At 44.8% G+C, this 57,671-nt stretch carries 42 protein-coding genes, 1 pseudogene and 1 riboswitch (2 of these 44 cut by a window edge); of the genes and pseudogenes, 19 read left to right on the top strand and 24 right to left on the bottom strand.

Annotation, left to right across the window (positions count from 1 at the left end):
• The 3 genes in view from ACM0P2_RS16020 to ACM0P2_RS16010 are tightly spaced (at most 8 nt apart) and all read left to right on the top strand, a layout consistent with a single transcriptional unit that may run on beyond the window.
• On the top strand, positions 1 to 71 hold the 3' end of the coding sequence (locus tag ACM0P2_RS16020) for a CsgE family curli-type amyloid fiber assembly protein (protein WP_159120032.1). 322 nt of this gene lie to the left of the window's left edge; 71 of the gene's 393 nt are visible here — the last part of the coding sequence; the start codon falls outside the window, past its left edge; its stop codon occupies positions 69 to 71.
• On the top strand, positions 65 to 520 hold the full coding sequence (locus tag ACM0P2_RS16015; RefSeq protein WP_173359191.1) for a curli assembly protein CsgF: 456 nt from the start codon (positions 65 to 67) through the stop codon (positions 518 to 520). The genes ACM0P2_RS16020 and ACM0P2_RS16015 overlap by 7 nt, the downstream gene beginning before the upstream one ends.
• An 8-nt stretch (positions 521 to 528) precedes the next feature.
• Positions 529 to 1,290, top strand: a complete 762-nt coding sequence (locus ACM0P2_RS16010) for a CsgG/HfaB family protein (protein WP_159120033.1) — start codon at positions 529 to 531, stop codon at positions 1,288 to 1,290.
• Positions 1,291 to 1,313: 23 nt separating this feature from the next.
• Here the strand turns inward: ACM0P2_RS16010 and ACM0P2_RS16005 are convergent, their stop codons facing one another.
• On the bottom strand, positions 1,314 to 1,991 hold the full coding sequence (locus tag ACM0P2_RS16005) for a helix-turn-helix transcriptional regulator (protein ID WP_159120034.1): 678 nt from the start codon (positions 1,989 to 1,991) through the stop codon (positions 1,314 to 1,316).
• Between the two features lie 441 nt (positions 1,992 to 2,432).
• On the opposite strand from ACM0P2_RS16005, the gene dld reads away from it, so the two are divergent.
• Complete coding sequence (gene dld, locus ACM0P2_RS16000) at positions 2,433 to 4,163, top strand: D-lactate dehydrogenase (RefSeq protein WP_159120035.1); 1,731 nt, start codon at positions 2,433 to 2,435, stop codon at positions 4,161 to 4,163.
• 93 nt (positions 4,164 to 4,256) lie between these two features.
• Here the strand turns inward: dld and lldD are convergent, their stop codons facing one another.
• Positions 4,257 to 5,396 carry an FMN-dependent L-lactate dehydrogenase LldD gene (gene lldD / locus ACM0P2_RS15995; protein ID WP_159120036.1) on the bottom strand — a complete coding sequence of 380 codons (1,140 nt, stop codon included), beginning with the start codon at positions 5,394 to 5,396 and terminating at the stop codon, positions 4,257 to 4,259.
• A gap of 103 nt (positions 5,397 to 5,499) precedes the next feature.
• Here lldD and ACM0P2_RS15990 point away from each other — a divergent pair, with 103 nt between their 5' ends.
• On the top strand, positions 5,500 to 6,399 hold the full coding sequence (locus tag ACM0P2_RS15990) for a LysR family transcriptional regulator (protein ID WP_159120037.1): 900 nt from the start codon (positions 5,500 to 5,502) through the stop codon (positions 6,397 to 6,399).
• Between the two features lie 61 nt (positions 6,400 to 6,460).
• Here ACM0P2_RS15990 and ACM0P2_RS15985 read toward each other — a convergent pair whose 3' ends face one another.
• The 4 genes from ACM0P2_RS15985 to ACM0P2_RS15970 all read right to left on the bottom strand — a co-directional run bounded on the left by ACM0P2_RS15985 (position 6,461) and on the right by ACM0P2_RS15970 (position 12,349).
• Positions 6,461 to 7,921 (bottom strand): FN3 domain-containing metallophosphoesterase family protein, encoded by a 1,461-nt coding sequence (locus ACM0P2_RS15985; protein ID WP_159120038.1) that lies wholly within the window; start codon positions 7,919 to 7,921, stop codon positions 6,461 to 6,463.
• Positions 7,922 to 7,973: 52 nt separating this feature from the next.
• Positions 7,974 to 10,484 (bottom strand): TonB-dependent receptor domain-containing protein, encoded by a 2,511-nt coding sequence (locus ACM0P2_RS15980; RefSeq protein ID WP_159120039.1) that lies wholly within the window; start codon positions 10,482 to 10,484, stop codon positions 7,974 to 7,976.
• Positions 10,485 to 10,675: 191 nt separating this feature from the next.
• Positions 10,676 to 11,704, bottom strand: a complete 1,029-nt coding sequence (locus tag ACM0P2_RS15975) for a FecR family protein (protein ID WP_159120040.1) — start codon at positions 11,702 to 11,704, stop codon at positions 10,676 to 10,678.
• Positions 11,705 to 11,740: 36 nt separating this feature from the next.
• Positions 11,741 to 12,349 carry an RNA polymerase sigma factor gene (locus ACM0P2_RS15970; protein WP_159120041.1) on the bottom strand — a complete coding sequence of 203 codons (609 nt, stop codon included), beginning with the start codon at positions 12,347 to 12,349 and terminating at the stop codon, positions 11,741 to 11,743.
• Between the two features lie 339 nt (positions 12,350 to 12,688).
• Between ACM0P2_RS15970 and ACM0P2_RS15965 the strand changes: the two genes are divergently transcribed.
• The gene (locus ACM0P2_RS15965; protein WP_159120042.1) at positions 12,689 to 14,719 is read left to right on the top strand and encodes a BCCT family transporter; all 2,031 of its coding nucleotides are present in this window, start codon (positions 12,689 to 12,691) and stop codon (positions 14,717 to 14,719) included.
• An 82-nt stretch (positions 14,720 to 14,801) separates the two neighbouring features.
• Here the strand turns inward: ACM0P2_RS15965 and ACM0P2_RS15960 are convergent, their stop codons facing one another.
• From ACM0P2_RS15960 to ACM0P2_RS15945, 4 genes are all read right to left on the bottom strand, one after another.
• On the bottom strand, positions 14,802 to 15,566 hold the full coding sequence (locus ACM0P2_RS15960) for a zinc-dependent metalloprotease family protein (protein ID WP_014950692.1): 765 nt from the start codon (positions 15,564 to 15,566) through the stop codon (positions 14,802 to 14,804).
• A 70-nt stretch (positions 15,567 to 15,636) separates the two neighbouring features.
• Positions 15,637 to 16,359, bottom strand: a complete 723-nt coding sequence (locus ACM0P2_RS15955) for a hypothetical protein (RefSeq protein WP_159120043.1) — start codon at positions 16,357 to 16,359, stop codon at positions 15,637 to 15,639.
• Positions 16,360 to 16,892: 533 nt separating this feature from the next.
• A complete protein-coding gene (mmsB, locus tag ACM0P2_RS15950) occupies positions 16,893 to 17,768 on the bottom strand; it encodes a 3-hydroxyisobutyrate dehydrogenase (RefSeq protein ID WP_419226801.1) in 876 nt (291 codons plus the stop codon).
• A 14-nt stretch (positions 17,769 to 17,782) separates the two neighbouring features.
• The gene (locus ACM0P2_RS15945) at positions 17,783 to 19,282 is read right to left on the bottom strand and encodes a CoA-acylating methylmalonate-semialdehyde dehydrogenase (RefSeq protein WP_419226800.1); all 1,500 of its coding nucleotides are present in this window, start codon (positions 19,280 to 19,282) and stop codon (positions 17,783 to 17,785) included.
• 98 nt (positions 19,283 to 19,380) lie between these two features.
• Here ACM0P2_RS15945 and ACM0P2_RS15940 point away from each other — a divergent pair, with 98 nt between their 5' ends.
• The 3 genes and pseudogenes from ACM0P2_RS15940 (at position 19,381) to ACM0P2_RS15930 (ending at position 22,222) form a co-directional block, all read left to right on the top strand.
• Positions 19,381 to 20,265, top strand: a complete 885-nt coding sequence (locus ACM0P2_RS15940; protein WP_173359187.1) for a LysR family transcriptional regulator — start codon at positions 19,381 to 19,383, stop codon at positions 20,263 to 20,265.
• A gap of 339 nt (positions 20,266 to 20,604) precedes the next feature.
• Positions 20,605 to 21,900: pseudogene (locus ACM0P2_RS15935) on the top strand (aldehyde dehydrogenase family protein); the annotation flags it as partial.
• A 40-nt stretch (positions 21,901 to 21,940) separates the two neighbouring features.
• Complete coding sequence (locus ACM0P2_RS15930) at positions 21,941 to 22,222, top strand: hypothetical protein (RefSeq protein ID WP_236547199.1); 282 nt, start codon at positions 21,941 to 21,943, stop codon at positions 22,220 to 22,222.
• 263 nt (positions 22,223 to 22,485) lie between these two features.
• Here the strand turns inward: ACM0P2_RS15930 and ACM0P2_RS15925 are convergent, their stop codons facing one another.
• Positions 22,486 to 23,418, bottom strand: coding sequence for an AEC family transporter (locus ACM0P2_RS15925; protein WP_159120046.1), 933 nt, complete (start codon positions 23,416 to 23,418; stop codon positions 22,486 to 22,488).
• 286 nt (positions 23,419 to 23,704) lie between these two features.
• Here ACM0P2_RS15925 and ACM0P2_RS15920 point away from each other — a divergent pair, with 286 nt between their 5' ends.
• The 3 genes from ACM0P2_RS15920 (at position 23,705) to ACM0P2_RS15910 (ending at position 27,984) form a co-directional block, all read left to right on the top strand.
• Positions 23,705 to 25,459, top strand: a complete 1,755-nt coding sequence (locus tag ACM0P2_RS15920) for a sensor domain-containing diguanylate cyclase (RefSeq protein ID WP_159120047.1) — start codon at positions 23,705 to 23,707, stop codon at positions 25,457 to 25,459.
• A 60-nt stretch (positions 25,460 to 25,519) separates the two neighbouring features.
• Entirely contained in the window at positions 25,520 to 26,638 is a 1,119-nt protein-coding gene (locus tag ACM0P2_RS15915) for an adenosylhomocysteinase (protein ID WP_159120048.1), read from the top strand.
• Between the two features lie 140 nt (positions 26,639 to 26,778).
• Positions 26,779 to 27,984, top strand: a complete 1,206-nt coding sequence (locus ACM0P2_RS15910) for a M24 family metallopeptidase (protein ID WP_159120049.1) — start codon at positions 26,779 to 26,781, stop codon at positions 27,982 to 27,984.
• Between the two features lie 26 nt (positions 27,985 to 28,010).
• On the opposite strand, the gene ACM0P2_RS15905 is transcribed toward ACM0P2_RS15910, so the two are convergent.
• Entirely contained in the window at positions 28,011 to 29,714 is a 1,704-nt protein-coding gene (locus ACM0P2_RS15905; protein ID WP_419226799.1) for a protein adenylyltransferase SelO, read from the bottom strand.
• 277 nt (positions 29,715 to 29,991) lie between these two features.
• Here ACM0P2_RS15905 and ACM0P2_RS15900 point away from each other — a divergent pair, with 277 nt between their 5' ends.
• Positions 29,992 to 31,665: a Na/Pi cotransporter family protein gene (locus ACM0P2_RS15900; RefSeq protein WP_159120051.1), complete on the top strand. Its 1,674-nt coding sequence runs from the start codon at positions 29,992 to 29,994 to the stop codon at positions 31,663 to 31,665.
• A 1-nt stretch (position 31,666) separates the two neighbouring features.
• Positions 31,667 to 33,082, top strand: coding sequence for an MBL fold metallo-hydrolase RNA specificity domain-containing protein (locus tag ACM0P2_RS15895; RefSeq protein WP_159120052.1), 1,416 nt, complete (start codon positions 31,667 to 31,669; stop codon positions 33,080 to 33,082).
• Positions 33,083 to 33,108: 26 nt separating this feature from the next.
• On the opposite strand, the gene ACM0P2_RS15890 is transcribed toward ACM0P2_RS15895, so the two are convergent.
• Complete coding sequence (locus tag ACM0P2_RS15890; protein ID WP_159120053.1) at positions 33,109 to 33,666, bottom strand: DUF1439 domain-containing protein; 558 nt, start codon at positions 33,664 to 33,666, stop codon at positions 33,109 to 33,111.
• A 348-nt stretch (positions 33,667 to 34,014) separates the two neighbouring features.
• A riboswitch (yybP-ykoY riboswitch) is annotated at positions 34,015 to 34,148 on the top strand.
• Positions 34,149 to 34,194: 46 nt separating this feature from the next.
• Here ACM0P2_RS15890 and ACM0P2_RS15885 point away from each other — a divergent pair.
• Positions 34,195 to 34,752 (top strand): manganese efflux pump MntP family protein, encoded by a 558-nt coding sequence (locus ACM0P2_RS15885; protein WP_159120054.1) that lies wholly within the window; start codon positions 34,195 to 34,197, stop codon positions 34,750 to 34,752.
• A gap of 398 nt (positions 34,753 to 35,150) precedes the next feature.
• Positions 35,151 to 38,306 carry a WD40/YVTN/BNR-like repeat-containing protein gene (locus tag ACM0P2_RS15880; protein WP_159120055.1) on the top strand — a complete coding sequence of 1,052 codons (3,156 nt, stop codon included), beginning with the start codon at positions 35,151 to 35,153 and terminating at the stop codon, positions 38,304 to 38,306.
• Positions 38,307 to 38,536: 230 nt separating this feature from the next.
• Here ACM0P2_RS15880 and ACM0P2_RS15875 read toward each other — a convergent pair whose 3' ends face one another.
• The 6 genes from ACM0P2_RS15875 to ACM0P2_RS15850 form a co-directional block, all read right to left on the bottom strand.
• Positions 38,537 to 39,265 carry a HugZ family protein gene (locus tag ACM0P2_RS15875; RefSeq protein ID WP_159120056.1) on the bottom strand — a complete coding sequence of 243 codons (729 nt, stop codon included), beginning with the start codon at positions 39,263 to 39,265 and terminating at the stop codon, positions 38,537 to 38,539.
• Positions 39,243 to 40,061 carry a heme ABC transporter ATP-binding protein gene (locus ACM0P2_RS15870; protein ID WP_159120057.1) on the bottom strand — a complete coding sequence of 273 codons (819 nt, stop codon included), beginning with the start codon at positions 40,059 to 40,061 and terminating at the stop codon, positions 39,243 to 39,245. The genes ACM0P2_RS15875 and ACM0P2_RS15870 overlap by 23 nt, the downstream gene beginning before the upstream one ends.
• Before the next feature lie 14 nt (positions 40,062 to 40,075).
• On the bottom strand, positions 40,076 to 41,179 hold the full coding sequence (locus ACM0P2_RS15865) for a FecCD family ABC transporter permease (protein WP_173359180.1): 1,104 nt from the start codon (positions 41,177 to 41,179) through the stop codon (positions 40,076 to 40,078).
• The gene (locus tag ACM0P2_RS15860; protein ID WP_173359179.1) at positions 41,176 to 42,075 is read right to left on the bottom strand and encodes a heme/hemin ABC transporter substrate-binding protein; all 900 of its coding nucleotides are present in this window, start codon (positions 42,073 to 42,075) and stop codon (positions 41,176 to 41,178) included. Before ACM0P2_RS15860 ends, ACM0P2_RS15865 begins: the two co-directional genes overlap by 4 nt.
• A gap of 86 nt (positions 42,076 to 42,161) precedes the next feature.
• On the bottom strand, positions 42,162 to 44,399 hold the full coding sequence (locus tag ACM0P2_RS15855) for a TonB-dependent hemoglobin/transferrin/lactoferrin family receptor (protein WP_159120060.1): 2,238 nt from the start codon (positions 44,397 to 44,399) through the stop codon (positions 42,162 to 42,164).
• Positions 44,400 to 44,928: 529 nt separating this feature from the next.
• Positions 44,929 to 47,052, bottom strand: coding sequence for a TonB-dependent siderophore receptor (locus tag ACM0P2_RS15850; protein WP_159120061.1), 2,124 nt, complete (start codon positions 47,050 to 47,052; stop codon positions 44,929 to 44,931).
• A 312-nt stretch (positions 47,053 to 47,364) separates the two neighbouring features.
• Between ACM0P2_RS15850 and ACM0P2_RS15845 the strand changes: the two genes are divergently transcribed.
• Positions 47,365 to 49,239 (top strand): TonB-dependent receptor plug domain-containing protein, encoded by a 1,875-nt coding sequence (locus ACM0P2_RS15845; RefSeq protein WP_173359178.1) that lies wholly within the window; start codon positions 47,365 to 47,367, stop codon positions 49,237 to 49,239.
• A 76-nt stretch (positions 49,240 to 49,315) separates the two neighbouring features.
• The gene (locus ACM0P2_RS15840; protein WP_419226798.1) at positions 49,316 to 49,798 is read left to right on the top strand and encodes a DUF6314 family protein; all 483 of its coding nucleotides are present in this window, start codon (positions 49,316 to 49,318) and stop codon (positions 49,796 to 49,798) included.
• Positions 49,799 to 49,816: 18 nt separating this feature from the next.
• Here the strand turns inward: ACM0P2_RS15840 and ACM0P2_RS15835 are convergent, their stop codons facing one another.
• From ACM0P2_RS15835 to ACM0P2_RS15825, 3 genes are all read right to left on the bottom strand, one after another.
• Complete coding sequence (locus tag ACM0P2_RS15835; RefSeq protein WP_159120063.1) at positions 49,817 to 50,677, bottom strand: DMT family transporter; 861 nt, start codon at positions 50,675 to 50,677, stop codon at positions 49,817 to 49,819.
• A gap of 93 nt (positions 50,678 to 50,770) precedes the next feature.
• The gene (locus ACM0P2_RS15830; protein WP_236547201.1) at positions 50,771 to 50,986 is read right to left on the bottom strand and encodes a hypothetical protein; all 216 of its coding nucleotides are present in this window, start codon (positions 50,984 to 50,986) and stop codon (positions 50,771 to 50,773) included.
• A gap of 62 nt (positions 50,987 to 51,048) precedes the next feature.
• A complete protein-coding gene (locus ACM0P2_RS15825) occupies positions 51,049 to 51,918 on the bottom strand; it encodes a LysR family transcriptional regulator (protein WP_173359177.1) in 870 nt (289 codons plus the stop codon).
• Positions 51,919 to 52,026: 108 nt separating this feature from the next.
• Here ACM0P2_RS15825 and ACM0P2_RS15820 point away from each other — a divergent pair, with 108 nt between their 5' ends.
• Positions 52,027 to 52,785, top strand: a complete 759-nt coding sequence (locus tag ACM0P2_RS15820) for a hypothetical protein (protein ID WP_419226797.1) — start codon at positions 52,027 to 52,029, stop codon at positions 52,783 to 52,785.
• Here the strand turns inward: ACM0P2_RS15820 and ACM0P2_RS15815 are convergent.
• Together ACM0P2_RS15815 and ACM0P2_RS15810 are read right to left on the bottom strand one after the other, a co-directional pair.
• Entirely contained in the window at positions 52,774 to 57,333 is a 4,560-nt protein-coding gene (locus ACM0P2_RS15815) for an EAL domain-containing protein (RefSeq protein WP_419226796.1), read from the bottom strand. The two genes, ACM0P2_RS15820 and ACM0P2_RS15815, sit on opposite strands and share 12 nt — an antisense overlap.
• A gap of 153 nt (positions 57,334 to 57,486) precedes the next feature.
• A protein-coding gene (locus ACM0P2_RS15810) for an AI-2E family transporter (RefSeq protein ID WP_159120067.1) crosses the window boundary here: on the bottom strand, positions 57,487 to 57,671 show its 3' portion. The gene runs 985 nt beyond the window's last position; only the last 185 of its 1,170 coding nucleotides appear in the window; the start codon falls outside the window, past its right edge; its stop codon occupies positions 57,487 to 57,489.

Below are 57,671 nucleotides of genomic sequence, written 5' to 3'. Positions count from 1 at the left end.
TGGTTTTAGATGCGGTGGCAAATGCGAGTATAGACAGTAGAAGCCCAGATTTAGCAGGGGACGAATGGTAATGTCAAAAAGGACAACAATTACTTTGTTAGCAGCGACCGCGCTGTTAACGTCGGTCACAACACTAGCCACTGAATTAGTTTATGAACCAATAAACCCGTCTTTTGGTGGCAACCCGCTCAATGGCTCGTTTTTATTAAGTAAGGCAAACTCACAGAATGCGCATAGTGCACCACTTAGTGAGCGTTCTTACGATGAGCGACTGCAAGAGTCATTAGAAAGGGCCTATATCAACCGAATTGTTCGTGAAATTACAGATATTGCTTTTGGTGAACAGGAGTATGACGAAGACGGGAATCCAATAGACAGTATTTTTAACCAAGACAGTATATTTGTAAGTGGAGACTTTCAGGTAGAGCTTATCACGAGCAACCCTGACAGCATCATCGTTAACATTACAAACCTTTTGACAGGGGAAGTCACTGTCGTAGAAATTCCACGGTTTGGGTAGGGAAACACATGAGAAGTACCGTTTTTATTTTCCTCGCATTAGCCCTTACGGGTTGTCAGTCCATTACTAATACTCTGCCGCCTGACACTACAGCTGCCGATGTTATTAGAGACAGCGCCACGCTGTCAGAAGTGAAAAGTTTACCGGCGCCTATGGGGCAAATTCCGGTATCGGTGTACGCGTTCAGAGATCAAACTGGACAATACAAGCCGAGTTCAGGTGCCAGTTCGTTTTCTACTGCGGTCACCCAAGGTGCCACATCTATTCTTGTTCAAACCCTAAGCGAAACATCGTGGTTTTTGCCTGTAGAACGTGAAGGTCTTCAGAACATTCTTACCGAACGCAAAATAATTCGAGCTGACGAAAGTAGCGGTGGGGATTTGCCACCATTGACCACCGCTAGAATTATTATTGAAGGCGGCATTATTAGCTACGATACAAACATTCGTACCGGGGGAGCTGGTGTAGAGTATTTTGGTATCGGTGCTAGTGAACTGTTTAGAGAAGATCAAATTTCTATTTATATGCGTGCTGTTGATGTTAGAACAGGGCAAGTACTAGTGTCGGTTTCAACCTCTAAAAAGGTGTTAAGCCAAGAAGTTAGAGCTGGGCTATTTAGATATGTGTCACTAAAGCGTCTGCTTGAAGCAGAAACAGGGTACACGACAAATGAACCTATGTTTGAGTGTGTAAAGCAAAGTATAGAAAAAGCGGTCACTGAATTAGTGCTACAAGGAATGGAAAAAGGAGTATGGCGCGCTAAAGCATAGGCGCCATAATCTTGCCGATCACTCTAGTGATTTACTTGCTGGGGCTGGCTACACTGATAATCAAACCACTTGATTAACTCGACACGATTTCGACATTCTGTTTTTCTAAATATACTATATACGTGTGTTTTCACGGTATTAACGCTTATATGAAAGCAGTCTGCAATTTCTTGATTCTGTGCGCCGTCAGCAATTTTGCGTGTGATTGCCAGTTCTCTTTTTGTTAATACAGTCGTCGATGACTGTAGCGCGGCAATGGTTTTTGTCTTAGATACGAGATTAGCATCGATGTAACGACTCATAACCTCACGGCTAAACCACTTATTACCTGCCTGTACTTGCTGTACTCCGCGAACCAACAATTCAAGATTATCTTCAATGTGGAAAATACCGTTTATACCATGCTGAATAGCGGCATAGTGAAAATCGAGGTCAGATTCAGATACGTTGAAAATTACCTTATTTAGATCTGGATAATTATTGATAACGGGGAGGCTTAGCATAGCCTTTTGGTCGCAATATCTTGCGTCAACAAAAAACGTGCAAGTGTCATTTAATATACTTTTGGGCGGTGCGACTACTCCGCTGGTTACCTGAAATCCGCATGAGGGTAAAATACTGAGAAATCGTTCGTAAGCCTCATCCTTTATTTTACTTTCACCAAAATTATTTCTTGTAAGTACGAATGCTTGATGTGACATGAAAACTCCTTTTCGCGTTATTCAACCTTACGAACTATGTGGAGGCTTTACAATACTGCTCTGGTCTTATGTGAAGTAACAAAGCGTAACAAAATGTAACGACAAGGTGTTTTTGGTGAAATTAATCTGAAAACAATGGTTTAGTTTGTTTTTTTGAAAGGGACCTACCTTGTTTTCATGAGCAAAAGCGACGTTATCTAAGTTGGTAAAAACAGTCGCTAAATGAAAACGTTAACCTAAATAAGAGCTAAAGTAGTGCTTTGGAGACAAGGCTAAAGAGACAAATAAAAAACGATATAAAGGCAATTCAAAACAATAATTACCGAATTAAATATAAGTAAATTTTATCTAGAAAAAACGTTTGCCCCCTTTGTTAAAAATGGCGTTAGTGTATAGTTCATCACCAAGTCAATTCTTCCACCCTTTAACACAGAGAGAGCCATGACCGTAAACGTTGACACACAGTCTTTGATTACATCTATGCGAGATGTAGTGGGGCAAGCCTATTTGTTAACTGATAAAGCTAAAAAGCAGCCTTATACCAAAGGGTTTCGATTTGGCGCTGGTGAAGCACTTGCAGTAGTGCGTCCCGGAACATTGGTTGAAATTTGGCGAGTGCTCAAATTATGTGTTGAGGCTGATGTTGCGGTAATTATGCAAGCTGCAAACACTGGTCTTACAGGTGGTTCTACACCAGATGGTAAAGATTACGATAGACCATTAGTTATTATCAGCACTATGCGGATTGATGATATCCAACTCGTAGACAGTGGTAAGCAGATAGTTGGTCTAGCGGGTAGCACCCTTTTCGGGTTGGAAGAAACCTTGGCGCCGTACGGAAGGGAGCCTCATTCAGTAATTGGTTCATCGTGTATTGGCGCCTCGATTGTTGGCGGAATTTGTAATAACTCAGGTGGCGCTTTGGTTAAGCGAGGCCCTGCTTATACCGAGCTGGCGCTCTTTGCGCAAATCGATGCGAACGGCAATTTGTCGCTGGTAAATAACTTAGGCATAAATTTAGGCAGCGAACCTGAAGAAATCCTAAGTAACCTTGAAAATAAACATTATAAAGATACCGATGTAATGCACCCTGATGCCCGGGCGTCTGATAATGAGTATGACGAGCGAGTACGGGACGTAGATTCTGATACTCCGTCCCGTTTTAACAATGACGGAAGAAGACTACACGATGCCTCTGGGTGTGCCGGTAAACTTGCTGTGTTTGCAGTAAGGCTAGACACGTTCCCTATTCCTGAAAAGAAACAAGTATTCTATGTTGGCTCTAACGATGCCGCCGTATTCACAAAAGTACGTCGCGACATTCTTTCAACATTTAAGAACTTGCCAGACTCTGGTGAATATCTTCACCGCGATTGCTACGACGTATCAAAGAAGTACGGTAAAGATATGTTTATCGTCATTAGCAAACTTGGCGCAAAGTTCATTCCTAGGCTTTTTGCGTTTAAGCGCAAGTTCGATGCATTTACCGATAAGTTAGGCTTTTTACCCAACAAAATGTCGGACCGCGTTATGCAGTACATGAGCTATGTATTCCCTAACCACTTGCCAAAGCGCATGGAAGAGTACAGAGATAAGTACCAGCACCACTGGATTTTGGAAATGAGTAACGATGGGGTGGACGAAGCCAAAGCCTACCTCGATGAGTTCTTCAAAACTAACGAAGGTGGATATTTTGAGTGTACAGAGGAAGAGGCAGACAAAGCCATATTACACCGATTTGTTGCTGGTGGTGCAATAGGTCGCTACCACGTAATGCACAGTAAAGAAGTGGGAGCCATGATGACGATTGACGTTGCGCTGCGCCGCAACGATCCAGATTGGTTTGAGGTGCTTCCCAAAGAAATTGACGATCAAATCGATACTAAACTGTACTACGGTCACCTTTTTTGCCACGTCATGCACCAGAACTACGTGCTGAAAAAATGCGCTGATGCCAAGCAACTGAAAGGTAAAATATTAGAAACCTTTGATGCAAGAAGCGCTGAGTATCCTGCAGAACATAATGTTGGACATGAATATTTTGCCAAAGACGCACTTAAAAATTTCTATCGTGAATTAGACCCAACTAACAGTTTCAATCCAGGCATAGGTAAAACTACTAAGCTCAAAAATTGGGCAGAGCATGGCGGAGGTTGCTGCAACGGTCACTAGGTAAGCTTTTCAAAAACTACCTCATTTACGTGTCGAAATTGAAGGCCATAAAATTAGAGCAAGGTTTTATGGCTCTTTGCTTGTTATCAGTTTTCAAGGCTGAAAGTCAAGCGAGGCGAGACCAAGATCACGGATTGACTTTGCTCCACACAAGGTCATTGCAACATGCATCTCCTGTTTATAAAGGTCTAGCAAATTTTCCACCCCACGCTGACCGTCTGCTGCAAGAGCATAAATAAACGAACGCCCCAGCAGCGTACAATCTGCGCCAAGTGCAATCATTCTCACCACGTCTAAGCCATTACGTATCCCTGAATCAACAAAAATGCTTAATTTATCTTTTACCGCGTTGGCTATAGCGGGAAGTGCTCTCGCCGTTGATAATACTCCGTCTAGCTGCCTACCGCCGTGGTTTGATACCACAATGCCTTCAGCGCCGAAGCTTAATGCGTCTTTAGCATCTTGTTCATTTAATATACCCTTGATAATCATTGGGCCGTCCCAAAACTCTCTAATCCATTCTAAGTCTTTCCAGCTGATAGATGGGTCGAAGTTTGCTCCTAACCAGCCAATGTAGTCCTCTAACATAGTCGGTTCGCCGCGATAGGCTGAAATATTACCAAGGTCATGTGGCTTACCAAAAACGCCCACATCAAATGCCCAGCGAGGATGAGTCATGGCTTGCAATACCCGTCGACTCGCCGCAAAGGGGCCGCTCATACCAGAGTGTTTATCGCGGTAGCGTGCACCTGGTACAGGCATATCAACGGTAAACACCAAGGTTTTTACACCCGATGCTTTGGCACGCTCCAGAACATTTTTCATAAAGCCTCGATCGCGAAGTACATATAGCTGAAACCACATGGGGCGCTTAATTTCTGGCGCAACCTCTTCAATTGGGCATACCGACACCGTCGACATTGTAAACGGGATGCCCTTATTTTCTGCTGCTTTAGCGGCTTGCACTTCCCCTCGTCGTGCGTACATACCCGTTAAACCTACGGGAGCAAGGGCGATAGGTAACGCTAGCTTTTCACCAAAAACAGTTGTTGAAAGGTCAAGAGACGACATGTTTCTGAGCACGTATTGCTTTAATGCTATATCGGCTAAGTCTGCTTCGTTACGTTTGAGCGTTTGCTCGCGATAAGCGCCGCCATCTATATAGTGGAATAAGAACGGGGGAAGCCGTTTCTGCGCAGCGCGTCGATAGTCAGTTGGTGATGAAATAATCATGCTAATAAATTAAAGAAACAAAGTGGGTAAAAATATAGCGTTTCTCGCCTTAGGGATATACGGCAACAATGAAATTTATCTTTTCCAAAAGTGAAGTGATAACGTGAGAGCAGGCGATTTAATTCTCTTTGCACAAATTGCGGAGATGGGCAGTTTTAGCAAAGTGGCAGAGGCGAACAACATTACCAACTCGGTAGTCAGTAAGCGAATAGCAAAGCTTGAAAAAGAGCTGGGAACGCAGCTTTTGTATCGCACTACTCGCAAACTCACGCTTACCGAAGCGGGTCAAGCTTTGAAGCAAGGCGCCATGAATGTAAAGGCGTCCACGCAGGAAGCTATCGACACAATTTCTGGATACAGTGAACAAATATCCGGACACATTAAGATGTCGGTTCCAACTATTTCGGGCGATTTACTGTTAGCCGATGCGGTAGCTGAGTTTTGTACCCTTCATCCAGGGCTAAGCGTTGATATGTCTCTGGATAATCGATATGTAAATTTAGTCGAGGAAGGGTTTGATCTTGTTATTCGAACGGGATATTTGGAAGACTCAAGTCTGATCGCGCGGCACTTTTTAGATTCCCATTGGGTGGTTTGCACATCGCCGGATTACATTAGACGAAAAGGCAGGCCCAAAGCACCTGAGGATTTGAGCTTTCACAACTGTTTGTTGTATTCCTACCACACATCCGGCGCAAGGGAGTGGGAGTTTACGTCGTCTCAAGGCAGTTTCACCATCACCGTAGATGGCGCATTTTCAAGTGACAATGCAGGGGCGCTTCGCAAAGCAGCTCTTGCTGGTAGAGGTATTGCCTACGTACCTAAATGTTTGGTATTCGAAGATTTATGTAATGGAACACTGGTCGATTTGTTTCCAGAGCGGGTAGGTAAGGTGTTAGGCGTTTATGCCGTTTATCCTTACAGCCGCCAGCCATCTCGAAAAATTAAGCTGTTAATTGAACATATCAGGCAGCGCTATTTATCTATGTCTGATTATTTTTGATAAGCCAACGCTATTGAGTGTTGGCGTTAAAGTAAAATTAGTCTTTAAATTAAATAACCAACTAGTAGAGTGAATTGTGGTGTTTATAGGGCTCGGTATTACTGAAAAGCCTTTCTTTCATAAGGTTATAGGGATATGTCATCACATTACCAGGTTGTGTTTTTGTAATGTCGAAAGCGTCGTAGAGTTCTCCAGTCAAGGTATATGAACGATACGAAAGAGTGTTCTCGTGTACTTTTATAGCTTGGTAAGTCGGCGTATTTTCTCCGACTCTTTCTAACGTAACATTGAATTCTTCGTATTCATCCCATCGCGTTTTCTTTAGTGGATAAGCTTTAGGACTGCTACTTGCCGTAACAAAAACACTATTTACATGTGTGCCCTGCTCGCTTTTTACACTCCCTCTAGAGTAAGCATGATCGTGTCCTTGTAAAACCAGATCAACATTGAATTCTGTTATCAATGGCAATAAAGCACTGCGAACTGCGGGCTCGTCTTGCCCCGGACTATTTAGTGGCATTCCACAGTTTGAAAATATTGGGTGATGAAAGGCGATAATTTTCCATTTTGCTTTACTTTCACTAAGTGTCTGTCTTAGCCATTTTGTTTGCATTGCGAATGCCGTCTCATTGTGCCTGATTTCCGTATTGACAATGAATACGTCGGTATTAGGGTAATGCAAAGTATAAGCTGTCTCTTGTAATTGATTTGATAACTCCGGAGAGGTTGGAAGCTTAAACTGATCTTGCCAAAAGCGGCTTAAAACCCACTGTTTTCCGCCATCGGTTAAATGCTGATGGGCATATTCATGGTTTCCAACCACGGGGACTACTGGAATTTCTGCGTGTATGAACTGCCCTGCAGAAAACCACTGCGCCCATTCTAAGTCCCTAGCTCCATGGTCTACAAGGTCGCCAGTATAAAGAGCAAAGTCTGCATCGGGCATCACCTTAAAGCCCTTTCTCAAGAGTGCTGGAAATTGTTCGCGCATGCCATTTTGTGCGTCTGAAAAGTACAGAAATCGTGTAGTTGAAGAGGAGGGGAGACCGGTCGTTTTCGTCATATACCATTCAGACCATTTACCTAAGTCTCCTCGTACTCTATACGCGTAACGCGTATTTGGTTTTAAGTTTTTAAATGTAACTTCGTGATATGCAACGTCGGCGAGGTGCGTGTTGTAGTGATATTGAGCTCTCTCTTGATTAACATTGTCTCTCGATTGCTCATGAACGTTAGAAGGTATTGAGTTACCTCTGCGCAATTCAGCGCGCTGTGTTTTTGCTTTGTAGGTTTTTGCACCCAAATCGAATCTGGCGGCTGATGTAACAGGTGCAATTTGGGCAACCGTAATTTCAACTTCTTCCGACGTGCGCCAATTAACAGAAAAGCTTTCACTAGGAAGTTGGGTAGGATTAAGTATAACCCTGTCAGGGTATTCGCTTGCTTGCTGCCAAATTGGTGTGCTAGCAAGTGCTATAGTAGGTATGCAACTAAGTAATAGTATAAGCACGAGATGCTTCATATCAATGCCTCTTGTGGGCAGACATCTGCAACCTGCAGATGCCTGCATTAGACTAGAAGGTAGTGCGAACGCCTACGCCGTATGTTGCTGGAGCACCAACGAGACGAGCACCTGCATTGAGTTCTAGAAAATATTCTTCATCAGTAATGTTTCGACCATATGCAAATGCGGTAAACCCGTTACCCAACTCAAGGTCCATATTGATATTAAGCAAGCGGTAATCAGGCACCGTATTGCCAGCACCTGCATTCAATCGGTTAGTTTCTTCGTCGTGGTAGGTATAAGTCAGACGAGTAGAGAGTAACCGGTTAGTTGCAACGAAAATGCTATGATTGAGCGAGATTGAATATGAAAGTTCGGGTGAGCCAGGCAACGGGTCTCCAACTGTATTTTGCACATCATCGACACGGTTAGATGAAAACTCCGTAATTTCTGTATCGAGGAAGGTGACAGATGAATTGAACGTTAATTGTTGGTTGCTATTGTTAAACAGCTGGGCGTTGAAGGAAGCTTCTGCACCACGAACTTCAGCCGCTCCAACATTTGTTCGTCCATTGGTGTCATTTGAAAGTCGAGTAGTTGCTTGCATTTCTTCAAAATCGTAAGCAAATAAGTCGACGCTAGCACTCAAGCTCTCGTCGGTATAACGCAACCCCAGTTCAAATGAATCTACGGTTTCAGAGTCAAATGGCTCAGTCTCTTCTAAAGAGAATATTGATGTACCATCAAAACCCCCTGCTCTGTATCCGTTGCCGATAGAGGCAAAAATATTCAGGTTATCAGAAAGGTAGTATTGGGCGGTTAGCTTACCTGAGACATTATTGTCGTCAAAATCTCTGTCCCAAGAAAACAGGCCAGGGGAGTTGAATACTTCCTCATATACAGAAGTTCCCCAAGGGTCTAAGTCTTGGTTGTAGCCTGAAAACTTAGCAGTATCTTGAGTATAACGAACGCCCGCAGATAATTTCAGGTCGTTGTTTACAAACCAATCAACGTTGGCAAACGTAGCAAAGCTGTTTCGAGTCTGACTATACGGAGAGGTGTACTGGGAGCGAACTGCGAAGCTTGTCCAATCGCTTACGAAGTCCACCGAGTCGCTGACATAGAAGACACCTGCGATCCAATCAATGTCTCCTCCTTGACTATCACTGAAGCGAATTTCTAAAGAGGACTGGTCAAGTGTTTCATCAAATGCATATTTGAAGCGAGGAAATGAGGTTCCGTCACCATTTCCCCCCATATTACGCTCACTTTCTTGGTAGCCAAATAGCACGTCTACGTTCAAATCAGTGTCTATTTGATGAGCTAATTCTCCGTTTACACCTTCGATATCTATAGTGTGTCTATAGTACTCATCCGCGTAAAACGCATATGGGTCGTCGTTTTCGCCTGCATTTCTGCTTATACCAGAGCCTGTCTCATTTTCCAAAGCGATACGATCGTATTGAAGTGTGTCGCCATTATCAGAGCTCATAAAGTAGCGCAAAGTTAAGTCAGTGTTGGCCTCGAAGGTATAAACCCCGGTTGCACGAAAGGCAAATAGGTCTTTATCACCAAACCCGTCTCGCTCTCCCGGATCGGTTACGGCCGGAATTACCCCCTCAAGCCCCTCTGGCACATAACCAGCGAACAGGCCCGCGCCCTTGCCGTTCATGTAACCACCACCTTGTTCAAATTTCGTAGCGATACGTACCTTTAAATTATCAGAAACGCTTCCGCCAAATGCAGCTTCACCCTGCGTATACTCGTAACTTCCGTACTCTACGCTGGCATAGCCTTCGAATTCGTCTGTGGGACGCTTTGTGATGGCGTTAATGACTCCTGCTGTTGTATTACGTCCGTAAAGTGTTCCTTGAGGGCCCTTGAGGACTTCAATTCGCTCTAAGTCGAACAAAGGCATGCCAAGATAAGCATTAGACGTTTGGTAAATACCATCAACATGTAATGCGACAGAGGGGTTGCCATTTGGTTTGTAGTCATCAGCCCCACCAATACCACGAATTGTAATGAAACTATTGTTGGCTCCGCCAAATGCAGAGTTAATTGATATGCCCGGCAGTGCGTCTACCAATCCTTTGAAATCAGTGACCCCCGCATCTTGAATCTGCTGTGTATTCAAGACAGAAACAGCCGCCGATACATCCATTAGTTTGGTGTCACGTTTTGTAGCTGAAACTACTATTTCGTCGATAGGTGCTCCATTGACAGCAGTGTCCTTTGGGGTAAGAGGCATCTGGGGCCCACGTTTCTTTATTACAAACGCCCCATTCGTTTGCTTGACGGCCTCTAACCCAGAATTGAAAAGCAATTTTTCAAGCGCTTCATCTATTTCATAGTTCCCATTTAGCGCAGGAGCTTTAATATTATTGACCAGTCGCCCAGGTGCGATGATCACACTGCCCGACTTGAATGAAAGTTGGTTTAATGCTGATGCCAAAGGAGCTGGCTCAAGTTCAACGCTTATGCTTTCTTGGGCAGCCGCAATTGCAGCGGTATTTAGTGACAAAGCTGTACAAATGGAAAAAGCTAACAAGTGTTTCTTTACACAACGCGACGATGTCATTTTACATTCTCCGGTACGGTCAGTGGTCTACTGCCGATTGAGTTAAAATTAAGTGTGTTGCAGTCGACTGTCGTAAACAAAGAGGCAAAGAGAGGAAATCTTTTTCAAAACTATGTCAGGTTTCATAAAACCTTCATGAATGTAACTAAATTGTTTGCGGCACTTTTGCATTAAAAAAGTACCGCTAACTGCTAATTTTCAGAATAGATGAATGTAATTGTGCTACTTGTTCTTACCATTTCCAGTGGATAAGCCGCAGGCAAAGAATCGAGCAATGTGTGAACATTGGAAGGGGTAACTATCGTGTTTATCGTAACAGCATCAGAACTAAAACCTTCAAGAGAAAGGGTTTGCTCTACATAAGGTTGTATTCGATACAAGAACTCTGTAATAGGGGTATTATTAAAAATAAGTTTATTGTCCATCCAAGCGAGTGTTTCTTTACCTGAGAAAGTCGTTATGCCCGTCATCGGTCCCCCAGCTAGCGGTGCAGAAACTCGTTCTCCTTGAGATAGGAACACAGGTGCTTCGCCTTTACCTGAGACTTTAACACTGCCCTCCACAACACTTACCCGAGTGGTTTTTTTGAAGTTATTTACATCTACTTCAAATTCAGTGCCTGTCACTTCTACAGTATTAACACCACTATTTACTATGAAAGGTTTATTGGTCATCGAGACAACATCAAAAAATGCTCTTCCTTGACTCAATTCAATAGAACGGGTCGTATCTAGCTCCGTATACGAAACACTACTTGTAGGACCAAGGGTGAGTTTGCTGCCATCAGGCAACGTAATACTCTTTATCTGTGCTGTTGTCGTAGAGTAAGCAAAGACTTGACTGGGTTGAGAAAATGATTGGTCCTGTTTATTTAGCAGAGTAATAACTGTAATAACTAAGGTCGCAGCGAACGCTACGAGCGCACCAACTTTCTTGTACAGCTCTTTATATTTGAGTTGGGTTGATTTGCCTGTTTCTAGTGTCGAATTTCTTTCGGTCTCATATGCAATAATGTCATCAGTAAAACCTGTTTTATCCCACATTTTAGCAATAGCTTTAAACGCGTTGCGATGACGTAGGGAATGGGTGTACCACTTGGTAAATGCTTCCTGATACTGATGTGCTAAGTCTTCATCGTTCATTAAAGTAAACCAATGAATGGCTTGTTCATTGATAGACTTTTCAGCATTAAGATGGGTGACGTTTGAATTCTGTTTCACGTTCTATCTCTTTGTTAGTTTTTCGCTAAGGTACAATCAATCATTTGTATCTACTGAGCTTGCGAGGATAACCAGTGCACTGTTAAGTTGCCGACATACATCGGCTATACTCCATCCAGTATCGTCAGAAATCTGTTGATAGGTTTTGCCTTCAAGTCGGCTTGCACTTACGATGTATTTTTGCTTTTCCGACAAAGTGCAAAACAAAGCCCCTAGTTGCTGCAAAGCTTGCTGTGAATGCAAAATTTTATCGGGCTCAGATAGTGACAGTAACTCTGATTCAAACGACTCTTCGTTACCGGGTACAACGTTCGCAATCCATCTATCTGATTTCAAAGAACGCAGTGTCAGGTTAATTGAAACCTTGTATAGAAACGCCTTAGGGTTTTCAATATGCTCGCGAGATTTCATCTTTGCCAGCTGGTAAAACGCGTCTTGCGCTACATCCTCAGGGTCTGGAGGACCTGAACCAAAAGTTTTTCTCAAGAAAGCGCATAATCCCTCCCAATGCATATGATAAAACGAAGAAAAATCTGACTTTTTAGCGGGCACTTTCGCCTTTGGCAATCCTTTGCGAGGGGAGGCTATTTCATTTTCTTGTTCACCAACAAAACCAACAGCGTGTACTTTAGATAACGTATTCACATTAATCCCAAACAAATATCTTTCGAAAAGCGGTGTATTTTGGAAAGGAGACTATGTTAATTACTAATTATTACAGAATTAGTGTATACGCCTAGACAAGCAAACAGTATGTTATTTGAGAACGTTCAAATGTCGCTGGAAGATAGATAGATAAATAAAACACTACGAACGCTCGCTATATGGAGAAATTGTTTAGTTAGCGCAGTCGGAATTTGAACATTCCGACTTCATACGCTTACACCAAGCTTGAACCGATTCAAACCTTCACAAGTAGAAAATATAAAGTTTGTTCGCATTACACAGGGTTTCAACTTACCTGTCAGTGAAAAGGGATTTGCTATGAAAGGCCAAGTAAACAACTCCACCATTCTTCTTCCTGTATTTCTCCCCGCCGTCGTCATTATTTTGCTTCTGGTGATCGGAACCATCAGCAACCCCGAACTTGCCGGCGAGGCCTTCGATAGTACATTGGCATGGATTACAGAAACCTTTGGTTGGTTTTACATGTTGTCGGTCGCTATCTTTTTGGTATTCATTGTATCGGTAGCATCATCTAGCTGGGGAAACATAAAGTTGGGGCCCGATCATGCAGAGCCTCAATATAGCTTTCCCGAATGGTTTTCCATGTTATTTTCGGCAGGATACGGTGTGGCACTGCTCTATTTCGGTGTGGCTGAACCCGTGCTCCACTATTCATCGCCGCCTGCAGGGGCCGCTGAAACCGTAGATGCAGCGAAGCAAGCCATGCAAATCGCATTTTTCCATTGGGGTTTTCATATATGGGCTATCTACGGGTTGGTGGGCTTGGTGCTCGCTTACTTTGCCTTTCGTCACGGCTTACCGTTATCAATTCGCTCTGCATTGTATCCGCTTATAGGCGACAAAATATATGGCCCCATCGGTCATGCTGTAGATGTATTCGCTATTCTGGGCACTTTGTTTGGTATTGCTACTACGCTTGGTCTTTCTGTAACGCAAATTAACGCGGGGCTTAACTACCTTTCCGGCGACATTCCTATCGACATTATGGTGCAAGTAGGCACTATTGCTATTGTGACTATCGCTGCAACTATATCGGTTATTGCGGGCATGGATAAAGGCATTAAGAGGTTGTCAATTCTCAATATGGTCCTGGCTGTATCGCTTATGAGCACAGTCTTTATTTTCGGAGAAACGGTTCATATCTTGGAAACTTTTCTGCAAAACACGGGGAGCTATCTCAACGGCATTATTGAACGTACTTTTAATCTTCAGGCGTACAGTCGTAGTGACTGGATTGGAAATTGGACCCTGTTTATATTTGGCTGGACCATTGCGTGGGCGCCGTTTGTAGGTATGTTCATTGCCAAAATAAGCCGGGGAAGGACCATCAGGCAATTCGTATTTGGCGTGATGCTTGTACCAACTATGTTTACTTTCCTTTGGTTTTCAGTCTTCGGCGACACAGCGCTTAACGCTATCATGAACCAAGGGGTGACAACGCTTATTAGTGATGTTCAGGAAAACGAAGCCGTTGCTTTATTTAAGCTTTACGACCTTCTACCGGGCGCATCAATCATGTCAGGCTTGACTGTGTTACTGATCATTACGTTCTTTGTGACCTCATCAGACTCAGGATCGCTGGTTATCGATTCTCTTGCTTCTGGTGGTAAAGAAGAAAGCCCGGTTTGGCAGCGCATATTTTGGGCGTGTTTAGAAGGCACGGTTGCCGCGGTACTTCTAATCGCGGGCGGACTCAATGCCCTTCAAACCATGACCATCGCCAGTGCCTTACCTTTCGCCTTCATTATGCTAGCGTCTGCAGTGGGTCTGTGGCGCGCACTTGTTATTGAGGGATATCGAAATAATAGTTTGACAGCGAACACGCTAAATAGAAACCATAGTCGCTCGACTAGCCTAAAAGGACGACTTGCTGCAATGGTCGATTATCCGAGTCGCAGCGAGGTGCACGAGTTTATCGATAAAGTAGTGATCACAGCGATGAAGGACGTGCAGGCTGCACTGAAAGCACGAGAGTGGGAAGCGTTCGTTAAGCTAGATGAGGAAACGGGAAGGGCCACCTTTACCGTAGAGCGTCATGATCATATGGACTTTATCTACGATATTCGCATGACCGAGTACCTTGTACCTGGCTTTAGTTACGCAGAATTACGTTCAGAAGAAGACGAGTCGGAGAAATACTTTCGCGCTGAAGTGTTCCTTCGCCGCGGAGGGCAAGCTTACGATATTTACGGATATGACAAAGAGAGTATTACTAAGGACATCTTAGATCAATTCGAAAGTTATCTGCACTTCCTCGATACCAGCCCAGGCGAACTGCCTTGGGAAATGGATGCGTATGATGACATGTTGACGCAGCCTAAAGAGTAAACAATCCGAAGAGTTTAAGAGGCGAGGGTTGAAGGGAAAGCAAGGCTGCTTTCCCTTATTTATCCCCTAATTAATTACTTACTTAGAAGTAGTTAGCAATTTGGTTAATAACCGCATTTACTGCGCGGTAAGCATTAGATTCGTTTTCAACGCCACAGGCTTGGCCATTACAGCCTGACCAATAAGGGTCAGAGAAATAGTCTAGCTGGGTAGCACTACCGAACGCTTGGGGATAGGCCATGATAGTTGAGAAGTTATTATCAACGCCGTGACCGATACCATCATTATATACACCGCCTACTGAACCTTGGCGAACAGAGTGGCCTAAGCCCATGTTGTGACCGAGTTCATGAACAAATGTAGACAGACCGCAATCAACGGCGCTGATGCTGTACATGCGGCTTTGCGAGCTAGAGTACAGTGTACCGTTGTTGCCTTGACCTACCCAGCCAATGCCGCACACGTAACCCACTAGCTGACCGCCTTCATAAATGTTTTCACGATTACCTAAAAGCACAACCATGTCTGCGCCGTTTGAAGATCGTGCGTTTTGAACACCACTGCTATCAGTTAACAAGTCTAGCGCACTTTCGGTAGGTTGAAGGTCGCTAGATGTAGCAGCAGAAGACTGAGCGCCCACTAAACGCAACTGTAGATCTACCGCATTGTTTTGATAAACACGGTTGGCGTGTGAGATGTATTGGTTAATTTTAGTGTCGATATTAGACACATTGTTTGCAGCAGGTTGGGTGTAAAGCACCATTACATCGATGGTGGCTGCTGTTACTGATGTTGCACAAAGCAGTGAAACTGCCATTGCCGTTAAACACTTAAATGTGTGTTTCATTTTTATTTCCTTCTTGTTGTTTTATTTGAGCTTGTTGAATTTCCTGTGAAGCTCAACAGGCACTAGGGGATTAGTTTTGGCCGAGATCGAAGACTTCTTCAGCGTTGTCGTCGCTAAGCGGGCGTTCGCTGTCAGGTTCACGTTCGATGTGGTTTTGCATCATTGAAGACTTCGGTGCGATCCACGCGTATTTATCATTGCCTTCAAGCACAAACACGTCGCGAGGCGTGGCTAAGTTTCCGTAGGTGGCATTTTCGCCAAGCGTTATAACGGCGGCGTAGAGAGAGCCCGCACCTGGGATATGGGCCTCTACGGTACGATCGCCGTTTGGATGAGTGACAACGTGGTCAACTTCACCGGTGTAACTGCCACCGAACTGTGGGATGTATAAATCGAGATACTCGCCAACTTCTACCGTCATTAATTCTTCACGATCAAGCTCGATGTAAGCTTCATCGGTTACGTCAGCGGGAATATAGCCTTCTGCTTCAAGTACCTTTTTGCCATCTTCTGATGTTGTCCAGACGATGGTGTCTTTCTCTGATTTACCGCTTTTAGTAGTTGTAGCCTGAGCTTTTAGCTCGGCTTCATTTTTTGGTTTGAAGTTATCGACACCCGTCGATAACACTTTGCCGTTTCGTTGCCTTTCAACAGTGCCTTCTTTACCAACAGATTTTGCCTCAGCATTCGCCGCTGCTACCTCTTTTTTGCCCGAGGGGGTTGTATCGATAAAGGCGAAAATACAACCAATAGCTACAATTGCCGTCGAAGCGGCAACAATACGCTTTTTCATAGTGTGTTCCTTTTATTTTTACTTACTGAATTTAGGAAATTGAACGTTAGAAATTAGCGACACTCTGCTTCTCAAAGCGCGCTCTAAGTGAGCGATATAGAGAACCAATGTGTTTAGTGAAATTGCTAAGTGAATTAAGTAAGTCATTAAAACGTATAATATTTTCACGGTTATAAAAGTATCGCTTTGCATAAGGGTGTATAAAATTTAGCCCTTTAATGCAGTGTGAATTTCTTAGGCTAAATACGAGACTGCAAGATGTAGACCGAACGCCGAATTGGCTTGTTTTAACCATGTGAGTGAGAACGAATAAGCCACCGAAAAATGGCTTCTGGATGATGAAAAGGGAACACCAAATAACAAAGGAACAATTCCGCTTGGTAAGGGAGCTAGCGAGGTAATAACAGCGCAAAAACAAGCGAGATAGGTAGGGAAAAGATAAAAAAAGAGCGAGTAAAAAATTTTACTCGCTCAGTAAACGGGCCACCTCTTCTGAGGGAAAGTGGCCTTTGGAGAAATGGTGGGTGTTTATCTTATGCCAGTCGATTAATAATCGAAGAAAAGTCCATCCCGGCATGACCATCTTCACAATGCATTTCAAACCATTTTGCAGCAAGTTCACCCATAGGTACTTTCGCATTCACGCCTTTCGCGCCCTGCATCGCAAGACCTAAGTCTTTGAGCATAAGCGCAGAGGCGAAACCGCCTGCAAAATCGTTATCAGCTGGGCTTTGAGGCCCTACACCTTTCACAGGACAGTAAGTGGTCATTGACCATGTCTGGCCTGACGCATTCGACGCTATATCAAAGAACACTTGCGCATCCAAGCCAAGTTTTTGGGCCAGCTGGAAGCTTTCGCAGGTGGCTATCATGGTTGCCCCGAGCAGCATGTTATTGCAGATTTTTGCGGCTTGCCCAGCACCATGACCGCCCGCATGAACAATTTTTTTGCCCATAGCGCCAAGTACGCCTTGGGCCTTTTCAAACGCGTCAGCGTCGCCACCCACCATAAAGGTAAGTGTGCCGCCCGCAGCAGCTGCAACACCACCAGAGACTGGTGCATCGAGCATTTTAAGGCCTTTTTTCTCAGCCAGTTCTGATACATTTTTCGCTGTTTCAACGTCAATAGTAGAGCAGTCAATAAGCAAGGTGCCTTCGCGTACAGAAGTCAGGATCTGATTTGAATAGATATCCTGCACGTGCTTGCCCGCTGGCAGCATAGTAATAACGATGTCAGCTTCAGCGGCAGCTTGCTCAGTACTTTGCGCCACAGTGCAGCCAGCTTCTTCGGCTTTTGCTAGCGCCGTTTCGCTTAAGTCAAAAGCCAATACGTTGTAATCGTTCTTAACCAGGTTATCTGCCATTCCTGAGCCCATATTACCCAGGCCGATAAATGCAACAGTGGTCATAATAATCTCCTCGCTTAGCCCATGGTTGGAATAACAAAAGCATTGTCGTTGGTATCTGAACCATCAGGCCAGCGCTGAGTAATCGTTTTAACCTTGGTCCAAAATTTCACCCCTTCCATACCGTGCTGGTTGGTATCACCAAATGCAGAGCGCTTCCAGCCCCCAAAAGTGTGGTAGGCAACAGGTACAGGAATAGGCACGTTAATTCCAACCATACCCACGTTTACACGCTGGGCAAATTCACGCGCTGCATGGCCGTTACGGGTGTACATAGCCACACCATTACCGTATTGATGGTCACTCGCTAAGCTAACCGCTTCGTTGAAATCTTTCGCGCGCACCATTTGCAGTACTGGACCGAAAATCTCTTCTTGGTATGAACGCATGTCCTTGGTCACGTGGTCGAAGAAGGTTGGACCGATGAAATAGCCCTGGCTGTCGCTGGGAATTTGGCTGGTTCGGCCATCGTAAACAAGCTCAGCACCTTCTTCTATGCAAAGGTCGATATAGCCCTCAACGCGCTCTTTGTGAGCCGAGGTAACCACAGGGCCGTAATGGGCATTAGGGTCTTCACTATGGCTTACCATAATGTCTTTGATAGCCGGTATAAGTTTGGCTTTCAATTTTTCAGCGGTTTCATCGCCCACCGGAACGACAACCGGTAGCGCCATACAGCGTTCACCGGCACTGCCATACGCAGCACCTACTAGGTCGGTTACCACCTGGTCTAAATCTGCATCAGGCATCACGATGCCGTGGTTTTTCGCGCCACCCATGGCTTGAACGCGCTTACCAGCACGCGCGCCGCGCTCATATACATAGTTGGCTATATCAGAAGAGCCTACAAAGCTCACCGCTTTGATAGTTTGATGATCCAAAATACCATCAACCACTTCTTTGTTGCCGTGTACAACGTTAAGTACGCCAGCAGGAAGGCCCGCTTCAATCATAAGCTTTGCCAATTCAACCGGTACCGACGGATCGCGCTCCGATGGTTTAAGAATAAACGCGTTACCACAGGCAATTGCCACACCGAACATCCACATAGGGATCATGGCCGGAAAGTTAAACGGCGTAATACCTGCCACTACACCGAGTGCTTGGCGCATGGAATATACATCGATACCTGGGCCTGCGCCTTCGGTATACTCACCTTTTTGCGCATGAGGAATGCCGCAGGCAAACTCGATAACTTCAAGACCACGCTGAATGTCGCCCTGTGCATCAACCAACACTTTTCCGTGCTCGCTAGATAGCAGCGCGGCTAGGCGGTCGCGGTTTGCTTCAACTAGCTCTTTAAACTTGAACATAACACGAGCGCGTCGTTGAGGGTTTGTCGCTGCCCACTCAACCTGTGCAGCTTGGGCTGTTTCAATCGCATAGGCTAAAGTTGAAGTGTTAGCTAAGCTTACTTCAGCCTGCACTTCGCCGGTGTTAGGCGCAAATACCGACGCGGTATTTTCGCTGCTATCCTCAAAATCTTTACCTGCAATAAAGTGAACAATCTTTCTCATGACATAGCTCCTGTAATTTTTAACAATATTGAAACCTTGTGTTTGCAAAGGCAATACATATACTTGCAGTATGGTACTGTAAAAATGCAGGTATTTTAGTGAATTGGGACGACATGCGTTTATTTCTTGGTTTAGCAAGAAATGGTCGTGTAGCTATTGCAGCTAAAGGTTTAAAGGTAGACCCTACGACGTTAATTCGTCGTGTAAAAAAACTGGAAGACTCATTAAATTGTAAATTGTTCGAGCTAACAAAAAAGGGATACGTGCTTACCACTCATGGCAGTGAGCTAGTTACGTATATTGAAAAGGCAGAGCATTACTTTCTAGAGGCCCAAAATGAACTAGGTGATGAACGTTCTCATTTGGCAGGTACGATAAGGGTGAGTGTTTCGGAAGGTTTCGGCAGCTGGTTTTTGGCGCCATTGCTTCCCAATTTTAAAAAGCAGTATCCGGGAATAAGTATTGAGTTAGTTGCAACTAGTGGCTTTTTAAATCTGAATAAACGAGAAGCCGATATGGCTATCTTGCTAGAAAAGCCCAGTAGAGGCCTACTGGTTACACAGAAACTGACGGACTATAACCTTTATCTTTACACCCATCGGTCTCTTATTAACGAGAATAAACCAGAAACACTGCACGATCTCACTGCATTCAATTTAGTGAGCTATGTGCCGGATTTGGTATACGCTCCGCAGTTAAAGTTCATTGAAGAAACCGCACTGTCACAGTTAAGCGCCCTTCGCAGCACCAGTATAAATGCGCAGTATCAAATGCTTGTCAATGGCGCAGGGGTAGGTATCTTGCCTAAATTTATGGCTGAAAAACAACCTGGCTTAGTTCGCCTTATTGAAAATGAGATCCACATTAAACGCACGTTTTGGTTGGCGACGCATAAAGAAACCCACTCTCAAGCTCGCTTCCAAGTGTTCACGCAATGGCTCCAAGAAAATGTCGAGCGGTATCAGTCTCGATTTATCGATTAACCCATCGTAGCTATAACATTACGTGGGGCCTTTACCTTACCTGTTCTCTTAAGAAAACTATGTTCTCGCCCCTAGAACATGTTTAAGTTAGTTTACGAAGCAGCCCGAGCGGGGGGGGGGGGGGAGAAAGAGGGGCGCTGTTGTAGCCTATGAAGTCCGCCAGATAGCATCACGCACCTTTAAATCGACGACATTTACTAACACTTAGCCAGTACCCGTCCAGTCGTGAAACGGCGTTGACTTTATCCTACCTTGGTAGGATGAATTCGCCCCTATTGCAGGATGTGCTTTTGAGCGCATGCTGTATAGCATAAACCTGTAATAAAAGGCTGAGCAGATACGTCAGTTGCGGAACGCTCTAATATTCTTCTTAAAATTGCTGACCGCATTGAAGAAAACCTAGAGCTACTTGCTGTTGCAGAAACATGGGATAACGGAAAAGCCGTTCGTGAAACGCTTAATGCAGACATCCCGCTTTGTGCTGACCACTTTCGCTACTACGCTGGTTGTATTCGCAGCCAAGAAGGTACAATTGGTGAAATTGATAAAAACACGGTGGCGTATCACTTCCACGAACCTTATGGCGTAGTTGGGCAAATCATCCCTTGGAACTTCCCGCTACTTATGGCGGCATGGAAACTGGCGCCAGCACTTGTTACCGGTAACGTAGTGGTGCTGAAGCCTGCAGAACAAACGCCAGTATCAATCTTATTGTTCGCTGAGCTAATCCAAGACCTACTACCACCGGGTGTACTAAACATCGTTAACGGGTTCGGGGCAGAAGCCGGACAGGCTCATGCAACAAGCACTCGAACTGCAAAAATCGCGTTCACCGGTTCTACCCCAGTTGGCGGACATATCCTTCGCTGTGCGGCTGAAAACCTGATCCCATCAACGGTAGAACTTGGCGGTAAGTCGCCAAACTTATTCTTCGCAGACATTATGGATCACGAGCCAGAGTTTATTGATAAGTGTGCCGAAGGTTTAGTGCTTGGTTACTTCAATCAAGGTGAAGTATGTACATGTCCCTCACGTGCGATCATCCAAGAAGACATTTACGATGCCTTCATGGAAAAAGTGTTGGAAAAAATTCAGAAGATCAAACGCGGCAACCCACTAGATACAGACACCATGGTAGGCGCACAGGCATCTAACGAGCAGTTCGAAAAGCTCCTCAAGTACATCGATATCGGTAAGTCAGAAGGTGCTCAGGTCGTCACTGGTGGTGAAAAAGAGCAGCTACCTGACTTCGATGGAGGCTATTACATTCAGCCGACTATCTTGAAGGGTGAAAACCACATGCGTGTGTTCCAAGAAGAGATTTTTGGCCCTGTTATTACGGTTCAAACCTTCAAAACCGAAGAAGAGGCGATTGAGATTGCCAATAATACAAGCTTCGGGCTAGGCGCTGGTGTATGGAGCCGAGACGCGAATGTAGCATTCCGCGTGGGTCGAGCGATTGAAGCAGGTCGCGTATGGACGAACTGTTATCACTTATATCCAGCGCACGCTGCGTTTGGCGGATACAAGAAATCGGGCATTGGCCGCGAGACTCACAAGATGATGCTAGATCACTACCAGCAGACAAAAAATCTATTGGTAAGCTACGACATTAACCCACTTGGTTTCTTCTAAGTAAACCTGAGGGCGGCGCTTACCGCCGCCCGTTACTTTTATGCGCATCGCATTTTCCTCAATCATTTTCTTGCTGTTGCTCAGCACCAAGGTGTTGGCGCAATCTGACGCGACAGACATTCCAGAAGACATTTACAAAATATTTCCCAACGCTACACGCGTGGTGGAAATGCACACTGACATCAAGGTAACCCCGGTCTATCAGCTTCAGCAACTACTCGGATATGTTTTTGAGTCGAGTGACTTTGTCGACTTCATAGGCTTTTCAGGCAAACCGGTTAATGTGGTGATTGGGCTAGGTACACAAGGCAATGTGTTCTGAACTTAAGACCAAGAAAGTGCCTTGGTTACAAACAGCCAGAAGTCGTTTTTAACGAATTACGCGGAGCACGTCGCGTTGTAGCCATTGAAGAGGGTGAGATAGAAGCTGATTAAGGTGACTGCTACACCTTGTTCGCCGGGTTAACGTCGAGTTGCCCGGCGCTTTTCGTTTCTAAGCTATGAGGAAACGGGTCCACCGCTTCTGTCTGTTAACCTTTTAACTTTACATTACTCAGCAGTACCTCTAGCGAAGATGTGTCTTCTTTAAACCAACTGTAATTTTCTCAGTACCCCAAAGGCGAGGGCGGTAATCGGTAAAGACGCCAATGTGCTGACTGCGATAATACTTGCCGCTAAGCGGTAATCACCACCTAAATTCCTCACCATGACATAGCTTGCTGCAGCGGTTGGTGAGATGGCTAATAAAAGAACAATGCCAAGCTCCATCCCTTTAAAACCAAAAGCATAGGCAAGGGCAACCAATACAAAGGGGTAAACCACACATTTGCTGGTTGTGCTAAGCACGATATTAAACCAGTCACTGGAGAAAGAGCGGAACTGTAAGGACGCTCCGGTGCATATAAGTGCAAGTGGCAAGGTAAGTTGAGCGAAATACTCCCCTGTTTTCACCACGGTATCTGGAAGTTGCCATTCGAAGTATGAAAAGGGCAGTGCTGCGGCAATCGATAAGATCAACGGGTTTTTTGCCATGCCGGTAACTTGGCCCATTAATGAGCGTGACGTTCCTTGGTAAAAGTTAAGAACAAATACAGACAGCACGTTAAATAATATGGTGATACAGCCCATATAGACCGAGGCTACAGCAAGCCCTTCTTGCCCGTAGGTATTGGCACAGTAAGCTAAGCCGATAATGCCCATGTTGGCTCTAAAGCCGCCTTGAACTACCACTCCTCTAGCTTTATATGGCTGAACGGTAAAGTGAGCGCAAATCATTAAGGCGAGGAATACCGCAAGGGTTCCTGTAATTCCTACCATGACAAGGGTGGGGTTAGCGGCTTTTGAAAAGTCTGCTCGCGCTATCGATAAAAATAACAAGGCAGGGAGTGCCACGTTAAACACCAGTTTTGAGCCTGCTTCAATAAAGCCCTCATTAAGCCACTTAATTCGGAAAAATAGCCACCCCATTAATAAAAGAATAAGAACGGGAATGAGCGTGCTGGTGATAAAGCTAAGCATAAAAAGAAAGAGACCTTTATATCTATCAAGAAGAGCGAGCGAAGCTGAGCTGACTGTAAGTGCTTATGGCATAGTATGCCAAGGTTTTTTATGTGCGCATAAGACAAATTCTAAGCTGCTATAAGAAAAAGGATTAGATGCGGCCATTAGTGACTTAAATCTATTCACAAACCATTTAAATAAGCGTAACTTAATATTTTGCTGGCTGGCGTTTGTTGTTTTGAGATTGAGGGACGGCCCGCATTTAAATTTTTAGAACAAATAAAAGAGAATAAAGAATAGAAATATGAATGGTTTTCTTTTCTTCTTCAGTTTAATTCTCCTCGTTAGCTTGTCGATCGGGCCCGCTTTCGGAGTCTCTAAAAATACAGCGCCTGCACCAACAATGTTGCTGGTTAACAAGTATTTACAAATTTTTGAGGAAGACGGGAATATCCTTACTGCAGAGGATATCGTCGATAAATATCAACAAAACACACTGAGCGCTAACGGTAGCGGCAAAGTAAGCTGGGGTTTTACTGATAAAACAATATGGGGTGTACTCCCTGTCGAGCCCTATGCCTATGAACTTAACATTTCAAATAATGAAGTAGAAAATGCACCAGATAGTGCATTTATACCCCTAAAAATCAAAATTGATAATGCATGGCTTGACCAGATTGACGTGTACTTTTTTGAAGGTGGTCAAAGAAAGCGTCACATAAGTCTTGGTGATGACAACGTCCATAGCAGCCGCGCTGAAAACACTAGAATGCCCTCTGCGTTTTTCCGTATCACAACGCCAGAAACTTTAGTTGTGTTCCGGTTTGCGTCTGAAGACCCCATGACAATTCCTATTTACATGGGGACACTAAGGGATGCACAAAGCCAATCTACCGAAAATGCCTATTTTTATGGCGCGTTATACGGTTCACTTATTATTTTACTCGTTTATAACCTGGTTCTATATTCCTACCTAAAAGAGCGCAGATACCTGCTTTATTCATTATATCTACTGTCGTTTTTGGTATTTAATTTCACATACACAGGTCATGGCTTTTGGTTGTTATGGTCAGAATCTGTGTTCCTTCAGCAATGGCTAATGCCCACACTGATGTTTTTCTATCTATTTAGTGCGGTAAGGTTCACCATCGAATTTTTAGATACCCAGCTTTACTTACCGAAGCTCTATCGTGTTAGAAAGTATATCTACGGGGTTCTGCTCATGTTAGCCGTGATGATTATCGCCGTTGGCAGTCGCTCATTTGCCGTGATGTCGCAGCTTGTTGTATTGACAACGATAGCGTTTTGGATGCTGTGTATCGGCATTTTTGCCTATAGAAATGGTGATGCGTTAGCTAAGTTTTTCTTGCCCGCTATTTTGTGTGGAACGGGGGGGGCGACTGTTTCAAGCCTAGCGACATGGGGTCTCATTCCCTACTCGAAATGGGCGTTTAGAGGCATTGAGATAGGCATGGTACTGGAAATGTCACTGTTATCTATTTCGTTAGCATTCAATTACAAGCAAGTACAAGAAGCTCGAAAAAATGCAGAGCGGGATGCGCGACTAGATCCTTTGACGTTACTCTATAATCGCCGTGCATTTGAAGACCTCGTTTATCCAATTTGGGAACTGGGAAAGCGTAGCAATAAATTTATGTCGGCAATGCTTATCGACTTAGACTGGTTCAAGACAGTTAACGATACCTTCGGGCACGACGTGGGAGACAAGGTGCTCCAAAAGGTGGCAGAAGAGATAAAGGGGCAAGTGCGTGGCTCAGATATTACCTTTCGCTGGGGAGGCGAAGAGTTTTTGGTATTTTTGCCCTACACTCGTACCGAATACGCCAAACAAATTGCCGAAAACTTACGTGTTCATTTATCAATGCATGATATCAATAAGCTGGTTAGGATCACGGTGAGTATTGGCGTAGCGGGCTCCTCTCCAGGTGATGCAGACGTTACGGTGCTCATTAAAGAGGCCGACCAAGCACTCTATTTAGCCAAGTCTAGGGGAAGAAATAGGGTGGTGTTGTGGAATGAGGCTGAAATCGCCCCCTAATTTGTAAATCCACGTTTCTCACGTATTATTCTGTTTTCGTTTCTTCAGAGTATTCTTTTCATGTACCAAGATTTTCAAGCAGAGTTGGCGTGGGCCAGCCTGCATATGCCACGCACTCGCAAAGCCATTGCATCACTTCCTGACCTGTCTAATGTTAAGCTAGCTTGCAACATGCATTTAGATTTAAAAATGGCACCTTTGGTAGAGGGGCTGCTTTCACGTGGCTGCAATATCTTTTTAACTACATGCAACCCTACTACGGTACAAGATGACGTGGTGTCTTACCTAGTTGATAAAGGCGCAACAGCGCATGCGTGGCGAGATATGAGCGACGCTGACTGGTCTGAGTCATTCGATAAAGCGCTAACATGGCAGCCTACACATTTGTGTGAAATGGGCGCGGACCTCACCACTCGGCTGCATGAAAATATCAAAGCAAACAAGCCAGTTCCAAGCATTGTATCGGGCTTAGAAGCAACGGGTTCTGGCATCAACCGTTTAAACGGTATGGCGCCAAACTATCCGATATTTAACTGGGATGACTTGCCAGTTAAAGAAGGGCTTCACAACAGGCACATGGTGGGCCTAAGTGCATGGCAAACCTTCTTCCAAACCACCCATTTAACCCTGCACGAAAAAGTTGTGGTTGTTATTGGTTATGGTTTAGTCGGGCAGGGCGTGGCCGCGTCGGCAAAAGCGTTTGGCGCACAGGTTCAAGTGGCTGAACTTGACCCAGCAAGAGCCCTTCAAGCGAAATACGACGGTTGGCCAGTGGTCGATTTAAACGAAGCCGCTAGCCAAGCCGATGTTATTGCCACGGCAACTGGCGCCTATGGCGTAGTGAGCTCAAAACATCTAGACAGCATGAAAGACGGCGCATTTATTTTAAACGTAGGTCACGTAGCGCAAGAAATTGATGTGCCATACCTCAAAAACAACGCTACCCACAGTGAGCCAATGCCTTATGTAAATGCTTATAAACTCGGCGATAAAACACTGTATCTTTTGGCTGATGGTTCTATGTTTAATTTAACCGCGGGCTACGGAGACAGCATTAATGCGTTTGACGTTACGTTAGCGGTTATGGCTGCTGGTATAGGCTTTATCGTCAATGAAGGTGCGAAGAGTGAAAAGGGCCTTTATTTGCTGCCTGAAAAGGCATGGAAAGGCGCGCTTTAAAGTTCAAGCTGTGAGGCGTGTAATCTAATTAATACACAAGAGCTAAACGAATTATCGGGGGAGCGACTGCTATCTCGACATTATTCTTGAGTGTTGTAAAGTGAGCCCGTTTTTAAATTTCAGACCTAAGGCGGGCTTTGATGAACACAGTTATCGGCACAAAGACAGGACAACAAGCACTAGATAGTCTTGTCGACATGACAGGCGACCTAACACCCATCACTCTTGCTGAGTATCAGGCCCGAATTGCCAAAGCACAGCATTACATGCAACAGCATGACATAGGCGCGCTTTACTTAAACGCGGGCACTAACTTAGCGTATTTTACAGGAATGCAGTGGTACGCCAGTGAGCGTTTAGTGGGGGCGCTTCTACCCGCAGAGGGGAACGTTGTTTACCTAGCTCCTGCGTTTGAAATTGACTCTTTGAACGAACGCAAAGTAGTGGAAGGGGATATTATCGGTTGGCAAGAGCACGAAAGCCCTTACGCACTTGCCATGTCTATTCTGAATACCGTCAATACGGCGGGTGGCATAAAATTAGGCGTTGATGAATCAACCCAGTTTTTTATTGTTGATGGGTTTACTAAGGTGCTTAATAAGCCCTGGCAAATTGTGAATGGTTCAGAGGTTACCGCGCATTGCCGCATGCACAAGTCAGAAAATGAGCTTGCGCTAATTCGGCGGGCCATGGACATGACCCTTGCTGTGCACAAAGCCACTGCCAGTATGCTTTATGAAGGTATTACCACCACAGAAGTTGAAGCATTTATTAACGATGCTCATAAGAAAGTGGGGGCCAGCGGTAACTATTTTTGCATTGTGCTGTTTGGTAAAGCAACCTCGTTTCCCCACGGCGTTAAAGACCCGCAAGTATTAAAGAAAAACGACTTAGTATTGATTGACACTGGCTGTAAAGTACATGGCTACCTCTCTGATATCACGAGAACTTATTGTTTTGGTGAGCCAACCGATAAGCAACGGGCATTATGGGAAAGCGAAAAGCGCGCTCAGCTTGCGGCATTTAACGCTGCAAAGGTCGGTGTACCTTGTGGTGATGTGGATAAAGCTGCCCGAGATAGCTTAGCGAAAGATGGCTTAGGGCCTGACTATAATTTGCCAGGCTTACCTCATCGAACAGGGCATGGTATTGGTATGGACATTCACGAATGGCCGTATTTGGTCAAAGACAATCCCCATCCGCTGGCATCTGGCATGTGTTTCAGTAACGAGCCTATGATAGTGGTACCAAACGAGTTTGGCATACGCTTAGAAGATCATTTTTATATGACCGAAGATGGCCCAGTGTGGTTTACTGAACCCAGTTCGGCCATCGATTCGCTGTAAGTAGACTGAGATCCAGCTGCTCTTTTTTACGAAGAGCAGCTGTAATGCGCAACACCGCCTGCACTGAAAAATTCAAGTGGGCGCAGTTGGTAATACTTATTCTCTATCTCTTCTGATTGCTCATCATAAGGCGCGGTGAGGATGTTCTGAAGTTCGTGTATTTGAGTAAAGTCACCTTTCTCTGCGGCTTTATAGGCAGGCACAATAAGCCATTCGCGCCATGTGAATTTAGGGTTTGCTTTGCGCATGTTTTCTGCGGTTGTAGCAATTGTATTTGCTACATCACCTTGTGCCCCTGCGTCCTTTTCAATCCGCTCACGCCAGCTTTGTAACCACGTTTCCCATTCTGTCATGACCTCTGCTTTAGGCGGGTAGTAAAAGCTTTTCGTCAAACCCGTCATATCTTCAGGTATCGACGATAGCTCTCGGAAAAACAGATTGTAGTCGACGCCAGTGCGCAGCATTAATTGCAGAAGCTTAATAAGCAAGTCGTGGTCGTAGTTGGCAAAGCCAAGCTTAGTTGCCCACATGCTTTCCATAGCCCGCTCCATAACGCCAGAAAAGCCGTCGTTGACCTCGTTAAGCTTAGCGAGCTGTTCACTGTTACCTTCAAGTAGCGGCATCAGTGAGCGGCAGAACATATCGAAATTCTTTTGGGCGGCAATGGGCTGGTTTAAAAACGAGAAATGACGACCTCCGCCTGTCCAAGGTTGGTAGTCTGCTTCAAAAAATTCACAAAAGCCGAATGGCCCATAATCCAGCGTAAAGCCTCCTGCTGCACAGTTATCGCTATTAAAATTGCCCTGGCAATAACCGACGCGAACCCAACCAGAAACAAGACTCGTTAGCCGGTCTCGAAATAGTGCAGCCAGCGTTACCACTTGCTCTTCAAACGGCGTGGTTGTGTCAATTTCACTTGAGTACTCTCGCTCAATAAGGTGCTTAACAATGGCTTCTAGTTCTTTTAACGCTTCGCTGTGTTCGTTGCAGCGAGCTCGCCTAGCAAAAAGCTCTATTTGGCCTACGCGCAAAAAGGAGGGCGCCACGCGGGTGGATATGGCCGTTATATTTTCTACCATCACTTCAGGTTCATAGGAATGAGACCCTTCGCGATACCACGGCCTGTCTACCGTGTCTGATTCAGACATAAACAAGCTCAGCGAACGTGAGGTCGGAATGCCAAGCGCATGCATGTGTTCTTGCACTAAAAATTCGCGCACGCTTGAGCGCAATACGGCGCGCCCGTCTGCGCCGCGACAATAAGGCGTGCGACCCGCGCCTTTTAACTGCATTTCCCAACGCTTGCCGTTTAATACTGCTTCAACAATAGAGATTGCTCGGCCGTCACCGTAGCCGTTCCCCGTTCTAAACGGGCACTGCTGTGTGTATTCCGTCCCATAAATGGAAAGTGCGTAGCCAGTTGCCCAGCCGTAAGGTTTCATTGGGGCGGGTACACCCGACATGTCCCCTGCAAACAGCTGGGTGAAATCTTTTGATGTTGCCAAGCTGTCGTCTAAGCCTAATTCGGCAAACAGAGTTTTGCTGTGCGCAATATATTTGGGTGCAGTTAATGGGGTCGGAGTAACCGGCACATAGTGGCCAGAGAACACTTGGCGTGGATCGTGATCATCGCCGTCGCTCGTTGACTGAGGGTCTGCTGAGAGCGTATTGAGCAAAGAGTAATCTACATGCTTTGCGAATTCATCTAGCGTTTTGATTCGTTCTGTCACTTCCATCACCTTTTTTTGCCTAGCTTTGCTCTGTAACGCATTTGCCAAGTCCTCAATTATTACGTTGAGTACCTGAACCGCGATGCATTGTGTTTATATTTCTGGTTATTGTTTGACCAAGAACAAACAATGAGATTTACGCACATTGTACTCTTATCTGTACTTTTATGAAGGCATGTAGCGCCAACCGCAGCTTTTATTCATTGGTGAAATGCTCAAAAGAAATGATCAGAAATAACGAATGGTCGGCGATGAATAAAGGAAAGAGGGGAGGCAGATGGAAAGTGTGTTACTAGTGGGTAGCATAATTGGTGGGTTAGGTTTGTTCTTACTTGCCATTGGTATGATGACCGACGGGCTTAAGCTGGCAGCAGGTAATTCACTGCGCACCGTGCTCGCCAAATGGAGCAGTACGCCATTTAGAGGCGTTGTGTCAGGAGCGGCAATGACCGCATTAGTGCAGTCTTCAAGTGCAGTCACCGTTGCATCTTTAGGCTTTGTTAACGCCGGTTTGCTGAGTATGCGTCATGCTTTAGGTATAGTGTACGGCGCCAACATCGGCACCACCATGACAGGCTGGCTTATCGCAATGGTAGGCTTTAAATTGAATATTCAGGCCGTTGCTTTACCTATGATAGGCGTCGGCATGATCCTGAAGTTATTAAAACCCAATAGCCGTTTAGCGTCATTTGGTATCGCCATCGCCGGCTTTGGTCTTTTCTTTGTGGGGATAGACAGTTTAAAAGCAGCCTTTGAAGGAATAGTAAGTACCTTTGATCTCAGTCAGTTTAAAGCTGAAGGCGTTGAAGGTTTTCTTATGTACCTTGTTATTGGCTTTGTAATGACAGTACTAACTCAGTCATCTAGTGCATCTATCGCGCTTACAATTACTGCGGCAACCTCAGGCATGGTGGGTATTTATGCCGCCGGCGCAATGGTTATTGGTGCAAATATAGGCACGACTTCTACGGCTATGTTTGCGTCAATTGGCGCTACCTCTAGCGCGAAACGCGTTGCCGCTGCACAAGTTGTGTTTAACGTGGCGACCGCCATTGTGGCTGCACTTATTTTACCGCTGTTGTTTGGGCTAATCCATTGGACAACGGAGGTTGCAGGAATAGACGCTAACCCGGGAATCACCTTAGCCATTTTCCATACGCTGTTTAATTTATTAGGCGTGGCACTTATCTTTCCATTGAATGACAGACTTGCAAGCTTTCTTGAGCAGCGCTTTGTGTCGCTTGAAGAAGAGGCCTCAAAACCTAAACATTTGGACAAAAATATTGCTCAAACCCCTGACTTGGCAGTAAACGCGCTTATCTTAGAATTGTTGTCAGTATCTGACCGCTTTCTACACGTTTATCCCAAACTGTTTTCTCAACAAAGCAGTGAAATAACTGCTGTCGAAAAAGGCATTCATGGCGTTGAGGCGCTATGCCAACACATATCGCAATTTATAGTAGACGTAGAGCGTGCAGCTTTAAGTGAAGAAACCACAAAAGCATTGGCCTCGCTCATGCGAGTAGAGCACTACATGCTATCTAGCGCGCAAAAGGCACTCGCTATTTCTGCAGTGAGCAGGCGTCGGGATGTCCTCACCAAGGCTGAGCTAGAAGGTCAACTGCTTAACTATTTATCGGTAATCAATGAGTTCATGCGTATGGTGCGCTGGAGGCAATTTGATAGCAGTGATGCATTAAGCCTTCAGTTTGACTTACTCGACAAAGAGCACCACAAAGTTAAATCAGCACTTGTGATGGGGGCAACACGAGGTGACATTGCTGTTGCCCAAATGGCCGATGCTGCAGAGTGCATGGAGTACCTACTGCAGATAGTACAAATGTGGATCAAAGTCTTTATGCGTATTCAACAAGTTGAAGACAGTATAACAACAGCAAATTTAATACACGGCGACAGTCAGAATAACTCGAAATCAATTGAAGGAGCCTGATATGGCATCACTTACTTTTTTAGGCGCAGTGGAAGGTGTAACAGGGTCTATGCATCTACTCAAAACTGAACATAGTACTTTGTTGTTAGATTGCGGCCTATATCAAGGCAGGCGTGATGAAGAGGCGAAGAACCATAAACCCTTGCCAGTGGATGTCAGTCAACTTGATGCGGTTATTCTGTCACACGCCCACTTAGACCATTCCGGGCGATTACCTATATTGTTGAGAGAGGGCTATAGCGGGCCTATTTATATGACACGGCCAACGGTTGACCTAATTGAAGTGTTGCTAAAAGATGCCGCTTCTTTGCAGGAGCGGGATGCTGAGTGGGAGAACAAGCGGCGGCAGCGTTCGGGCAAACCGCTCATCGAACCCCTGTATCGCCAAGAGGAAGTGGACGGTGTGATGAAACTATGCATACCAACTCGCTACCACACCAAGCGTAAAATCACGCAAGACGTGGAAATTAACTTCGCTGATGCTGGGCACATTCTTGGTTCAGCAATAGTGGAAATATTTATTACTGAAAATGGTCAGACTAAAAAGCTGGTTTTTTCTGGCGATCTGGGCAATTCGCAGGCTGCGTTACTCCGCGACCCAGACATAGTCACCGATGCTGATATCGTGCTTTTAGAGTCGACCTATGGCGATCGCAACCACCGTTCAATGAAGGAAACACTTGATGAGTTTGAAAGCGTAATTTTACAGGCCAGCGAGAACGGCGGAAACATCCTCATCCCATCATTTGCGGTAGGGCGAACCCAAGAAATCATTTTTCGGTTAGGTGAGCTTTATCAACAGGGTAAATTGCGTCATCAAAAAGTATTTTTAGATAGCCCGATGGCCATCGCGGTTACCGAGATATATCACCGTTACCAAGATGTTTATAATGAGGAAGATTTAGACGCTATTGAAGATAGTGCTGAGCGTGCGCATAGCCACAACCTAAGCTTACATTCCTTACTGCCCATTTTAAGCTACACAACGTCAACTGAAGAGTCTATTGCCCTAAATAAAGTTGTTAGCGGCGCCATTATTATTGCTGGTAGTGGCATGTGTAACGGAGGAAGAATTCGGCATCATTTAAAACAGAACCTATGGCGCAAACAATCTCACGTGGTATTCGTAGGCTTTCAAGCAATGGGTACGCCCGGACGAAAAATTATCGACGGGGCTACACATATTAAAATGGCTGGCGAGGACATTGTAGTTCGCGCCCAAATTCATACGCTAGGCGGATTCTCGGCACACGCAAGTCAAGAGCAGCTCATCGGCTGGCTATCGCATTTTACAAAGCCACCTAAGGTTTACCTCGTTCACGGAGAAGATGGCGCTAAACAGGAGTTGCAAAGCGCCATAAGAGAAAAAGGATGGAATGTTACTATTCCACAATTAAACGACACAATAAGCTTTTAACCAGCTTGGGAGTTACAGCCACTGCGTTATTGCTTCGGTCGAAGTGCAAGCTGCCCTTGCTCTACAGTTAGCTGTAAAGGTACCGTTGAAAGCATGCTTACTGCTTTGTTTGCAGGGTCTAAGCGATAAACGGGGTTAGTGGCTAGATAGCCGTTGATTAGCTGCATAAATTCGCCGCTTACCGGTGCCAAGTTACCCTTAAAGCCGCCTGCATCAATGGTGCTGTCGAGCAATGACAGTGAACGCACAAAAATGGCCTTCTCTTCGCTGTCATAGTAAGGCGTGCCTTCCAGCGAAAGGTTCACCTTGGCGGGATAGTTCAACCCAAATGCGCTAACACGGGCCGTGGCGATAGCGCCTAGCTGCACCACGTCTCTGCCATCAGGGCCTATAGTTGCTGTCATGTCCTGCACGTCTAAGTACAGAGGAATACCTGCAAGTGAAGTTCGCTTTTGCAGCTTACTTACTTGGCTATCAAGTACTTGTTCTAACTCGGCATTAGAAACGGTATAAACCGCCAGTTGAGATAGCGTCGCGCAGCCCGCAAGAAGGGTGGCGAAGGCAACAGAAAGTAGAAGTCTCATAAAAGGTCTCTTTTAGCGATAAGTTGTTGAATTACACAGCTAGAGCCTTGGATACTCATGCTGCAACAACGAAGTGCTTGTATTGTACGGGCTCAGGTAAGGAATAAACAATGAAATTGTTAAACCGCTAAGATAGCGGCTTATTCGGGGAATCCATGAGTAGGAGAGAGGAACAAAACTTAACGCTTAAAAAATACTGGGTTGCCAACACTTAATAAAATTGAGTGTATGACCACTGGTGGAATATGTGTAATCGAGAGAGGGTGAGCATGCCGTCATTTATATCTTAAGTTGGGCAGTTTGTCGCAATCAACTTGATTAGTTTTTAGCGACTGTATTACCGTGGCGACCTCGGTTGGGGAGTAGCCTGTTTCCGTTTCAAATGGAAAAGTTTGTATCAACATAATTGGTCACATTACCATGGTACAAACACCTCTTGGTTGGCGAGACCATCGATAAGTCCACGCTTAAAAGTCAGGCGTGTGGATTTGTCGTGGACTCAATTAGCCTGGCCGGAGTTCTAAAACTATGAGTATTTTCGCTCTTATCTTGCTAGCCTTTGCTATGTCAACAGATGCGTTTGCCGCCGCGATTGGCAAAGGTGTCAAAATCAACCGCCCTCATTTAAGTTTTGCCCTTAAAATTGGCCTTTTGTTCGGACTAATAGAGGCAACAACCCCGTTTATAGGCTGGTTCATTGGTCGCGCAGCGTCTTCATACGTTGAAGCATGGGATCATTGGATTGCACTAATCATTCTTTCTGGTTTAGGTATTCATATGGTACTCGAGAGCCTGAAACCTGCCGAAGAAGAGTCAACGTCTCAAAAGCAATCCTTTATTTTGTTGTGTATTACTGCGTTAGGCACAAGCATCGACGCAATGGCAGTGGGTGCAAGTCTCGCGCTAATTGAGGTAAATATTGCTATTGCTGCGACGTTAATTGGAATAGCCACTTTTTCGATGGTAACTATTGGCATTATGTTGGGCAGTGTTATGGGAACATTGATAGGTAAACGAGCAGAGACATTTGGTGGCATTGTGCTTGTTTCGGTTGGTATTTGGATCTTCGCGAGTCACACACTCTAGGGCGTGTTGATCTTTGTTGTGCACTTTTTCAGCAGTTTGTGTGTCATTAAAGACTGTCGCTTATCTTCAAATTGTGATTGTAGAAATTTCTTGTGCGGTATTTAATCGCTAATGCGTAATCACTGACGTGTTAAATTTCATGGGGTTGTTGAGATCGTTATGTTCAGGGGGAATCGGCGCTCTCGTTTTGAGACAGCCCGTTGCCCCGTTCCATCAACGGTGGTTATTTTCTAACTGCGCCATCATAAAGGAAACTGCATTGAATATTTCGTCGATATCGTCAGCGCTTCAAACGAGTGAAGAACACGTCCAACAAAAACTTTTGCCATAACGCTTCTAACAAAGCAGTATAAGAGCCTCTTATTATTAAAAATAAAAAACACGACAAGGCACTATCTATGGTTTCACAGAGACTGGTTTCTCGGAAAATGGTGGCAGCTTTTGCTATTTGCGCAAGCGCACTTTCTAGTTTCTCGCATTCTGCATTCGCACTTGAAGATACCGTTAACCCTGAACTTTTCGATAAAATGGAGTATCGCTTTATTGGGCCCTATCGCGGTGGGCGTTCGGTAGCGGTTACGGGGGTTGAAGACAATACCAACCTTTATTTTATGGGCACTGCAGGTGGCGGTGTTTGGAAAACCGAAAATGCGGGGTTATCGTGGAAAGCCCTATCTGATAAAACTTTCACAGTGGGCAGTATTGGCTCTATAGCGGTTGCCCCGTCAGACCCTAACGTTATTTACGTAGGTACGGGTGAAGGCCCTATTCGAGGCGTAACCACTAGCCACGGTAAAGGTATTTATAAATCTACTGACGGCGGTGAAACATGGAAACTGGTAGGTTTAGATAAACGCGGTCAAATCCCCAAAATTCGCGTACACCCAACAAATCCCAACATAGCCTGGGCGGCGGTACAAGGCAATATTTGGGGGCCTAATGAAGAGCGCGGTATATTCAAAACGATAGACGGCGGTAAAACATGGCAGCATGTGTTAAAAGTGAATGCCGATACCGGCGCCGCTGACTTAGCAATCGATCCCACTAACCCTAGAATTCTCTATGCCAGCATGTGGCATCACGGCAGAACGCCTTGGTTTATCAAATCAGGCGGTGAGGGCGGTGGCCTTTATAAGTCAACAGATGGCGGTGAAAGCTGGGACAAATTAGAAAAAGGGCTGCCTACGCTTATTGGTAAGGTAGGTGTAGATATTGCCGCGTCTAACCCGAAGCGCCTGTACGCCATTATCGAGGCTGATGAAGGCGGCGTATATCGCAGTGACGATGCTGGTAAGTCTTGGTCGCTTATGAACGGCGATAATATCCTCAAAGCCCGCGCGTGGTACTACAACCACATCGAAGTTGACCCAAACGACGAAAACACCCTTTATGTGATGAATGTGCAGCTGCACAAATCTATTGATGGCGGCAAAACCTTCGAGACGGTTTCGTTACCCCATGGCGATACACACGATATGTGGATAAACCCTGAAAATAGCTTAAACATGATCAACGCTAATGACGGTGGCGCAACCGTTACCTTCGACGGCGGTGAATCGTGGTCAAGCATTTACAATCAGCCAACAGCGCAGTTTTACCGCGTTATTACCGACAATTTAAACCCTTACTATGTTTATGGTGGGCAGCAAGATAACTCAACCATGGCAACCCCATCTGAAACCTGGGGAGACGGTATGGGAATAGAAGATCAGTTTTCTGTGGGCGGCGGTGAAAGTGCACACATTGCGTTTAACCCAGACGATCCAACTCTTATTTACGCAACTACCATCAATGGTACACTCACTGAATACAACCGCGATACCGGGCTTACGCGCCCCATCATGCCATACCCTGAATATGTGTTTGGTAGAAACGCACGGGATCAAAAATACCGTACCAACTGGAATGCCCCAGTGATAGTGTCAAAGCATGATCCTGACACCGTGTACTATGGCACGCAGATGATCTTAAAAACCACCGACCGGGGTGTGAATTGGCAGGAAATAAGCCCAGACTTAACCCGTGACGAGCCTGAAAAACAAGGGCTCAACGGCGGTCCAATAACAAATGAGCAAGCTGGAGCTGAATACTACAATACGGTTTTCTATATTGCAGAATCAGCGGTTAACAAAGGTGAACTCTGGGTGGGGGCCGATGACGGCAAGCTACATATTACCCGCGATGAGGGTAAAAACTGGAAAGATATTACCCCTCACAAAAAAGAAGCACAGGTAAATGCCATTGAACTTAGCCCTCATGCAGAAGGCAGAGCTTACGTTGCGGTAGCAGGCTATAAGTTAAATGACTACACACCTTACATCTACAAAACCGACAACTTCGGCAAGCGCTGGAAGCGTATTGACGAAGGCCTACCAGAGGACGCCTTTGTTCGCGTAGTACGCGAAGATACAGAGCGCGAAGGTATGTTGTTCGCGGGTACAGAGAGCGGTATGTTTATTAGCTTCGACGACGGTAAACACTGGCAAGAGCTGGACTTAAACCTTCCGCCTGTGGCGATTACCGATATGCAGGTAAAAGGCGATGACTTAGTTGTTGCAACCCAAGGCCGAGGTTTTTGGATCTTGGATGACATTAGCCCGCTACGTGAAGTGCATGAGTCGCTAGATAACGAAGCGCTGTTCCAGTTTGAACCCATTGATGGCATTCGCTTGCTATCTGGCGGTGGCATGACTGACCAGCCACAAGCGAAGAATCCACCGCGTGGCGCAACTTTCCGGTACTATTTGAAGGATGAATTAGAAGAAGAGCAAACGCTTCGTATTGATATATTTAATGCAGACAATGAGTTGGTTCGTACCTTATCCTCAGCTCCGAGTGCATTTGAGAAGTGCGCTAAAGGTAATGAGGATGTTCGCAGCCCTATCAAATTTAAACATCCCGCAACAAAGGCGGGTTATAACGAATTTGTATGGGATCTTCGACGTGAGCCGTTGAACTGTATTGAGAATGTAAAACTGTTTGGCGGTTGGAACGGCGCCCGTGTTATGCCTGGAGACTACAAAGCGAAAATCACAGTAGGTGAACAGTCGCAGACACGCGCGTTTAAAGTGCTTCCTGACCCAAGAGAAGAGGCAGATAAAGCGCAGCTTCAAGTGGTTGAAAAGAGCATTCAGGCTACAGAAACCTTACTGAATGATTTGTTCGCTCACCTGCAAAAAGCCCGTGATGTTAGAGCGCAATTAAACGGTGTGTCTGAAGATAACGTAATGCTGGCAAGCGATGTATCGGCTTCAATCGAGCGCATTGTTAGTGCAATTGACGATTGGGAAGCTTTGGTTATTCAGCCAAAACATCAAACTTTCGAAGACGACATTAACTGGCCGAATATGCTCGACAGACAAGTACGTTTTTTGATGGATAACTTCGACAGAACGGGCGCGCCTGCACAAGCTGGTGCACTAAAACGGTTGGAAGACTTAGAGTCAAAGTGGCAGCAGTATAAAGTACAGCTAGAAACCTTATTTGGTGAAGAAGTGAAGCCATTAAACGAAAAGCTCTCAAAGCAAGGCGCGTTTGATTTAGAGAGTTTATAACGAGGCAAACAACCCTTACATTTGCTAGAGTTATAAAATTGAAAATCCGGAAGCGATGAAAACGCTTCTGGCTTTTATTTTCGTTTTTGAACTTGCCTCTCGTGCGACAGTAAACACTGTCTAAATAAAAAATTTTCGAAATAGAAAGCGGCTTTTTATAATTTTCAAAAAAATTTTCTGGCAACGTCACTTTCATTTAAAACGTTTTTTTATTTCTAATTACCTTGAAGCTAAGCGGCCTGCGCTTTTCTTGCGCGATTAGTTAACCTAACTAGCTCCATGCGCACATCTTCTTGTTTGCTGCACACATTTTCAAAAGGCACGTAATAGTTTTTGTCTTTCGAGCGAATATAAAAGCCGTCGGTAACGACGCCTATCATCGTGGGTGCTTCGTCTTCTATACCGTGGTGGTGCGTAAGAATTAAGCTCATCGCGTCTTGATGGTCGTCGTTCATATGCTCAATCATGTTCTTTTCAGAAGAAAAGTCCCATGGGCTTGCCGTGGCATTCCACTCTTCTTGTTCTAACCAAAATATCTTACCGAAGCCTCCGATAAAGCGAACGCGAATAACGTCCATCTGCCATACTTTGAAGTCGTGAGCTTTTTTGTAAGACTCAGCTTCAGGAAAACGCAGTACGTATTGCTCAAGCACTTCTGCGGCTTTATCACCTTTAAGTGGCGTCGCGTCGCCTACAAGGGTTACTCGGCCGTGCGCATTTTGATCGCCCTCTTGTGCTTGGTGAAACACCGTTAGGCTCATGCGGCTGTCTTTTTCTAAATTTTTAGCATGCTGCGCAATATCGCTTATGTAGAAATATAACTTACCTTCACTGCAACTAATAAAGGGGGAAACCGAACCAAACGGATACCCACGTAAGTTGTATGAAATGGTTGAAATAACGCCCGTTTCACAAGCGCGAAGTAATGCTTTTGCGTCAGTTAATGCTTGCGTTCTCATTAAGGATCTCCTTGGGTTGAGAAAATATCATTGGTATTTTTAGTTCTGGGTGAGGCTGTACATGCATGCTAGTCCGATACACAGGCTCTAAGAATTCGGGTGTAAGTACCGCGCTTTTAGGGCCGTAATTCATAAGCTCACCACCGCTTAGTAGCAGAACTTCATCGGCATACAGCGAAGCAAGGTTTAAGTCGTGAATGGCGACAATGGCGGTATTGCCCATGCTGGTAAATTTGCGCACCAACTGCATTAAGTGATGCTGAAAGTTGAGATCTAAAGCAGATGTTGGCTCGTCAAGCAGCAGCAACTTACTTTCATTCTCACTTTTGAAGGCATCTAGCTGAGCAAAACAGCGGGCAATGTTTACCCGTTGAAGCTCTCCTCCTGACAGTTGGCCTGTGTGTCTGTTGGCCAATTTCTGTAAGTTGAGGTGGTTTATGAATTGAGCCACTCGCCGATGCTTTTGCTGCTCCGGCTCGTTAATAGCAAAGCGTCCCATAGCAATAAGTTCAGGCACGCCCAGTTGAAAGTTAAGCGCGCTTTGCTGTGTCATTACAGAGCGGACTCTTGCTAGCTCAGTTTCTCCCCACTCGCTTACCGGCTTTCCTTTAAAAGTAAGTTGGCCCTGGTATTTTAGATTACCTGCCATTGTGTGAATGAGCGTTGATTTACCAGCGCCATTTTCGCCAACTAACACCACCAACTTGCCAGCCGGAATTTGGCAACTTATGTTGTTTAGCACGCTTTTATGGCCGCGCTTTACCGTTATTTTATTAAGTGAAAGTATATTTGCCATGGTTACCCTCCTTATTAATAACCGTCGCGGCTTGGCATTAGTTGGCGCCTTAGCATCCAAATAAACACCGGCGCGCCGATGATGGCCGTTACTATGCCTATGGGTAGCTCGGCAGGCGTAACAATAATTCTGGCAATCCAGTCTGATGCCAAAAGCACGAGTGCTCCCAGCAGCATGCTTACAGGCATCATGTATTTAAGGTTTGCTCCCACCAATAGGCGGGAAAGATGCGGAATAACAAGGCCAAGAAAGCCAACCAACCCTGTTAATGCCACCGCTGCCCCAACACCAATGGCAACAAAAACAACAATTTGGTTTTTTAGGTGCTTTATATTTACGCCCATGTATTTGGCTTCTGATTCGCCAAGTAGGAGTAGGCTCATCTGATGCCTTTTGCTCCATAGCCCTAATAGGCTTATAAGCAGTAATGGCATAGCTTGAACCAGTGATGACCAATTAGCGCCTGCCAGAGACCCCATAGTCCAGTAGTTAATTAAGCGCAGCGAACTGTCGTCTGAGTAGAAACTTAATAGGCCAATAAGCGCGAAACCAAGCGCATTCATGGCAACTCCAACAAGAATAAGTGACGTTACCTGCACCCCTTGGTCGCTTTTAGCGAACTGATACACCAAAAGCGTTGCTGTAAGCGCACCTGTGAAAGCTGCATAGGGAAGTAGCAGCTCGGCTTTAAGGCCAAACTTTGATTGCAGTAGAGGCCCAAGCGCAATCATTCCGACAGCCATAACTGCTGCGCCTGAACTCACGCCGATAACAGACGGATCGGCCAACGGGTTTCTGCACAAAGCCTGCGTAGCAGCGCCTGTTTGAGCAAGTACTGCACCTATTAACATGCCTAGGCAGAGTCTGGGTAAACGTATTTCACTTATGATGTTTAGCTGCAGCTGACTAATAGTGTGCCAACTGTCGGGCAACGCCCAAGCTATAGCAAAGCGAATATCCCAGCCTGCAGGCCCAAAGCTTAACGACGCCACGCTGGCTAAAAGCAATAGAACCACTAAGCCTGCTAGCCAAAACCCAACTTTTCTTTGATGACTTTCAAGCCAGCTGCGCTGAATAGCTGGCCGTTGCGACCGTGCTGAAAAAGTTAACGTGTTCATAGGTTTTCAAGCTGATAGTTTTTAACAGTAGCGATGGCATCTGCTAGCCTTGGTGTCATACCTAAAGACTGAAGCGAGTCCATTACCAGTAGCTTGCACTGCTGCGCAGCTTTAAGCAGTGATAGATTTGGGCTTTGGCAAAACTTTTCCTTACCGCCTGCACCCATAACTACATGACGCGGTGCTACTAAGAAGTCAGGCTGGTGTAATGCCAACGCTTCATTATTGATGCCCTTAAATCCAGTGTGCTCAGACGCTATATTTTCAATTCCGGCGTAGTTGAAAATTAATTGAGGAACCGTTTCAGAACCTGCCGCTATAAGGCCGCGGTCTGACGCCGACAATAGAAATACAGCTTTGACGGAGGGGGTATTATTCGCAGTTTCGCTAGGCAGCGATGCATTAAACTTGGCAATAATCTGTTTTGCCTGTTCAGCTTTTCCAAGGTCATCAGCAAGCTGTTTTATTAACTCTACAAGCCCATCAGTACTGGTGGGTTTGTTGTAAACAACTACCTGCACACCGGTACTTTCTATTTGTTTAATTACCTCTTCTCTACCAACACCTTCAATGGCCAATATTTTATCAGGCGCAAACGACAGAACGCCTTCTGCAGCTAGCTCTCGGTAGTAGCCCACCATTGGCAACTGCTTCACTGCTTCGGGGTACTGACTTGACTGGTCTACGGCAATAACACGCTCTCCAGCTCCCAAGGCAAACACAATTTCAGTAATGGTGCCGCCTGCGGTGATTAGTTTTTGATAGTGTGCAGTTTCTTCTGAACTGAGCTCCTGCGTATTGGGCGTTTCTGATTTGATGGCGTTAGCGCTGGCATGGGTACTAAACGTAAATACTAAACCAATAAAAGTGTAGAAAAGTAGCTGCTGTTTTCTCATAAATCTAGTTCCTGATAAAGGCTAAATAAGTGCTGAGTTACACCTGTGCCGCCCTAATAGGCAGCGTAGGTGTTCACTGCACGTAGTTAGAATGAATAAGTTGCATTTATCGCCGCGTTAATGCCCGGTTGAGTAAGGAAGTTGACGTTTGTTGCATCGCTTACTTCTAGGCCGCGCACCTCGGTTCCGCTCCAGCTTTTGCGGTCGAAAATATTGAAGATGCCCAGATTTACCGTAAGATCTTCGCTTACGTTATAGTTGGCTAACAAGTCGAATTGTGCGTATCCAGGTGCTTCAAATAGTCGAGGTTCAGCAGGGTCTTCAGGCTGATTTTGTGAGTCGAAGCGCTGTACAAAAGTACCAATAAATTCAACCGACCAAATGTCGTTGCTGTCGGTATAACCTATGCCCACTACCGCTTGCGGTGGAAGAATTGACTCAATTTCTTGACCCGTGGTTTCATCTTCGCTTTCTAACCACGTTAAAGCGCCTTGTAGCTCCCAGCCGTTTAGGCCGGAAACAGACTCGCCCAAGAACCAGGTAAATTGCGCGTCAATACCTTCAATAACCACAGAATCTCGGTTAGTGGCTTGGAACTCGAGCAGCTGAGTAGTAGGGTTGAAGCCAACCGTCGCTCTAGATTCTATGAAGTTATCGTAGTTGTTGTGATAAGCACTTACGCTCCATTTAACTGCATCAAGGCGTTGCCTTACTCCTACTTCCCAGCTTTCAACACTTTCTGGTTTTAGGTTTGGGTTGGGTAGTGACGTGTAGCCACCTGCGAAGTTGGTAAAGCCCACGTTTAAGTCATCGAATGGTGGAATGCGAAACCCTTCTGCATATTGCAACCATACACTGGTTGAGTCGTTCAAATCGTAAATCGCACCTAACTTCATGGACAGCTGTGAATCTTCAAACGGCACTACATCAACACCTGGGTTCGCATTAATGAAAATTTCGTCTGGATAAGGGACTAGCTTAAATTCATCGTAGCGAGCACCTGGGCTTAGCGTAAGTTTACCGTCTAGTAGCGATATTTCGTCTTGAACGAAAAACGACAGTTCTCTTGCTTTTGAAATAGGAAAGTCTCTCGCAGGGAACACCGAGAACTCTGGCACTATGGCGCCAGTTCCGGCCACAAATGTAGTGCCTTCTCGCAGCGCTTCACTGTTGGTATATTGAAGTTCACTGCCGTAAATAAGGTGGTGTTTTACATCACCTGTAGTGAATTGCTTGTCCAGCTGCATAATTACCCCTTCAACTGTTTGGTTAAATTTACTATCACGGGTTCTGCCTAACTGTACGGGTGTTGGCTCTTGCCTTGATGCAGCACCAAAACGCCCTTCACGCGTTCCTTGAACGCTATCTGTTTCTTGCCAATAAACGCGTGTCAGCACTTTATCGAACAAGGTCGTTTCGTTGCTATAAGTGTGATTTAGTTGAAGACGTGTTCTGTCACGCTCGTCAATACCACGGCTTTCTGTAATACGTACACCTCGCACGAAAGTATCGACTTGCGACAATACGTTAGTCTCGGTTTCGCCTCGCAGGTAGTCAGCAAGAAACTCGAGTCGGTGAGCTTCGTTTGGTTGATAGATAAGTTTAAGTTGTGCGCTTTCCGTTGAATTGTCTTGCGGGTTTGTGGCGTTGCGTTCAAGGCCTGTGCCTTCGTCATCAAAATAGTTCTCTGTTTCAGAACCGTTTCGCACGGTAGCGTTTAAAAGCCATTGCCAATCACTGTTTCTGCCATATAGCTGTGCGTTTGTCATCCACTCATTGGCAACGGACGCATAGCCAACTTTTATTCGCCCCCCCACTTGTTCGTGGTCAGCTAAAAGCTGATTAGGATCTTTACTGATGAACGATACCACCCCACCAATTGCGTCGCTTCCATATAATGTAGATGCGGGGCCTCTAATGATTTCAACGCGATCTACCATATCCACATCAATGAAGTCGCGGCGAGCTGACAACCCAGGGCCAAAGCTGAACTCATCGGCAATAGGCGCGCCATCAAGCAGCATTAACACGCGGTCTGCATTAATGCCTCGGATATTGAAGCCAGACAATCCAAAGCGCCCGCCACCTTCAACAACCACACCGGGTTCAAATCGCACCAAGTCACGGATGTCGGTTGCTACCATTTTATCCATTTGTTCAGAGTCGATAACGCTTACACTAGAGGCGATTTCATCTATGTCGGTGTCGAAGCGAGAGGAACTAACGGTAATTTGTTCGAAGTTAGCGCCTTCGAATGTGTCTGAAATTGAGGCGGAACTAATACCAGAAAACAGTAAAGCGAGTGCGATTTTAGAAAATTTCATATGTGTTTAACCCTACAATCAATGAGGATGTTAATGAGAACTATTATTATTCGCATAAAATTAACACGAAGTTTTCGGGATTCAAATAGCTTTAGTAAACTTTTTTGTGGTGAACCGTGGATAGGCCGAAATGACTTCCGTGAATTTTGAGAGCTCGAAATGCCGTCAGCAAGGCGTATGCAGAAGATTTAGGCTGCTAACAAATTTCATATAAACAAGGCCTAAAAACAGACTTGTGAACAAAATTTAATTTTGACGGCACAAAATAATTGCCGAAGAGGGCATTAGGCTTAAGAGATAGAAACTGGAACAAATTTGGAAAAGGACACACCTGCACAAGTTGGTGCACCGAAAAGTCAGAAGTGATAAAACGCGTCCGGCTTTCATGACGCCCCCTTAGGGCAGCGCTTGTGCGCCATTTATACTGCGTTGACTGTTTTTGATTTAGGCCCACTAGACCTGAAAACAGTCGCCTTGCCTAAATGGCGCACAAACCGCTGCAAGAGTGCACAGTAAAGATCAACACGCCCTAGAACTGGTAATTAACGCTCACCGTATAGTTAGTCGGTGAGCCGGGCATGGCCCAAAGCTGATGGTATGAGTTCTCAAAGTAATCTCTGTCGAACAGGTTGTTCACGTCAAATCTCATAGCGAGCTTCTCGCTAATATTCACAGACCCTGCTAAGTTCACAAGCGTGTAAGACGGCAAGATGAATGTTGGACCTGTGGTTTGCCCTAAGCGGTCGCCCACGTAACGCATAGTCACACCAAAGAACGCTTCTTTTTCAAATACGCTGGTGAAATGATTAAGTGAGATATACCCCGAATGCTTGGCAATATTGATTAAGCGCGATCCTTTAGGAATAGGCACGCCCCAATCCAAGTTATTGACTTCGTTCGCGGTTTTAGCATCTATGTACGCGTAGGCCATATCAAGGCGAATGTCTGAAGTAAGGTCAGTCGTTAACTGAAATTCTACCCCTTGGCTTTCAACTTCACCGAGCGTAGCTGAAAAGCCAGTGTTAGGTTCAGCGGTAAGCATGTTGGTCTTTTCAGCATCAAAAATAGCGACGCTACCAGAAAACATATCAGCAATGTTTTCCCACTTAGCACCTACCTCAAAAGAGGTGGTCTCTTCTGGGTCAAACGCGTTGCGGTCTGAATCAAGTCCGGGGTTGGGTCTGAAACCTTCTGCATAGCTAGTGTATAGACTCACAGCGTCATTGATTTCATACACAAAACCGAAACGTGGCGTCACTTCCGTTTGGTCTTGTTTTTGCCCTTCATTGCTTAACTTATTGAAAATGTCTTGCTCGAATTTGTCCACACGAAAGCCAATTAAAAGCTTGGTTGCTTTGCTTAGTTCTATTACATCTTGTGCGTAGAAACCTAACCCTTTTTGCTTTTCAGCTGTGAGTGTAGTGGGCGTAACGTCAGGTCTGAAGATAGTGTAGTCTGGATTTTCAGGGTTGATGCTATAAGTGGTATCACCAGCACCCCACGCAGTGCGCCAACGACGATAGTCTGTATCGATGTGGTAGTTGTAATAGTCCAAACCAAATAAGACGTTGTTTACAAAGCCAGCCACGTCTACCACGCCACTTAATTCAAAGCGTAGTGATAAGTCTTGCGCTTGATAGTCACGGGTTCTGCGTTGCCTTGAAAGTATAGATGGGTCGGTATACAAAAGCTGACGGCCTTCCGACAGTTCGGTATCTGAAGACTGCCCTTCAAACGAGGAGTCTCTATAGGCGAAGCCACTGAGTAAATGCCAGTTGTGATTCAATTCGTGATTTAACACTAGCTGATGCCCAAAGGCTTTAACTTCATGGCCACCGTCTCTGATATCACCGTAGAAGTCTTCCGCGTCTATGGCGTCAAAGTCGTTATTCAATATGAACACACCGCGATCAAGTGGTTTCTCTTGGTCTAAGATTTCCATTTGATAGCTTAAGCTGGTGTGATCAGAAATATTCCAGATAAATGAAGGGTTAAGGTTCAAATTCTTGAAAAATACGTTATCGCGATAAGTATCGGAGTCCTCGTATGAACCGTTAACACGATACGCCATGTCTGAATTAATGCCGTTCGTGTAATCAAACTCTACCTGCTTTTTATCAAAATTACCTACCGTGCCTTGAATGTAGCCTTGCTCTTCAAACTGAGGTTTTTTGGTAATAACGTTAATAGTGCCGCCAGGCTCCCCTTGACCATATAAGGCCGAGCCTGGCCCCTTCATTACTTCAATAGTTTGAACGTTAACTGTGCTTCTATTACCGCTGTAACCACGCACGTTAAAGCCGTTTATTAAATATCCCGACGGGTTATTTTCATCGCCAGAAAAGCCACGAATAGCAAAGCTATCGAACATACCGCCTGAGTTGTTTTGTCTAACAATAGTTGGCGCAAAGTCCAGAGCATCGATGAAGCGTGTGATCCCTTCATTCGCTAACGTATCCGCGGTAATTCTGTCGATTGCTTGTGGGGTGTCGATTAGCGGTACATTACCACGGTATGGCTGAAAGTGTCTTTTTACCTCAATGTGTTCAAGTTCATCATGAGCATCTTTAAGGGAACTTTTATTACTTTGCGCAGCGGCACTTACCGATATTGCAATTAAGGAAAATACAAACGGTGTTTTAATGTTAAGCATAAGCAGGTTTGACGAGTTTTCAACAGGTTTTGCAAAGGTCGCGAATGTTATGTTATCTCGTTTCTTTTGGCAAGGTGATTTACAGTTGGAGACTGGTCTAAACTCAGTGAAGTAACATTTTCCTAGGCTCACATATGCTATACACTTCGCGTCCTTATTTAAGCGATAAGCCAACACTTAACAATAAATTACAATACGCTATATAAATCGACTTAAGAAAAGTCAGTTTCGGTGATAGCACCTGTGAGACATCTGTACATATCAGGTGTTTGGAAAAGGTTCAGCTTTACCGAATAGGAGCTAGGACACTTAATGTTTCATAAAACACTTTCTTTATTTTTATCTGCGCTTCCTTTATCAGTTTTAGCAGCGGAAAACGCAGACGTTATTTCGACAGAAACCGCGGAAGCAAACGTTGAAAAAATTACGATTGAAGGGGCGGCGACTGCTAACGACAAGCCAGTAGGTACGTTCAACTCGCCAATTTCAAATTTGGAGTACGATCCGCGGGTCGATTTACAGTCAAGGAATATGGCAGAGGCTCAAGCTGACGTCACCATTCGTGGCGGTATATTTGAAAATACGGGCTTTCGAGTGGGAAGTGCGACGCTTATCGACCCACAAACGGGGCACTATTTCGCTGAAATTCCTATTGCGCCAGAAATGTTGACGAAGCCGAGTATTTTCACTGGTGTTAATAACGCGCTTTACGGTGTTAATAGTTCTGTTGGTACGGTCTCCTTCGCTTGGAAACCTATTCAAGAAGGCGGCAGCGTATCAATAGGTGCAGGTAATAATAATTTTAATTTGCAGCGTGTTCATGGTGCTTCAACTATGCTCCTTGAAAGCCATCCTGCTTGGTCTGCGGGGATTGAAGGAGAGTATTCACGCTCTGAAAGTGATGGCACCATTGCCAATGGTGATCACCAGTTTGAGCGTGCGTCTGGTCGTGTTCAGTTAGCAAGCGAGCGTTCGCAAACCGACTTATTTTATGGCTTCCAACAAAAGTTCTTTGGTTGGCCCAATTTGTATACGCCATTCAACGTAAATGAAACGGAAGACATTGAAACCCGTTTGGTCATGCTAAATCATAGACAGGGATATGGTGAAAAGGGCATGGAAAATACCGTCGAGGTTTCTGCCTACTACAGAGAAAACGACGACCATTATGTATTTTCACGAGAAAATCCAGAAGCGTTTCAGGCGTTTCACGAAACCGAAGTGAAGTCACTCGCACTTTCTGGCACTCACAACCTATCGCAAGATTTTGGTATCAACTACTCAGCACAGTTTACTGCAGACGACATCAAATCAACCACGTTAGAAAACAATTTCACCTCTCGAGATTACTATAAAGTGAGTGTGGTGCCCGAGTATCGAGCTAAGTTGAACAGCAATGAATCGCTCACCATTCGTTTAGGTGGGGCGTTTGACGATACGAACCGCGACGACGACCGACTGTCTGTTGTAGGCGATATTAGTTGGCTAACCCAACTTGATCGTCATGCATCTCGAACCTTCTATGTTTCATATGCGGAAGCGACGCAAGTGGCGGGTTATACGGCAATTGGCGGAAGCACCACAAGCGGCTTGTTCAGAAGCAATAATCAGCTTAAGCGAGAGGCGAGTAAAAACCTAGAAATTGGCGCCTCGTTTGATAAGCAATCGTGGAAGTTTGATACTGCGCTTTTTTATCGCTGGGATAATGAACTTACCGATTGGACTTATAGTTTTGATTCAACCTCAGCACGTAGCGCCAACCCCGTTGATATAGAGACGCTAGGTGTTGAGTTTATTGCGATTAAGCGCTTTGATAATGCTGATGTGGTTGCCAGCTATACTTATTTAGATAAGTCGGAAGACTATGGAATTGATGGTGTGGATGCGAGTTTTTACGCGCTCAACTATCCGCCACATCGCGTAACCCTCGGGTTGGTGTGGTTTGCAACTGACACGGTTGAAGTTCGCATTGACAACGAATGGAGAAAACAGGAAACCAATGCGCTTAGAAACGGCAGTGACGCTGCGTTCTTTTCGCATGCCACCCTTACCTATTCACCGGCTCAGTTTGAAGGGTTAAACCTAGTATTGGCCGTGGATAATTTATGGAATGAGCGCTTTGAAGAAATTCCCGGTACGCCAGGTCGTGGAGAACAGTATTCTGCGACCTTGACCTATTTTTGGTAGTTTGATGTGAAGTGCTTCGCGTTAGCGATTAGCTATCGCTGAGCGCTTCACGCTTTATTTATACAAGGTATGTGTGATGCCCGACTTTCAAGAATCGTCCGAAACTGAAGAGCCAATTAAATTAACCTCTTCAGGCGGCCTTTTGGACCTTAAAGATTTAGCTGGAGAATGGCGTTTGCACCGAAAGATTATCCAGCAAAACGGCGATACTTTCTCCTTTATTGGAAAGGCTGCTTTGCGTTGGGATTCAGGATGGGAGAAACCTACGCTGAATTATTACGAGCAAGGTGAAGTAACCTCGCCTAATGGAAACGTTATGTCTGCCGAGCGTCGCTACTTTTGGCAACAACCCCAGCGTGGAGTCTTTGATGTTTTGTTTGATGATAAGCGGTATTTTCATAGCTTCAGCACAAGTAACCCCAACGCACATCACCTTTGTGGTGACGACCATTATGTAGTGCACTATCGTTTTGAAACGTGGCCATTATGGTGCGCTACGTGGCAGGTTAAAGGACCCCGGAAAGACTACACTATGGTTAGCGAATACAGTCCTCTATAGTTTGCGCTGTGCCGTGATTTATGACTGCTGCTTCTTGCTGTACTGGTGAGACATCCAAAGAGCAAAGGCGATGATCGCACCGCCAAGAAACAGACGGGAAAAATCAGTCTCTTTTTGCCAAAGCAGCAAATTAACCACAAGCCCTGCCGGAATAAGGGCGTTATTCATGATAGCTAACGTGCCCCCAGACACTTTCAGGGCGCCTTGATTCCAAAAATAATAGCCAAGCCCTGATGCCACCACGCCTAACCACAACAACACACCCCATTGTTCGCCGTCTTGTGGCAATTTGTCATAATTACCGAAGAAAAAGAAAGCGGGCAGTGCGACAGCTAGTGCACCTAAGTAAAACCAAGCAAACACATTGTGGTTAGATACCGATGCTTGAAACGTTGAGGTCAACTTTTTATAGCCTACCTGGCCGAAAGCGAAACATAGGTTAGCACCCTGTACGATGGCAAAACCTAACCAAAAGTTATCACTAATACCGTTAAACCGAATAATAGCTGCACCAGCGGTGGCAATAAGGGCACATAGCAAATAAAACGGGTTGAACCGCTTAAACATGGCGTCGTTTAAAATAGCGACATAAAGCGGTGTGAAAATAGTAAAAAGCAACACTTCTGGAACAGATAAATGCAAAAAGGAATGATAGAAAAAGATATACATCAGCCCTAATTGAACGGCTCCTAACATTGCCAGTATCGCTTTTTGTTTAATACTTAAAAGTGACGGCTTTAGAAAAGGAAGAAAAACGGCAAAGGCGAGCGCGACGCGCGTTAATACCGCGAAGTAGCTATCAACTGCACCTGCTAAAAACTCACCAATAAGTGAGAATGAAAATGCCCATAAGACTGTAACTGCGACAAGGTATAGCACGCGTTTCTCTTTTTCTAACTAAGACGCGCGCTAAGGTATTGCAATGGGCATTGTTAATCAACTAAAGGTTGTTTTAACGCTCACAGAAAGTCATTAGTGAACCGCGCTAGATATAGCAGGAGCGGGTGGTGATTTAACTTTTTTCTCTTCTTTAAATTCACCGGCTTCTTCAACAAGCGCTGTCATTGCGTCAATGATATCCAGGAAGCTTGCTAATTGATCTGGCGTAAGACCGTGAGATAAGTTCTCGATTTTATTAATAAGTTGCTTAGTAGGTAGGCGCATAGTGTCAAAATTTTGTTGTTTCACTGAATGTTGACCATAGCTGTTTCAAATTTCTTGCCACAATAAACTTCACATTGAAACTTCCTTTAACTACTGCCCTCAACGAGCGCTTTTTTAGCCATTAAAGCCTCGGTTAAAAACTGCATCAGTAACTTCACTTTGGGTTGCTCATACAAGTCAGGGTGAGTGAGCAACCAAATATCGTATTGCAATACGGGAGTACTTCCCGGTAATCGCACCAAGTCGGGGTGTGGATCGCCCATGAAACAGGCCGTTCTTCCCATGCCAACGCCGTTTAAAATAGCGTGGTAACGAGAAATAATGTCGTCTATTGCTATTCCAATAGGCACTTCTGGATAGGGCGATTGCGCTAGCCATTGTGGCCAAACTTCATTCTCTAACGGCGCAATCCAACGCCAGTCATTACGAGGTGTGCTTTTACAGTAATCTTTGTGTGCATAAAAGCACAAGCCCAACTGGTACAGCCGCCTTCCAATTAAGTGTTCGGGTAACTTAGGTGCTCCGCGTATTACGACATCCGCTTCGCCTTTGTCTAAGTCGGCGAATTGTGTTGAGCTTTTTACTTTTAAATTAATAGACGGGTAAAGCCGAGTGAACTCACCAAGCTCTTTGGCTAATAAAAACTGTGACATGGGCTCGCCTATTGAAAGCGTTATTGAGCCAGCAAGCTTCTCGTTGCTAGCGCAATAAAGCCGTTCTGAATCGCGAATAACTTTTTCAACTTGCATAGCTGTGACTACAAGTTGCTCTCCAAAAGGTGTTGCGCGATACCCGCCAGGAATGCGTTCGAAAATACTGGCGCTATATTGTTTTTCCAGTAAAGCCAGGCGTCTTGCCACTGTAGTATGGGTAGTACCCATCGCAACAGCAGTGGCTCTTAGGGTACTTGACCTATGTAGTGCAAGAATTAATGCGTAGTCGTTCCAATCTTTCATGGAACGATAATGCACCATTGTGAGCAAAAAACAAACCGTGTTTTGAGGGGCATCAATTGCTAACGTAACGGTATAGCTACAAAGTCAATTATTAACGAGAGAGTCTGTATGTTGCATAAATCCATTTTATTCAGAGTGTTAAGGTTCTTTATGTTGGGCGTTTTAGTTACTTCCCTTTTTACATTGCCCGCTCTCGCAAATGCGAAAGATGAAATGTTGTCGGTGCATTTTAATCCAGGTGCTGTGATGCAGCTTATTGCACCGGTAACTGAAGCTGAAAAGCGGCCGCTGCGCGATGAGTATTTTAAAAAAGGTGCGCAAACCGCGAAGGAGTATGGGTACACACAAAATGGCGTGCTTGTTGTTGATAAAACCTTGATAGGAACGTTTCACCCGAATGTTTTTGTAGTGAGCCAGTGGTCTTCACTAAAAGCGCAAAAATCATTTCAAGCATTACCACTTTTTAGCGAAATAAAGGCATTGAGAAGAGATGCGTGGAAAGCGCTGAAACTTTATGATTATGAAGTGAATAAGCCAACAACGCTGAGATTTTCTACGAACAAAGTGTACTCAATCTCACTAGCTTGGGTGAATCCAAAAGCGCCCGACGACTACTATACTTTTATCAACAGCCTTGTGAAACAAGCTGAAAGCATGGGTGGGAAAGTGATATCTACAACCCAGGATATAGTGCTAAACGACCACAACCCTTGTGCCGTGGCGCCACAACAAATTGTGATTATCGAATGGAATGAAGCCATTTACGTAGAAACCTTACTTACATCGCCCGAGTTCAAAGCCACGGTCGAAACGCTTGAAAGCGGTACAAGCAATTTTGAATTACACTTAGTTCGTCTAAGGGGGTAATGTATTGATGAGCATGGCGTGAAGGCTATCACCGTCTATGGGTTTCGAAAAATGGTAGCCTTGCAAAAATTCGCAGCCATGAGCTTTGAAGAAGTCTACTTGTTGCTGGGTTTCAATACCTTCGGCGATACATGAAATATTTAAGCTTTCAGCCATTCGCAGGATAGCGAGCACGATCCCCTCGTTTCCTTCTCCGACATCATCAACAAAGCTTTTATCAATTTTGAGTATGTCGATTGGAAAGTCTTTCAGATATTTGAGTGAGGAGTACCCTGTACCAAAATCGTCCAAAGCTATTACAAAGCCTTTATTTTTCAGGGAAGAAATAATGTTCATCGCGCCTTCATAGTCCGACATAAGTGCGCTCTCTGTTATTTCAAACCTTACGACTTGTGACGCTATATTGTATTCGTTTAGTAGCTCTACTATTTCCTGGATTTTGGCTGGTTTTGATATGTGCAGTGCACTTAGGTTAATCGATAGATAAAGTGACTGTGACATCCACTGGGAGGTCTTTAATAAAGGTAACGCTTTTTCCAGCACTTGCAGCGTCATAGCTTCTATTATTCCAATGCTTTCAGCAACAGGAATAAACACATCTGGCGGTGTCATGCCATCTTTTGAAGGCCAACGCATAAGTAGCTCAAACCCAGCAATGGCACCAGATGCCGTATGAACAATAGGTTGATAAAAACCTACGAATTCATTATTCGAACAAGCTTGTTTTACCGCATTTTCGAGTTTTAATTTGGTTTGCGCACGCTCATTCATGTGCTCAGTGAAGTATTGGAAATTATTACTGCCCAACTCTTTTGCGTGATACATTGCAATGTCTGCATTTTTCAAAAGTTCTGTGGGCGTGCTGGCGTCATCGGGGTAAAGCGCTATGCCAATACTTGCCGATACACTGACTATTTGGTTTTTTAGTGTGACGCTTCGCGCCAGTTCAATAATCATTTGATTGGCTAAGTGGGCAATATCTTTCTCAGCTTCAATTTTTTCTATCATCACAACAAATTCATCACCCCCTAAGCGAGCAACAGTGTCTGATTTTCGAAGTATTTTTTCGATTCTCTTGCCAATTATCTGTAATAAGGTATCTCCTGCGTCATGTCCGAGGCTGTCGTTAATTTGCTTAAATCTGTCTAGGTCAATAAAAAATAGGCAGAGCGAGGAATGATCGCGGGACGCTTGCTCAAAAGCATGCTGAACACGGTCTAACAAAAGCGTACGGTTGGGAAGGCCCGTTAAACTATCATAATTTGCCAATTGAACTAGCGCATCTTGAGCGTGCTTTTGCTTGGTAATGTCAGAGAGAATGACAAGGTAACGGCTTATTTCTGTTGTCGCCTGCGAGTTGCAAACGGCGGTAATGCCAATGTTGACCTCATACCGTCGTCCAGAAATGCTGAAAATTTCAGCTTCTCCGCTCCAGTGCTCGCCGGGTAAAAGCTTACGCATACTTTTCATTGTGTAGTGCAGTGCGCGCCTTTGCTCGGAGAAGATGCTTTCCAGTTGGTCTGTAATGCTTTCGCTACTAGCAATATCCAGCGCTTCTTTGAATGCATGATTGGCAATAACAGGCTTAAAATTAGTGTCAAAGATTACGACCCAATCCCTTGTATGTTCGAACGCCTCACCAAACAGCTGGGCTTTGGTCTGTGTATTTATCGACTCGTCAATATTTGAGTAGGTGCCTGCGAGCCTTTTAGGCTGGGATAGTACTTCGCTTAGTACCAGAGCTCCTACATCTCTAAACCATATGTACTGTCCGTCACGTGCCTTTAATCGATAGGTGATATCTATGTTTTTTCTTTCTCCTCTTGTTACGGCTTGCCACTTAGACGTAAAAGCTGTGATGTCATGTGGGTGAATTAGAGATAAGTGAGCCTTCAAGGTAGGCTCTACAGTTCCTCTTTCATACCCTAAGTCACTTTCAATTCTCTCTTGAGTAATTAGGTTCGAGTCTTCTTGCCATTCCCATATGTTGGCGTTACTCGCCTTTAGCGCCATGGTAAGCCTATTTTTATTTTCCAGCGCATCAAAATGAGCCGCTTGTAAGTTTTCTCGATTCAGTTTCCTTCGCCACATAATAAGCATTGATAGCGTCAGGGCGATAAATGCATATAAAAAATACGCAAAAGGAGAGGCGAATAAGGGGTACTGAACCTTTATTTTTAAACGCGTCTTTGGTCCAGATACGTCGCTAGCTGGATCATAACTCGCCACAGAAAAAGTATATTCTCCGGGGTCTAGCTGGGGGAATGACACCTCTGTCAAGTTAGTCGGGGGGTAAGAAATATTTACAGCGCCGGAAAGCTCATATTTATACTTTCCGAACTTGGTGGTGGTGTATTGCATGTCAGAGTAGTTTATTGATAAACCTATATCGTCATGGCTAAGCACGATGCTCTTGTCATTTTGTATGCCTAGACCGAGTTCAAGATCTTTCGATATCAAACGAATGTCTGTAATAAATACATCATTTAAAGTTTCGGTTTGGGTATTGAAATCGCTGGGGTCAAAAAGCGTAAATCCTTTTTGCGAGCCGAACACTAAGTTGTGGTTTAAGAGTGCTTTGCGCCCTCCCCATGTAAACTCATTTGTGGTGAGCCCCTCTTTAATAGTGAACTGTTTTAACCTGAGCGTACTAGGATTCAACTGAAGTAGTCCTTGATGACTACCCATCCAAATCATTCCGTGGTCATCTTTTATCAAACTAAATACGATATTTGTAGGGAGCAAGTTACTCGAGTCGAAAAAATGTTTATGTTCATACGTAGTAGCATCAATGCCGTATAAACCGTGTCCAGGGTAACTTATCCATAAAGTACCAAAATCATCAATTATTGCTTCTGTAGGTGAGATTACATACTCCGCTTGGACGTTCCTTGCTTCATGTACCTTTGTCAGGCTACTGGTAATGAAGTTGTACCGCCAAAGCGCACCTGTCATGGAAATAAGCACACTAGACTTTTCGTTATTGAATTCAGGTAAAAATGTATAAAATTGGCTTGGGTTAAGCGATGCAGTTAATACTTCATCCTGAGTAGACTTATTGTTTTTAATATCAAGTCGATAAAATTTATCCTCTGTAACAACGACGAACTTATCTTCTGTAAAATGAAGTATATCGTTAGCCTTTCCTGAGCTCAGTAGTGTGTTGGTTTCCTCATCGAAACCGAGAGGGATTACCTGTTTCGTATTCAAGTCAAACTTGGTCAACCCTTCTGACGTCACCAACCATACCCAGCTACCTTTCCCTTCTCTGATAATATAAATGGTCCCTGAAGACTCAACGGCTTTGGCATCGCTGGTCACGAGAAATTGTTCCATATCGCCTGAACTCAAGCTATACCAATTAAGTCCGTTGTGAGTTCCCACCCATAAATTTTCCTCGTCTTGAACATGAAAATCATAGACTATGTTATTGCTGAGTTGATTATGATATTTACCGTCTGAAAAGACATTCTGGAATGCTAATGTTTTTGGGTCCCACAATAAAACGCCAGATGTATCAGTAGCTAACCAAAGGCGTTTATCTGGGGTAAAAGCGATGTTCGTGATGTCGTCATCAGTTATGAGTAAGTTTGAATCAGACGGAAGAAATAAGTGTTTTAATTTTTTCGTCACTAAGTTAAAGGTATACAGCCCCTTGTCAGTGGCAATATAGTAATCAGCTCCGCTTAGGTGAGCCATGCTCCAAATATTAAGAGATGGAATGATTTCTTCCGCGAGGGGCGCAATCTTTAAGTCTTCTTTTGCGAATGCTATCAATGACGATAAGGAAATTTTAAATAGACCTTCTACTGTGCCAAGCCACAACTCGTCGTTAGAGGCAGGGAGAAGAAGCTTACCGTTGAGTTTATCCTTGTTGGTTTCTTTGTCTGCTAAATAACTAGCTTTCTTTATTTTCTGCGTAGATTCATTGTAAGTATATAAACCAACCGAAGTGGCTATAATTAACACGCCATCGTGATAGTTTATTCTTCGAATAATAGCGTCGTCGTTGAGTGCAAATTCAGGCGCTAATAACTCGAAGATAGTTGTCCATTCATTGGTACCTAGGTCAAACTGAACGATAACGTGATCGAATGCAATAAATATAGAGTTCGCCGGGCCTTCTATGAAATGCGACGCATACTGCTGCCAAGTGGGTTGATTCTTGTATTTAATGCTTAATTCGCGTTTACTTTTTCCTGTGTCATAGTCGACCCTAAATACGCCGCGGCTATACGTACTTACCCACAAATCATTATTTTTGTCTTGATAAAGTGAGTAAATACCGTCATCGGCAAATTCATTCTCTAACCCGGTAAAGTGCTTGTTGTCGTGCCCATCATAACGATTTAGGCCAGTTGCAGTGGCAATCCATAAGAGCCCATCACTGTCGACGAGCATGTCATTAATAAAATCTTGTGTGAGTCCGTTTTCTGTAGAGAGACGCTCAAATCGTGGCGACTCAACGATTGGCTCGGCAAAAGCAAGCATTGAGCGTGTGAATACCAGCAGTAACACTACAGCAAATATTATAGTTTTTATTATCATAACCAATTATTGAGGAGGCAAAGGACGTCAAAGTGTCATAGCCAATAGTAGTCGTAAAAGCACTGACCAGGTAGTATAGGATAGTATAAGAGTTGCAGATATGATCAACGATAAAACAAATGGTTAGTTGTGATTTTTTCCAGAGTTTGGCGTCTATTTAGATTCAATAAGTCTTATCCAATGGTTAAAGACACCTAGGTTTTCCAAAATAATTTTCACACACATTAGAATAGGTACAGCAAGCAATACACCGATCACGCCCCATAGCCAGCCTGTTATGGCTATCCAAATTATAATGATCAGTGGATTTAGCTGCATACTTCTACCCAAAACGGCGG

Source organism: Alteromonas sp. OM2203 (genome assembly GCF_048517045.1).
In the GTDB taxonomy this organism is placed as follows: domain Bacteria; phylum Pseudomonadota; class Gammaproteobacteria; order Enterobacterales; family Alteromonadaceae; genus Alteromonas; species Alteromonas gracilis.
The sequence above is the reverse complement of the archived record's forward strand: the minus strand, read 5'-3'. Positions and strand labels throughout refer to the sequence as shown.

Coding starts and splice junctions, on each gene's coding strand:
- ACM0P2_RS16015 (WP_173359191.1), top strand. CDS start 65: ATGGTAATGTCAAAAAGGACAACAATTACTTTGTTAGCAGCGACCGCG.
- ACM0P2_RS16010 (WP_159120033.1), top strand. CDS start 529: ATGAGAAGTACCGTTTTTATTTTCCTCGCATTAGCCCTTACGGGTTGT.
- ACM0P2_RS16005 (WP_159120034.1), bottom strand. CDS start 1,991: ATGTCACATCAAGCATTCGTACTTACAAGAAATAATTTTGGTGAAAGT.
- dld (WP_159120035.1), top strand. CDS start 2,433: ATGACCGTAAACGTTGACACACAGTCTTTGATTACATCTATGCGAGAT.
- lldD (WP_159120036.1), bottom strand. CDS start 5,396: ATGATTATTTCATCACCAACTGACTATCGACGCGCTGCGCAGAAACGG.
- ACM0P2_RS15985 (WP_159120038.1), bottom strand. CDS start 7,921: ATGAAGCATCTCGTGCTTATACTATTACTTAGTTGCATACCTACTATA.
- ACM0P2_RS15980 (WP_159120039.1), bottom strand. CDS start 10,484: ATGACATCGTCGCGTTGTGTAAAGAAACACTTGTTAGCTTTTTCCATT.
- ACM0P2_RS15965 (WP_159120042.1), top strand. CDS start 12,689: ATGAAAGGCCAAGTAAACAACTCCACCATTCTTCTTCCTGTATTTCTC.
- ACM0P2_RS15960 (WP_014950692.1), bottom strand. CDS start 15,566: ATGAAACACACATTTAAGTGTTTAACGGCAATGGCAGTTTCACTGCTT.
- ACM0P2_RS15955 (WP_159120043.1), bottom strand. CDS start 16,359: ATGAAAAAGCGTATTGTTGCCGCTTCGACGGCAATTGTAGCTATTGGT.
- mmsB (WP_419226801.1), bottom strand. CDS start 17,768: ATGACCACTGTTGCATTTATCGGCCTGGGTAATATGGGCTCAGGAATG.
- ACM0P2_RS15945 (WP_419226800.1), bottom strand. CDS start 19,282: ATGAGAAAGATTGTTCACTTTATTGCAGGTAAAGATTTTGAGGATAGC.
- ACM0P2_RS15930 (WP_236547199.1), top strand. CDS start 21,941: ATGCGCATCGCATTTTCCTCAATCATTTTCTTGCTGTTGCTCAGCACC.
- ACM0P2_RS15925 (WP_159120046.1), bottom strand. CDS start 23,418: ATGCTTAGCTTTATCACCAGCACGCTCATTCCCGTTCTTATTCTTTTA.
- ACM0P2_RS15920 (WP_159120047.1), top strand. CDS start 23,705: ATGAATGGTTTTCTTTTCTTCTTCAGTTTAATTCTCCTCGTTAGCTTG.
- ACM0P2_RS15915 (WP_159120048.1), top strand. CDS start 25,520: ATGTACCAAGATTTTCAAGCAGAGTTGGCGTGGGCCAGCCTGCATATG.
- ACM0P2_RS15910 (WP_159120049.1), top strand. CDS start 26,779: ATGAACACAGTTATCGGCACAAAGACAGGACAACAAGCACTAGATAGT.
- ACM0P2_RS15900 (WP_159120051.1), top strand. CDS start 29,992: ATGGAAAGTGTGTTACTAGTGGGTAGCATAATTGGTGGGTTAGGTTTG.
- ACM0P2_RS15895 (WP_159120052.1), top strand. CDS start 31,667: ATGGCATCACTTACTTTTTTAGGCGCAGTGGAAGGTGTAACAGGGTCT.
- ACM0P2_RS15890 (WP_159120053.1), bottom strand. CDS start 33,666: ATGAGACTTCTACTTTCTGTTGCCTTCGCCACCCTTCTTGCGGGCTGC.
- ACM0P2_RS15885 (WP_159120054.1), top strand. CDS start 34,195: ATGAGTATTTTCGCTCTTATCTTGCTAGCCTTTGCTATGTCAACAGAT.
- ACM0P2_RS15880 (WP_159120055.1), top strand. CDS start 35,151: ATGGTTTCACAGAGACTGGTTTCTCGGAAAATGGTGGCAGCTTTTGCT.
- ACM0P2_RS15875 (WP_159120056.1), bottom strand. CDS start 39,265: ATGAGAACGCAAGCATTAACTGACGCAAAAGCATTACTTCGCGCTTGT.
- ACM0P2_RS15870 (WP_159120057.1), bottom strand. CDS start 40,061: ATGGCAAATATACTTTCACTTAATAAAATAACGGTAAAGCGCGGCCAT.
- ACM0P2_RS15865 (WP_173359180.1), bottom strand. CDS start 41,179: ATGAACACGTTAACTTTTTCAGCACGGTCGCAACGGCCAGCTATTCAG.
- ACM0P2_RS15860 (WP_173359179.1), bottom strand. CDS start 42,075: ATGAGAAAACAGCAGCTACTTTTCTACACTTTTATTGGTTTAGTATTT.
- ACM0P2_RS15855 (WP_159120060.1), bottom strand. CDS start 44,399: ATGAAATTTTCTAAAATCGCACTCGCTTTACTGTTTTCTGGTATTAGT.
- ACM0P2_RS15850 (WP_159120061.1), bottom strand. CDS start 47,052: ATGCTTAACATTAAAACACCGTTTGTATTTTCCTTAATTGCAATATCG.
- ACM0P2_RS15845 (WP_173359178.1), top strand. CDS start 47,365: ATGTTTCATAAAACACTTTCTTTATTTTTATCTGCGCTTCCTTTATCA.
- ACM0P2_RS15840 (WP_419226798.1), top strand. CDS start 49,316: ATGCCCGACTTTCAAGAATCGTCCGAAACTGAAGAGCCAATTAAATTA.
- ACM0P2_RS15825 (WP_173359177.1), bottom strand. CDS start 51,918: ATGAAAGATTGGAACGACTACGCATTAATTCTTGCACTACATAGGTCA.
- ACM0P2_RS15820 (WP_419226797.1), top strand. CDS start 52,027: ATGTTGCATAAATCCATTTTATTCAGAGTGTTAAGGTTCTTTATGTTG.
- ACM0P2_RS15815 (WP_419226796.1), bottom strand. CDS start 57,333: ATGATAATAAAAACTATAATATTTGCTGTAGTGTTACTGCTGGTATTC.